Genomic DNA, 56321 nt, shown 5'->3' on the forward strand with positions numbered 1-56321 from the left:
CCGGGCGGGGGGGCGGCCCCCGGGGGGGGGGGGGGGCCGCGCCGGGGCCCGGGGGGGGGGGGGGGGGGGGGGGCGCCCCGGCCGGCCCCCCCCCCCCCCCCCCCCCCCCCCCCTTCCGTCACTGCCGAGACCTGTCAGCCCAGTCCGCGGGAGTCCTGCTTGAGCGCCGTGTCGACGGTCAGCGCCGTCGCGACGACGAGGCTCAGCAGCGGCTCGGGGAGCTGGAAGTGAATCTGCAGGACGTAGTTGTCCGCGGTCGTGAACATCGTCTTGGCGAGGCCTTCCCAGGTCTTCGTGATCCGGGCCACCTCTTTCTCCGACTCGTCGACGATCGCGAAGTTCCAGGCACGCCAGTTCTCCGCCTTGATCGCGCCGACCTGCCGGCCGTCCACGTTGATCGCGAAGTTGATCTTGCCGATCATGTTCTTCTGGACGATCTCACCGACGGTGGAACCGTCCGGACGCGTCACGATCACGCGGGACTTGAATATCTTCGCCGGCCGGGTCAGCAGCAGCTGCGGCTGGCCGTGGGCGTCGCGGATCTCCATCCGGTGGGTGAGGAACTGGTCGAGGCTGGAGACGAGCCGCAGGATCTTCCGCAGCACGCCCTGACCGACCTCGGTGACCGAGCCGACCGGGTTGCCCTGCTGGTCCATGACCTTGTACTCGTTGGTCAGCTCGATCAGCTTGGCCTTCTGGTTCACCACCAGGACCGGCTCGGTGAACAGCGTGCCGCCGCCGACACCGCTCGGGGCCACCCCGGCCTGCTGCTGCACCTGGCGCTGGACGCGCGGGTCGGGCGCGGTGGCCTGCTGGGGGAAGGGCTGCTGGGGCGGTGTGCCCTGGTGCGGCACCTGCTGCCCGGCCGGGGCCTCCTGGTCGGTCCACTGCGAGCCGTCCCAGTAACGCTGTGTCTGGGACTTCCCGTTCGGGTCCGGGTACCAACCTGCAGGAGTGTTCGATTGCGTGGTCACCGGGGCACCCTACCGTGGCCTGGCCGGAAAACAACGGTCAGTTGTGGACCCATCAGACAGTGATGAGGGCGGGGTCGCTCACCCCGGGCCGGCCATTCTCGACATGTCCGGCGAATCGCCGCAGGAAGCCCGCCCGGCCGTCGGCGACGACGCTCAGGTCGTACCAGCACTCGCTCGCCCGCAGGTCCACCGTGTGCTTCACGGTCGCGCCCGCCCCGACCCGGAAGACCCGGGACGGTCCGCCGTAGCCGTTCGTGAGCCTGAGCGTCGCCGTGGACGCGCCCTTGTTCACGAAGGTGAGCTCGACGTCGCAACCGGTGTGGCGGGCCGCCACCTCCGGTCCCGCCGTCCCGTTGGCGCCCTTGAAGGTGCGCAGGAAGCCGTTCGGACCGTGCACCGTGAGGTCGTACGAGCCACCGGAATAGGCCGAGTTCCAGGTGTCCGAGACGGTCCTGCCCGCTGCCGTGGTGTACGTCCAGGGGCCGTCGGCGCGGTTGCCGGAGGTGACGAGGAAGGCCGCGCCCGCCTTGGGCCCGGAGCCGAAGGTCAGCGTGAACCTACCGGCCGCGGTGTCCGCCGAACCGTCCACGAGAGGGGCGTACTTGAGCGGGCGGGTCGGGCGCGAGCCGCGCTCCTGCCGGGGCAGGGCGGGGTTCGCGGGAGGGGTCGGCACATAGTCCGGGTGGCGGTCGCCGTCCGGCGGCCGGTAGCCGTCGGTGCAGGGCAGCGCGACCGGCCCGGTGTCCTTCCGCGCGAAGTCGAAGGCGGCCGTGAGGTCGCCGCAGACGGCGCGCCGCCAGGGCGAGATGTTGGGCTCGCGCACCCCGAACCGGGCCTCCATGAACCGGATGATCGAGGTGTGGTCGAGGGTTTCGGAGCAGACGTAACCGCCCTTGCTCCAGGGCGAGACGACGAGCATCGGCACCCGCTGTCCCAGCCCGTAGGGTCCGGCCGCGTGGCTCGCGTCGCCCGCGTACAGGTCCGGGCCGACGTCGACCGTGGACTTGCCCTGCGCCGCGGACTGCGGAGGGAAGGGCGGCACCAGGTGGTCGAAGAAGCCGTCGTTCTCGTCGTACGTGACGAACAGGGCCGTCCTGCTCCACACCTCGGGGTCGGAGGTGAGCGCGTCCAGCACCTGGGAGATGTACCAGGCGCCGTAGTTGGCGGGCCAGTTGGGGTGCTCGGTGAAGGCCTCGGGAGCGGCGATCCAGGAGATCTGCGGCAGCTTGCCGCCCTGCACGTCGGCCCTGAGAGCGTCGAAGAACCCCTCGCCCTTGCGGGCGTCGGTGCCGGTGCGGGCCTTGTCGTACAGCGGGTCGCCCGGCCGGGCGTTGCGGTACTGGTCGAAGTACAGCAGTGAGTTGTCGCCGTAGTTGCCCCGGTAGGCGTCGGGGATCCAGCCCCAGGAGCCGTTCGCGTCCAGCCCGTCGCCGATGTCCTGGTACACCTTCCAGGAGATCCCGGCCGCCTCCAGCCGCTCCGGGTACGTGGTCCAGCGGTATCCCACCTCGTCGTTGCCGAGGACCGGGCCGCCGCCCTTGCCGTCGTTGCCCGTGTAACCGGTCCACATGTAGTAGCGGTTGGGGTCCGTCGAGCCGATGAACGAGCAGTGGTACGCGTCGCAGACGGTGAACGAGTCGGCCAGCGCGTAGTGGAACGGGATGTCCTCACGCGTCAGGTACGCCATCGTCGTGGCCGACTTGGCGGGCACCCACTTGTCGTACCTGCCCTTGTTGAACGCGGCGTGCCCGTCGCTCCAGCCGTGCGGGAGGTCCTTGATGAACGCGAGACCGAGGTCGTCCAGCTCCGGGCGGAAGGGGAGCACGTCCTTGGTGCCGTCCGACTGGTACCAGACCGGCTTGGTGCCGGCCGGGCTCGCCGGACGCGGGTCGCCGAAGCCGCGGACGCCTCTCATCGAGCCGAAGTAGTGGTCGAACGAACGGTTCTCCTGCATCAGGACGACGATGTGCTCGACATCCTCGATCGTGCCCGAGCGTCGATGCGCCGGCACGGCGGCCGCGCGCTGGACACTGCTGGAGAGCGCGGTGAACGCCGCTGTACCACCGGCGAGTTGGAAGAATCGGCGCCGATTCACTTGAGGCATGAGTGGGTGACCTCTTGTCCTGACGGGCCCATGGGCCGGAGCTGACGGAAGGTGCGCGAAGGAAGCTTTCCAAGCGCACCGAACGTCAGGAAAGGGCGCCCTGTCCCTCGTGTGAAGGTCGGCGGTACGCGAGACGAACGGATCCGGACAGGCCTGAGCGCCGGCCGCGAACGGGGAGAGCGCGCCGGCCCCGACACCGGCGACGGTCGGTGCGACGGCCGGCGCCACGCCGGGGGACACCGGAAAACAGCCGAGTTCCCGCCGGGCCGTCCGGCCGCCGGGCCACGGCGCGGCAGGCGGCGTGCGGACGGTCGCAATGCGAGCGCACTGCGCACGCGGTACTTCATTAGCGGTCAACTAGCGGCAAATCAGCCGTACCGCACATTCCGTTCATAGACTCACGCAACACCCCCTCGACATATGCCATTTGGAGGTTCCACTTGCCGCGTCCACCCCTCGGCGACGAGCGACACCGGACCGCGTCCGCCGACCTCCACCGGATCGTCCGGGTGCTCGACCCGTACCTCATCGACCGCCGGGCCGGCGCGTCGCGCCGGCACCGGTCCCGCGAGCACGGGCTCCCGGCCCTGCTGCTGGCCCGGGTGGCGGACGGTGGCGCGGTCACGGACACCGCCGAGCCGGATCCGGGGCTCACCCCACTCGTGCTGGACTACATGGAGCGCCTCAAGTCCACCGGCGACGGGGCCCACCGGGACGGCACCCACTTCGCCCCGTACGCGGTCGTCGGCGACGTAGGGCCGGACCGGCCCGGCGTGCGGGAGGACGGGCCGCACCTGCTCCTGCTGGAGGACGTGGCGGAGCAGCTGAGGGAGTCCATGCCGGAGGGTGCCGGGGCGCTGCGGCTGCCCGAGTTCGACACCTGTCTCTCGGTCCTGCGCGCCACCGTCCAGGAAGTCGACGCGGCGGGCCAGCGGCACGCCCTGCGGAAGCTGCTGTGCGACGCGTACGCCGCGAGGTTTCACGAGGCCTTCCCCGTCGCGCAGCTCGGCGAGGCCATGGACGGATGGTGGGGCGCTCCGTTCCGCCTGCTGAGCGTCGTGGCCGGCTGGCTGTGGCGCCGGTGGTACGGCATGCGCGTCGACAGGCGCCACCCGTGGGTGGGCCGCATGCTGGACGTGCCCGGCCGCGGCTTCCTCAAAGCGGCGGTGCACCTGCGGGTGACGCACCGGCTCGCCCTGGCTCACGAGGCGGCGCGGCCCGCGCACGCGGTGGAGTCGCGCGAGGAGGAGCTGGTCCGCGAGATCCTGCTCACCGCGTTGATCCGCGACCTGGCGAAGGCGGCCAGGCCCCGTGCGTGGAGCCGCCTCCGCCCCCGGCGCGCATGGCCCTTCGTGGTGCTCCTGCCGGCCGTGGGCGGCGCGGGATCCGCCTGCCGGGAGTTCCTGGACACGTACGCCGCTGTCGCCCACGACATCGAGAGCAGTCCGCTGCTGGTGCTGGGCGCGGCCACGGACGAGCTCCCCCCGTACGCCGCGAGTCCGCCGCTTCGGGCGCTGCCCGCGCAGAGAGGTTCCCTCGGCACCCGCCCGACAGGTCATGAGGCGACCTCGCCGTTCTCGGCCGCGGCCGCCGGCCACGCCACCGACACGGTGCGGGTGCTGGCGCTGCCGCGAACCCCGGACGACGGCGCCCCGGCGGCGGAGGTGCCCCTGCCCGCCACGGTGGACTTCCGTCCTCCCCTTGTCCGCGACTGGTGGCGTCCGGTGGCCGCCGCGACCGCCGCGGTGATGCTGGGCGCGGGCGGTCTCGTCCTGTCCCGGGAACTGGTGGAACTCCTCCCCGACGGAAGTCTGGCGGCCTCCTGCCGGCACGTGGGTACCGGAGAGGTCGTGGGCCTGACCGACGGCAACGACGGCTGCGACCTGGCCCACGGCGAGTACGCGGAGGACCTGCGGAAGCTGGAGGAGATCCTCGGCGACCAGAACGCGAAGGTGGACACGGACCGGCCCTACCGCACGGTCGTCTTCTTCGCGCCGCTGAGCGTCGGCTCGACGTCCAAGCGCACCGCGCCGATCGGCTTCCAGACACTGCGCGGCGCGCTGCTCGCCCAGAAGAACGTCAACAGCCGCCGGCTCAAGGCTCAGGTGCCCGTACGCCTGCTCGTCGCCAACGCCGGCGAGTCCTTCCACTACGGCTCGCGCGGCGGCCTGAACAAGAGCAACAAAAGCACCGTGGACGTCGCGAAGATGATCGTCGACCGGGCGGGCCGGGACCACATCGCGGCCGTCATGGGTCTTCACCAGAGCCGTCCGGAGTCCCAGCAGGCCGCGATCGAACTGGGGGCCCAGGGCATCACCGTCCTCGGGACCGGTGTCTCGGGCCAGCGCATGGTCGACGGCGACTCGCCCGTGTCGTACTTCCAGCTCTCGCCGCCCGACGCGCGCATCGCCGAGGTCATGGCGTCCTTCGCCCGCCACTCGCCTCAGCTGCGCGCCCTGACGGACCCGGCTCCCGGCGACTCCGGTCCGGCCGCCGTCGTGGTCTACGACCCCAAGGACGAGTACTTCAGCGCCGACCTCGCCCACCGGTTCGACACCGCCTACCGCTCGACCGGGCCGGTGCACTTCGTGAAGTACGGCGAGATGGAGAACGGCCGCACCACACGGGCCATCGCCGGCACCGTCTGCGCACTCGTCCACAGCACGGGCGGCTTCGTCCTGTACGCGGGCCGCTCCAGCGTCATGGAGGACCTCTTCGAGCACATGCAGACCGACCAGGCCTGCCGCGCCCGCGTCGCCCCGGTTCCGGTGCTGGCGGAGAGCCCGGCGCCGGACGTGATCCTGCATCCGAGCCTGATGCGCAAGGAATACGGCGCGCTGAAGCTCTTCTACAACCAGTTCAGCCTCCCGCTGCCCGACGGGCCCTTCGGCGAGAAGTTCGGCCAGGCCTTCCACCTGTCCGCCGAGAACGACGCCGCGCTCGGATACGACGCCGTCAAAATCCTCTCCGAGGCCATGAACGCCATCGTCTCGACGGACCCGGGCTTCTCGCCCAGGGCGCTCGTCACCCATCTGCAGGATCCCGGCATCCACAACTACGTGGGGGAATCCGGGGTCATCACCCTGGACAGCGATCACCACTACCCGCCGAACAAGGAGATCCACATTCGCGAGATCACCCCCGCCGGAGACAAGCTCACGGACCTGACCTGCGGGGTGCTCTCCCAAGGAGCGAGGGACGCCACGCACTGGGGCCCCGGCGGCCGTTTCGACTGCCCGGTGGACAGCGTGTCCTGACGCTCCATCAGGTCGCGGCGCAGGGAAGGGCGGGGAGCACGCGTGCGGTGCTCCCCGCCCTGTGGCGTCCGGGCCTCCTGTCTCGCGGCCCGGCGTTCGGATCATGGATGTGCCGCCCTCTTCGGCACGTCACCCCGTAGGGTGGCCGGTGCAGCTGGTTCGCCCCGTCCGCCAGGCGGGATGCGTCGCAAGAGGGAACCCGGTGGGAATCCGGGACTGCCCCGCAGCGGTGAGCGGGAACGACCGCCGTCATACGCACTGGACCCGACGAACAGGGTCCGGGAAGCGACGGCCAGTAGGTGTCCTCCGTCAGGAGGACGTGCCCGCAAGTCCGAAGACCTGCCCGCTGCCCGCGCACGAACCACTCGTGCGCGGACATCCCGGTGACCTCGTGGGCGGGTCGGCGTGCATATCGGCGGACGACCGCGCTGTTCCGAGCCGTGTCGCCTCCGTCCGGTTCGTCACCCCTTCGCGCTCGCGTCCCGTTGCCGGGATCTCAGGGATTCATCTCGCGAAGGAGATCTCCGTGACCACCGAGACCGCAGCCGCGGCAGCACGGGCCACCGTGTACGGCTACCCGCGCCAGGGTCCGAACCGGGAACTGAAGAAGGCGATCGAGGGCTACTGGAAGGGCCGCGTCACCGCCGGCGCCCTCCGCGCCACCGCCGCCGAACTGCGTCGCGCGAACTGGCGCGAGCTGGCCGACGCCGGCATCGACGAGGTGCCGACCGGCGACTTCTCGTACTACGACCACGTCCTCGACACCACCGTCATGGTCGGCGCGATCCCCGCCCGCCACCGCGCCACGGCCTACTCGGACGCCCTGGACGGCTACTTCGCCATGGCGCGCGGCACCCAGGACGTGGCGCCCCTGGAGATGACCAAGTGGTTCGACACGAACTACCACTACCTGGTGCCCGAACTGGGCCCGGACACCGTCTTCACGGCCGACTCCACCAAGCAGGTCACCGAGCTGAGGGAGGCACTCGCCCTCGGGCTGAGCGCCCGCCCGGTGCTGGTCGGCCCGGTCACCTACCTCCTCCTGTCCAAGCCCGCCCCGGGCGTGCCGGCGGACTTCGACCCGATCACCCTCCTCGACCGGCTGCTGCCGGTGTACGCCGAGGTCCTCGCCGACCTGCGCGCGGCGGGCGCGGAGTGGGTCCAGCTGGACGAGCCCGCCCTCGTCCAGGACCGAACCCCGGCCGAGCTGGACGCCGCGGCGCGCGCCTACCGCGGGCTCGGCACGCTCACCGACCGGCCGAAGCTCCTGGTCGCCTCGTACTTCGGCCGGCTCGGCGACGCCCTGCCGGTACTGGCCAAGGCCCCGGTCGAAGGTCTCGCCCTGGACTTCACCGAGGCCGCCGCCGCCAACCTCGACGACCTCGCCGCTGTCGGCGGACTGCCCGGCAAGCGCCTGGTCGCCGGTGTGGTCAACGGCCGCAACATCTGGGTGAACGACCTGGCCACGTCGCTGTCCACCCTCGGCACCCTGCTCGGCCTGGCCGACCGGGTCGACGTGTCGGCCTCCAGCTCCCTGCTCCACGTCCCGATCGACGCGGTCCTGGAGCGGGACATCGAACCGCAGATCCTGCGCTGGCTCGCCTTCGCCCGCCAGAAGGCGGCGGAGACCGTCACCCTCGCCAAGGGCCTCGCCCGGGGCACCGGCACGATCGCGGGCGAACTCGCCTCCAACCGTGCCGACCTGGCCTCCCGCGCGAACTCGCCGATCACGCACCACCCCGCGGTACGGGCTCGCGCCGCCGCCGTCACGGAGGCCGACGCCCGCCGGTCCCAGCCCTACGGCGAGCGCGCCGCGGCCCAGCGGGCCCACCTCGGTCTCCCGCTGCTGCCGACCACCACCATCGGCTCCTTCCCGCAGACCACCGAACTGCGCACCGCCCGCGCCGACCTGCGCGCCGGCCGCATCGACACGGCCGGTTACGAGGAGCGCGTCAGGGCCGAGATCCAGGAGGTCGTCTCCTTCCAGGAGAAGGCCGGTCTGGACGTCCTGGTGCACGGCGAGGCCGAACGCAACGACATGGTCCAGTACTTCGCCGAGCAGCTCACCGGGTACCTCGCCACGCGGCACGGCTGGGTGCAGTCCTACGGCACCCGCTACGTCCGGCCGCCGATCCTGGCCGGCGACATCACGCGGCCCGAACCGATGACGGTGCGCTGGACGACGTACGCCCAGTCCCTGACCGACCGGCCGGTCAAGGGCATGCTCACCGGTCCGGTCACCATGCTCGCCTGGTCCTTCGTCCGCGACGACCAGCCTCTCGGCGACACCGCCCGTCAGGTCGCCCTCGCCCTGCGGGACGAGGTGAACGACCTGGAGGCGGCGGGTAGTTCGGTGATCCAGGTCGACGAGCCGGCCCTGCGCGAGACCCTGCCGCTGCGGGCAGCCGACCGCCCGTCGTACCTGGGCTGGGCCACGGAGGCGTTCCGGCTCAGCACCGGCGGGGTGCGCCCGGACACGCAGATCCACACGCACATGTGCTACGCCGAGTTCGGGGACATCGTCCAGGCCATCGACGACCTGGACGCCGACGTCATCAGCCTGGAGGCCGCCCGCTCCCACATGCAGGTGGCCCGCGAACTCGCCGCGCACGGCTACCCGCGCGAGGCGGGACCCGGCGTGTACGACATCCACTCCCCACGCGTCCCCAGCGCGCAGGAGGCCGCCGGACTGCTGCGGGCCGGGCTGAAGGCCATCCCCGCCGAACGGCTGTGGGTGAACCCCGACTGCGGCCTGAAGACCCGCGGCTGGCCCGAGACCCGAGCCTCCCTGGAGAACCTGGTCGCCGCCGCCCACGCGGTGCGCGGCGAACTGCCCGCCTCCTGATCCGTACCTTCGAGCGGCCGGGGCGCCACGCGCGCCCCGGCCCCCGGCGGGCGGCCGAACCACGGGAGCGGTCCCGGTCGAGTCGTCCATGGGTCACTGCGGGCGAAAGGGCTCCCGCAAGTCACGTCCTCGCGGGAGCCCTTCTCCTTGCCGCCTGCCACGTGAAGGTTGAGAAGACGATCACGAGCAGGACGTCTGTGGGTGCCTACGGCCTCACGGCGCGAGCAGCAGGCTGTCGCCGCGTTCCTTGGCGGCGGCGTAACGCCGGGCCACGTCCTGCCAGTTGACGACCGCCCACATGGCCTCGATGAAGTCGGCCTTCTGGTTCTTGTACTGGAGGTAGAAGGCGTGCTCCCAGGCGTCGAAGACCAGGATCGGCGTCGAGCCCTGGCCGACGTTGCCCTGGTGGTCGTAGACCTGCTCGACGATCAGGCGGCCGCTGAGCGGCTCGTAGGCGAGGACGCCCCAACCCGAACCCTGGGTGTTCGCAGAGGCTTTGGTGAGCTGGGTCCTGAAGCCCGCGAAGGATCCGAAGGACTCGGTGACGGCGTCCGCGAGGTCGCCGACACCGTCCGCCGCGAGGGGCTCGCCACCGCCGTCGCCGGTCATGTTGTGCCAGTAGATGCTGTGCAGGATGTGCCCGGAGAGATGGAAGGCCAGGTTCTTCTCCAGGCCGTTGATCGAGCCCCACTGCTCCTTGTCCCGCGCCTCGGCGAGCTGCTCCAGGGTGTCGTTCGCGCCCTTGACGTACGCCGCGTGGTGCTTGTCGTGGTGCAGCTCGACGATCTGCGGGTCGATGACCGGTTCGAGCGCCGCGTAGTCGTACGGAAGCTCCGGGAGCGTGTACACCGCCATGTCCAACATCCTTCGACTTCGTTATTGCCAATAGTATGCAGTTGCACGCTAGCAGCAAGAGGGAGGCCATGCCGATCATGCTTCGGGACTTTCACCGTGCCGCCGGGACACCAGGAAGCACCTGCCACCTGATACCCGGCACCGGGTCCCGGGTCCCGGGCACGACGAACGGGCCCCATGTCGCCGATCCGGAGCTCGGGCCGCACGGAGGGCACAACAGTCGGCGGACCGCGGGGTGTTCGTGCTCGCGGTCCGGACCGGAAGAAGGACGGGCTCGGCCCGACCGGGCCGGGAACACCGGCACGCGCCCTCGCTGTCGGCACAGGCCGGGTGCGGCGCCTCACCCCCTGGAGATTCAGGCGGCCGGACCTCGATGGCGTCGCGGCAGTACCGCTGTCACGCGGTGCGGGTATCCGCCATCCGGTTCCACGTCCGTGCCCCGGTGGTGCCGGTGTCCGTAAAACGCGAGAGGCCCCCCGGATGGTTCCGAAGGGCCCTCTTGTGTGCCGGAGGGTTCAGTTCGCGGCCGGAACCGCTCGCCCGGAGGCGACCGCCGCGGGCTTCGGGTTCAGCAGACGCTCGGCCAACTCGCCGAAGACGAGGCCGAATCCGCCCCACAGGACGGTCTGGATGGCCAGCGCGGAGAGCCTGAACCGCCACAGCAGGGTGGCCGGGAACTCCCCCGGCACCTCGTTGACCACGGGCAGGAACTCGTAGGCCAGACCGATCACCGCGGCGAAGGCGGCCACCGCGACCAGGGTGGCGTACCAGGTGCCCAGGCCGGGTGCGAGGCGCTTGCCGAGGATGGTGGCGCCGACCGCCAGGAGCACGCTGAGGACCATCATCAGGAAGTACAGGGTGGTCCGCTTGCCGATGGTGTCGGGGTCGCCGACCGACGGCGGGTTGGCCGGGTACTTCAGGAACGGCACGACGTACACGGCGAGCAGCGCGGTCCCGGACAGCAGAAGCGCGGTCGCGCGGGCGCTGAAGCGGCCCACGCGGCCGAGCGCGAAGCAGTAGGCGAGCGCGGCGATTCCGCCGAAGGCGACACCGTAGATCAGGACGCCGGTGGCAAGGCCGGCGGTGGACTGGAGGCCGCGGGAGACGAGTTCGACCTCGTGCCCGTGCTCGTGGGCGTGCGCCTCCTCGAAGCCGATCGCGCTGTCGACGGCCGGTTCACCGAGCAAGTAGGCGACGACCAGGGCGAGTACACCGGCCGCGAGGCCGGCGAGCATGCCTCGCACGAGCAGGTTTCTTACCGTTGCGGAGTTCATGGGTGCGTGTCGTCTCTCGCGTCAGTGGCAGGGGAAACCGAGCAGGTGGCGGGCGTCGTGCACCCACTCGTGGACGTTCTCGCCGGAGACGACGGAGGTGGCGCCCTGTTCGGCGCCGACGAAGTACAGCAGGACCAGCATCAGGACGCCGAAGAAGGCCGCCCAGGGGGCTATCGCGGTCAGCGGCAGCTTGGCGGGGATGACGGGGGTGGTGGCTGTCGGCGGAGCGACGGTCTGCGCCATGGCAGGACCTCCTCGGGAGTTCGCGTCCCATCTCGGTGGTGCACAGGATGACGCCTACGGGTCTGACTCACGGGCGCCCAGCATGGCTGGAGCGTCTCGTTCACAGTGGCGCGACCGTGCCGGATTCCCACCGGCTTCCGTCTTGACGTCATCGATATCGGACCCGACCGTACCGCGTGGCGCGTACCTGGCCAAGACCGCACCACCTGGCGTGATCTACCCCTCACACCGGGCGGCCGGTCCATCGGGGGCCGTGCGTCAGCGGTGGCAAAGGGGTCCGCCGATCTGATCCTGCTCGGAGACCTCACCGGCCGCTACGCGACGGGCAGTTACAGCAGACTCTCCTCCGACCGCCGAAGCCCGGTCCTGCGCACGGACCGCCAGGGCGCGGCCGAACACGGACACCGGATCATCGCGGCCATCGCCTGCCACGTGACGCGCGTCGGCGGCACCGTCGACCAACTGACTGGACTGCTGCTGCACCCCGAGCAGGAGGGTGGCCGGCACGCCCGGCAAATCGCGCTGCGCTCCGGGCAATCACGCGCCCTGGACTACATCCACCGGGTGTGGGCCAGCGCCTCGGAAGCGGTCGGCAGCACCAGGGCGCCGGGCTCCCGCCACGACGCCTACAAGGTTCTCGCCGCACTGCTCGACCGCATCGAGACCACGCCCTGGCGCGGGGAGCGGGGACGGACCGCTCTGCGGGTCCTGCGAGCGCACCTGAATTTCGCCGAGATCGCGGGCTGGCCTCTGCACCACGCCAGCGAGCGGCAGACCGCCGAAGAAGCCGCACCTCCCACACGACGCTGCGGACCGTCTACGAGACGGTCCTGAAGCCGGGAGGCTGGTTGCGCCGGCTGCGGGTCGGCCACGGCCGGGAGGGCTCGACCTGGTATCTCGACCACGGCAACGCTCCCAGCCAGGGTGCCCCTGCCCTGCTGACTCGTTTGTGGACCACTCAGTTCCCCCTCGACCCGGCACTTGATGAGCGGACCACCCCTGAGACGGCCACGACGGCCGACATCAACTCCACCGTCCTTGCGCATCTGATGGAGGTCATGGCAGTCGGTTTCTCGCCGACCTCGACTTTGACGCCGCGTCCCGCGCTCGCGTGGCCGCCTGGGACCCGGTCGTGTACCGCGCCCATGGTGCGGGTGACTGGGGACCTCCCCTCACGTGGGGCGATCCCGGCGGTCTTCCCCACCACCCCGTCCGCGATGGCCGTCCGGCCCCGGGTCTCCGACGGCTCCTGAAGCCCGGTCCGTGCGGTCTGAAGCATCGTGCCCACACCAATGCGGGGATCTTCGGGATCGGGCTTCCGCAGGGTTCAACCGTTCGGCTCCGTCATGCGAAGCCGCCTCTCCTCGGGCAGCCCACGGACTGCCGTACCTGAGCGGCTGTCAGGCCGCCGCCTTCGCGCCACTCCCCCAACTGCCGTGCAGGACACCGGATATGCAAGCGGCCTTTAACACCGTCCGCATTCTGAGACCGGGCGGCTTCGGACCACCTGGAGCACCCGCGCGAGGTCTATGCTGCCGAACAGGCGTCCTAGACCCCGGCGGCTTGTCGTTTCACGACACAGATGGCTGCGAGGAGCGGACTCTTCGTCCGTCACCCGGCGCATCCCTGGAGGGAACTGGGTGAGTCCGCTGTCCTGTCGTACAGGTTGCCGGGCCGGCCGTTGCTCCGCCTCCGCCGAACGTACGCCCCTGCCAGCGGCGCGCCAAGAGGGTCCGGGAAACCCGGTATCCCCGCCTCGCTGCCTGATGGTCATTTGAACCGAGGCGTCATGCCCCTCCCCCAGCTCGCCGTCTACCGTCATGACCGACAGAACCGGGCACTGATCACCCTGGCCGGCGAGATCGACCTCGAATCGGCACCGCTGGTACGCGCAGCACTGGCACGGTGCCTGAGCGACGGCATCCGCATCATCGATGTCGACCTCACCCCCGTGACCTTCTGCGACTGCAGCGGCCTCAACTCCTTCCTCTACGCCGCACAGAAGACCACCGGGGCGGGCGGGATCCTGCTACTGCACAATCCGCCACCGACACTGGGCCGGATCCTCGACCTCACCGGCTCCGGGTTGCGGCTTCTGCGCCTTCCGCTCGGGCAGGTGCCACCGTCTCGCGGGGACGACCCTGCCCCGGCCGCTCCGGCTGCGCCGCACCGGAATGTTCCGCTGGTGGCTGTCCTGTCGGGCGATGTGCGGTGACAGCCCAGCCGGAGCAGGGGCAGCCGCACAAGCCCCGTGCAGGCGAGTCGTCCACCCTGGACGCGGTGCGGTTGCGGCGCGTGAACCGCTGGCAGGCGCAGGGTCTTGGCGGGGGGCTGGCGGATCTGTACGTCGACTCGCGCGAGACGTCTGCCGCCGAGGCGTACCGCAGCCGTAGCCGTCAGGACTTCCTGAACCGTCTCACCGGCGACATCCGGCGGCCGGGGTTCGCCATGGTGATCGCGGAGACCGACCACCTGGTCGGATGCGCCTTCGGATTCCCGGTGCGCCGTGACGGGTTCTGGTGGACCGGGTTCGACGGAGCACTGCCGCAGAGCATTGAGCAACTCACCGCGTCCGGCGGCGTCTTCGCGATCAGCAGCGTCCTGGTCCAGCCACACCCTCAGGACCAGGACGTGGCCTGCCGGTTACAGAAGCGGCTGCTGGGCGACCACCAGGCGTCACTCGGCGCCACCCTCGTGGATCAGGACGATCACCCGGCCCTCACCTCGCTCCGTTCCTGGGGATGGCTGGACGTCGGAGAAGTGTGGCGGCCGGGCCCGACCATGTTCCATGCCCTGGTCTTCCCCCTCGGGGAACGAACCGCGGTGAGACTGGAGGAACTGGCACACGACGCCTGGACCCGGTGGCCCGAGTGAGGTCCGACAGCCGCTCGGCCCGCGTCCAGGTACTGGTCGCCGAGCAGGCCGCCCGACGCGGTGCCCGGGTCGGCGTGCTGGACGTGTGCACCGCCGCCGTGGCCGCACTCCCGGTCGGCGGAGCCGGCATATCAGCGATGTCCACGACCACCGCAAGCCATCCCCTCTGCAGCACCGACACCATCAGCGAACAACTGGAAGAACTCCAGCTCACCCTCGGCGAGGGGCCCTGCGTGGACGCCTTCACCCACGGCTCGGCCGTCCTGACACCCGATCTGCTGACCGGTCAACTGCAGGACCGCTGGCCCGTGTTCGCCGATGCGGCCCTGGAAGCCGGAGCGCGCGCGGTCTTCGCGCTCCCCCTGCAGATGGGGGCGATCAGCCCGGGAGTCCTGGACCTGTATGCCGACGTGCCGACCGTGCTGAGCACGGAGGAACTGGCCGACGCGCTGGCGTTCGCCGATCTCGCCACGCTGCTCCTGCTCGACGCACGGATCGAGGAGACGGGCGCACCGGTCGACGGCGCACTGCTGGATCGCGGCTTCGAGGACCTGGGCGGATACCGGGCGGAGATCGACCAGGCCACCGGCATCCTCACCGTCCAACTCGGCGTCGGCGTCGACGAAGCCTTCGTACGGCTACGTGCCTACGCCTATATACGGGGACGTCGGCTCGCCGATGTCGCCGCCGACGTGGTGGCCCATCGACTCCGGTTCTCCCCGGATGCGGAACCCACGCGGGCCGACGAGGAAACCTGACGCACCGGTGCCATCCGACGAACGTGCTGCACTTCCCGCCCATCCTGGCGGGACTGGTCCCAATCGAGGATGTGCATGATGAATCAACAGCTCCTGGCCAAGACCTTCGTCGAACTGGCGGACAACCTGGTGGCCGACTTCGACCTCATCGATTTCCTGCGCCTGCTCACCGACCGCTGCGTCGGCATGCTCGATGCGAGCGCCGCCGGGGTGCTGCTCGCCGACCGCGACGGCAAGCTCCGCGTGATGGCCGCCTCCGACGAACAGGTCCGCCTGCTGGAACTCTTCCAGCTCCAGAACGACGAAGGCCCCTGCCTGGAGGCCTTCCGCGCCGGCACACAGGTGATCGTCCCCGACCTGACCCGGGAGGTCGACCGCTGGCCGCGCTTCGTCACCGCGGCCCACCGCAGTGGGTTCGGAGCCGTCCAGGCCCTGCCGATGCGCCTGCGGGACGAGACCGTTGGGGCCCTGAACCTCTTCCACGCCGCCCCCGGCCCCTTCGACCCGGTCGGCACACTTGTCGCCCAGGCCCTGGCCGACGTCGCCACCATCAGCCTGTTGCAACAACGCTCCACTCATCGCAGCACCGTCCTCAACGAGCAGCTGCAAACGGCGCTGAACAGCCGCGTGCTGATCGAACAGGCCAAGGGCAAACTCGCCGAACGCCAGAGCATCGACATGGAACGGGCCTTCACCACGCTGCGCGGCTACGCCCGCGCTCACAACCGGCGACTGTCCGACGTGGCCCGCGCCTTCATCGACGACTCCGAACCCCTCCCCGGCCTGGTGACCTGACCGTCCTGGCGCTGACTGTCACCTCCCCCAACGCTGCCGAAGCGGCTCCCTGGAGCTAGTGCTTGAAGATCGCTTCCTCCTGCCCGGCGGGCAGCACGTCGTCGGTGCCGATCGAAGGAGCTCGCTTCACCAGTGTTCCGACATAGCCGACTTTGAGATAGCCCGGCCCGACGATCGCGTCCTCGATGGGGACGAAGATGCAGACTGTGCCGCGTGGGCAGCCCTGTCCGTACCGTGGCCATGGCCGGTTCGTCGGTGGTGGTGTTCACGTAGACCGCTTCGAGCACACCGATCTTGTGGCCTTCGCTGTCGACGACGGCGCAGTCGCGCCACTCACGGACATCGGCTGCATGGATCACGGCCTTCCCCTTCCGGACGGCTCATCTGTCGGTCGCGAGGCGCACCCCCGGTCTTCCGCGTAGAGCCGCCGCAGCGCACGCCGCAGTGCCCGCTGCATCTGCCACGAGAGCGGCTCGCCCTCCCAGGCGGCGACCACGGCCGCTGCCACGTCCGGAAGTTCGGTGTTGCACTGCTGTGCGACGTCCCCCAGCAGGTTCCTGGCCGGTCCCTGGCGGCAGGGGGCCAGGACCATCACCATGCCGCAGGCCTGATCGATGACCGCACGGCCGGCCAGCGCCCGCCGCAGCTGATCGATCTCGGCGCGCAGCGCCACGACATCCTGACCCGCCGGGTTCTCCACCAAGGTCTCGGCCGTCAGATCCCACCAGTTCTTCGGGAGCATGGTTGTGCGATGCATGGCACGTGCCTCTCTCGACGATTTCGGCGCGTCCGGTGCGGCCGACGCCGCCCCGGAACTTCGGGATGTCGGACAACTTCATTGCTCACCCGCGGCGTTCGTGGTCCCGACGGTCCTCGCGCCTCCAGCGCGCCCGGTGCCGACGGCTGTAGCGGCGGTCCCAGCGGTCCTGACGATTCCGGCGGCTCTCGTAGTCCCGGTACTCCCCGAGATCGGAACCGTCACCACGGATCCAGCCTCCGCCGCGGCGATCGCGACCGTAGCGGGTGGCACCGAAGACCAGCACGGCCGCGGCCACCCACCAGAGGGGGTTGAGGAAGCCGAGGCCGAACAGGACCACGATCAGGATGAGAAGCAGAACGAACACGGCGGGCCTCCCCGGAGCGGAACAAGGCATCACTGCCGGGGGCTGGGGCCTGTGCGAACAGCGTAGCCCTGCCCAGAGATTGCCGATAGCGCCCCACGTAACGGTCTTCTGCCCGGTACAGATGGCCACTTGCCGTCTGTTCAGGGAGTGCTGCGAGGGCCGGCGTGCGCAGTACGGCCCCGGCCCCCGGCAGTGTCGATCACCTCTCACGCTCCTTCGGGGGCGCACCTCGCGCATCAGTGCCGGAAGCTGCCCTGCCACCAACTGGCCGCTCCCTCACTCGCCGTGGCCACGCGATCCCGGCGCGGCCTCGATGCGCTCCAAGCGGGCAACAATCCACTGCCCGCCGCGTCGCACGCATCCCATCGCAGGCCACACACATGTACGTACTGATCGTTCCAGCTTCGGCCCCCTTCGTCCTGCTCGCCACCGTGCTGGGCCTGTCGTGGTGGGAGGACCACATCCTGCCGTCGCCGCCGACCGAGTCGGCCGAAGCCCTCATCGCGAATCCTTCTGCCCCGGCAGCCCCTGCCCGGCTCACAGAACTCCCCCGTGTCGACGCCGCGTTGACAAGGGAAGTCACCAGGCGTTGACTGACAGCACGGCGTAGGGCCATGCCACTCCGGATCACTCGGTCGACGCATCCCACCTTGCCGCTTCGCCCAGCCCCCGCGGACTCAGGAACTTCCCGCGATCTGGAGGCCCGGCAATGATCCTGTGGATTCTTCTCCTTCTGCTGATCCTGGTGGTGTTCGGGTTCGGCTTCACCATGCAGGCCCTTTGGTGGGTCGCCGCCGTCCTCCTGGTCCTCTGGATCGCCGGCTTCGCCATGCGCGGGCGCGGCGGCGGTGGGCGCGGCGGCGGCCGATACGGCCGCAGTCGCGGGTAGTCCACACCAGCGCGCTCTCCCACCCGCGGAAGCCCATCCAGCCAATGAGCAGAGGACAGCCATGAGCGTCGGACAGACGATCAAGCACAAGACCCAGGCGTTCAAGGGCCGGGTCACCGAACGCATAGGCCGGACCACCCGCAACAGGCGACTGCAGCGCGAAGGCAGGACCGACCGGATCTCCGGAAACCTGAAGCAGTCCGGCGACAAGGCCAAGGACGCCTTCAAGCACTGACCAGCACAGCCCGGGTGACGACCAGATCGCGTGGACGCCACCCGGGCAGGCCAACGCGGAATCAGCCCACAGGAATTGACGGGAACAGCAATGCAGCAAAGCTGCTTACGAGCCGAGAGCCAGAGAAGGCGGCCATGCTCACCATCGTGATCATCGCCGTGCTCGTCATCGCGGCGGCCGTCTTCTTCATCGTCGGACGCGGACGCATCCATGCCGACGGTGGACACGGGCTGAAGCACCGCTTCGGACCCGAGTACGACCGTGCCGTCGCCGACCACAACGGCGACACCAAAGCGGCCAAGCAGGAACTCGGCGAGCGCGTCAAGCAGCACGGCTCCCTCAACGAGCAGCCGCTGTCGCCCGAGGACCTCGCACGGTACAGGGCCCAGTGGGCCGACGTTCAGGAACAGTTCGTCGAATCACCGCATAAGGCCGTCACCGCGGCCGACGCGCTCCTTGTCGGCCTGGCGAGGAATCGCGGCTTCCCCGACGGCGAGCAGTTCGACGACCAGATCGCCGCCCTCTCCGTCCACCACGCCACCCATGTCCACGGCTACCGCAACGTGCACACAGCGGCACACGGCCAGGGCGACACCGAGGAAATGCGGTACGCACATCACACCGGTCGGACTGCGGCGGCTGTGTTCTGCGTTCAGCCGGTCGGTCCGGTGAAGCGCAGGATGCGTCGCCAGGTGGAGGCGTACTACCGCCACAGTGGGCCGGTGACGTACAGGATGGCGTGCTTCTCACAGAGTTCGCGTACCTGCGGGGCGATCCCGGCGCAGCGGTTGCTGGGCAAGTCCGGGAAGGCATGGTTCTCGATCTCCTGAGCCGTTGGGGAGGCTGTGCGTCGCGCCCTCTCGGGGCGCCGGTGCCGGCCGTGGTAATCGAGGGGCATGCCGATGAAGACTTCGGGTGCTGCGGGCCGTTCCTCTCTGTTCGAACGCCTGAGCCGCGTGATCAGCCATTCACCAGTCGGACGCGGATGGCGGCGGAGTAGCGATCTGGAGTTGGTGCAGCGTTCGCTGGGCTTCGCGGCGCTGGGGTTCATCACGCTGGTGCCGCTGCTGATCATTGTCTCCTCGGCCGATCCAGAGCATGGGCGGGGGTTCGCGCAGTGGCTGGGGGAAGGACTCGGCGTGTCGACGGCCTCCAGAGAACGTGTGGAGCAGTTGTTCACCCGCCCCGGTCAGGCTCTGCGGACCACGACCGTCTTCGGAATTGTCGTCCTCGCCGCTTTCGGCCTGGCCTTCGGGGTGGCGGTGCAGTCCGGCTATGAGAAGGTCTGGGATTTGCCCCCGGCCCGCTGGTGGGCCAGGTGGCGCCATGTGGTGTGGCTCGGCGTACTCATCGGCTACCTCTTCGTCTCCGCCATCACCACGCTGCGACCCGAGTCCCTGGTCGGCGCGTTCGCCGCATCGCTGAGCGCCGTCCTGTTCTTCTGGTGGTCGCAGCGCATACTGCTCGGCGGGCGGGTTCGCTGGTACGCCCTGTTGCCCGGAGCGGTGGCCACCATGGTCGGGCTGCTCGGTCTCAGGGTCTTCTCCCTGCTCGTCTACTCGCCGCTGATCGCGTCCAACGCCATCACCTACGGCCCCGTCGGAACCGTCCTGGTCATCCAGTCCTGGCTGGTCGGTGTGGGCCTCGTCGTATTCGGCGGTGCCCTGGTCGGCCGGCTGCTGCACGAGGAGCTCCCACGCGTGGCACGTGCACTGAAACGGCGGGGGCACGGTGCTGACGCCCGACCTGAGGACCGATGAAGCACCGTCTCCCGCCGACCCGTGTTCGCCGCCGCGGAAACCGGAGCGAGCGCGGTCTTCGCGTTTCTCCCTGCAGATGGGTACGGTCAGCGCCGGAATCCTGGACACGCATGTCACGTCGCCGGGCAGGCTGGACCCGGAGGAGCCGGCCGACGCACTGGGCTGCGCCGACATCGCCACCCTGGTCCTGCTCGGTACGGGCACCGGCGGGTCGGACGAACCGCGACGTGGTCACGACCGGGAACAGCAGTCGCGCGCTGACGGCAACCGCAGCAGGGATCGGGGAACTCCGGCTTCCGCTCGCGGGTTTCGTCCGGTGTGCGCCGGTCGGCGAGGCGGAACGGTCAGGCGATCCCGGTGCCGCGCAGCAGCAGCAACGCCACGTCCACCACCGCCACGGCAACGGCTGCCGCGAACGCCGCCCGCTGCCGGCGGCGTCCCAGCACCGTCCCCGCCACCGCGACCAGGCCGGCCACCGCCGGCGCCGCCACTCCCCATCTGCCGGATGGTCCGGCGGGCCCCAGCGCCAGCACCGCGGACGCGGCCACCAGCGGCACCGGCAGCAGCAGTCGCGCGCCGTCCGGGCCCAGCCGGTGCGGCCATCCCCGTACGCCCGTCGCCAGATCCCCGCGGATGTCCGGCAGCACATCGCCCAGATGCGCTCCGACCCCCAGTAGCGCCCCGGCGGTGACGACCCACCAGGCCGGCCACGGCTGTCCCGGCAGCCCCAGCGCCACGAACGCCGGGAGCGCGGCGAATCCCACCGCGTACGGCGCCCAGGACCATGCCGTCGCCTTGAGCCGCAGGTCGTACGCCCACGCCGCCGCCACTCCGGCCAGGTGGACGGCGCCCGCCCACAGGCCACAGGCGAACGACAACGGCACGCACAGCGCCAGCGCGGCATACGCGGCCACCCACACCTCCGTCACACCGACCGTGCCGTCGACGACGGGTTTGCCCCGGCGGCCGGCGGCGATGTCCCGGCGTGCGTCGACCGCGTCGTTGCACCAGCCGACGGACAACTGCCCGGTCAGAACGGCGGCGGCGGTCAGCACACAACGCGCGGCGCTCTGGCCGGCGGTGACGGCGAGCGCGGCCATCAGGGTGGTGACCGCCACGACAGGTCCGGGGTGGCACGACCCGGCGAGTCCACCCACCCGGCCGGCCCAACTCGCCTCGGGGCCGCCGGTCGTCGACTGCTCAGGAGTGCCCACCCGGCCGATCGTAGGCGCCCTGCTCACCCGGCTGAAGCACGCGCACTCCGGGGCGAACGGCTGGACGGGCGATCCATGGTGTCGAAGTCCCGGTCCGGGGAACACGTGGGGAGCAACTCACCCGAGTTGGTAACCGGACGGAACCCTATGACGCGGATCTCCGCAGTTCACGGTGCTCTCGCACCGCACCGTCGCACCCAGTCCGAGATCACCGACATGGTGGCTCGCACCTGCCTGCCCGAGGGTACCGACCGCCGGGTCCTGGACCGGCTGCACCGCGGCGCGAGGGTCAGCTCGCGCCATATGACGCTGCCGCTCGAACGGTACGGGGAACTGGACGGATTCGGCGCCTCCAACGACGTCTTCATCGCCGCCGCCACAGACCTGGGTGCCCAGGCCGTCCGGGGCGCTCTGCACGCCGCCGACCTGACCGCCGCCGACGTGGACCTGCTGATCTTCACCTCCGTCACCGGCATCGCCACCCCCTCGATCGACGCGCGCCTGGCCGGCCGCCTCGGACTACGGCCGGACGTCAAACGGCTGCCCCTGTTCGGCCTGGGCTGCGCCGGCGGCGCCGCCGGACTGTCCCGTATGCACGACTACCTGCTGGGCCGCCCCGACCACGTGGCAGTGCTGCTGTCCGTCGAACTGTGCTCGCTCACCTTCCAGCGCAACGACGCCTCCATGGCCAACCTGGTCGCCACCGGACTGTTCGGCGACGGCGCCGCCGCGGTCGTCGCCTGCGGCGCGAACCGCCCGGACCGCCCGGACGAGAGCGGCGGCCCGACGATCGTGGACTCCCGCAGCCACCTGTACCCGGACACCGGACGCGTCATGGGCTGGGACATCAAGAACACCGGTTTCCAGGTCGTCCTCGACCCGCAGGTCCCCGATCTGGTGCGCCGTTACCTCGCCGATGACGTCGAAGGATTCCTCGGCGACCACGGGATCAAGCCGAAGGATGTGACCGCCTGGGTCTGCCACCCCGGCGGCCCCAAGGTTCTTCAGGCCGTCACCGAGGCCCTCGACCTGCCCGACGACGCGCTCGATGTGACCTGGCGTCACCTGGCCGACGTCGGCAACCTGTCCTCGTCATCGGTGCTCCACGTACTGCGCGACACCCTGGCCGAACGCCGCCCGCCGCCGGGCACCCCAGGTGTGCTGCTGGCGATGGGGCCCGGCTTCGCCTGTGAACTCGTCCTGCTGCGCTGGTAGTTCAGACCACCGAAGGACGCGAAGGACACAGGACACATGATCTGGTACGGACTTCTGGTGGCCGCCGTCGCCGCCGAGCGCGTCGCCGAACTCGTCGTCGCCCGCCGCAACGAACGGTGGAGCACCGCCCGCGGCGCGACCGTGGCCGGGCAGGACCACTACCCGGCCATGGTCGCCCTCCACACCGGCCTGCTGATCGCCTGCCCGGCCGAGGTGTGGCTGGCCGACCGCGCCTTCGTACCCGCCCTGGCCTGGCCCATGCTGGCCGCACTCGCGGGAGCCCAGGCACTGCGGTGGTGGTGCATCCACACCCTGGGCCCCCGCTGGAACACCCGGGTGATCGTCGTACCCGGCCTGCCGCTGGTGACCGGCGGCCCCTACCGGTGGCGGTGGCTGCGGCACCCGAACTACGTGGCCGTCGTCGCCGAGGGCGTGGCCCTGCCCCTGGTCCACGCCGCCTGGGTCACCGCGGCCGCGTTCACCGTACTCGACGCCGCCCTTCTCACCGTACGCATCCGCTGCGAGAACCGGGCGCTGGCCGCCGCGACCGCGCCGACCGCGCCCGCTCCGACGTGATCGACGTACTGGTGGCCGGCGGCGGACCCGCCGGACTGGCGGCCGCCATCCACGCCGCGCTCGCCGGCCTGGAGACTGTCGTCGTCGAGCCCCGAACCGCGCCCGTGGACAAGGCCTGCGGAGAAGGAGTCATGCCCAGTGGTGTTACCGCGCTGCGGGCGCTGGGCGTCGAGGTCACCGGCCGCGAACTGCGCGGCATCCGCTACGTGGACGGCGCCGCCCGCGCCGAAGCGTCCTTCCGCGGCAGTAACGGGCTGGGAATCCGTCGTACGACGCTGCACTTCGCACTGCACCAGCGCGCTCTCGACGTCGGCGTGCGGATGCTGCCGGGCAAGGTCGGCGAGGTGCACCAGAGCGCGGACACGGTCACCGCCGCCGGAACCACGGCCCGTTGGCTGATTGCCGCGGACGGCCTGCACTCTCCGGTGCGCCGCGGTCTGGGGCTGGAGTTGCCGGGCATCGCCCACGGCCGCTACGGACTGCGCCGGCACTACCGCGTCGAGCCGTGGACGGACTTCGTGGAGGTCCACTGGTCGCGGCACGGCGAGGCCTACGTGACACCGGTCGGCGACGACCTGGTGGGCGTCGCGGTCCTCAGCCGCAGCCGCCGCGGGTACGACGAGCACCTGGCCGCCTTCCCGGCCCTCACCGCGTCGCTGCGCGGCCCGGCCGCGACGGAGGTACGGGGTGCCGGACCACTGCTGCAACGGGTACGGCGCAGAACCGCCGGACGGGTCCTGCTCGTCGGTGACGCCGCAGGCTACCTGGACGCCCTCACCGGAGAGGGCATCGCCCTCGCACTGGCGACCTCCGGGGCCGCCGTCCGCTGCCTGGCCGCCGGGCGACCGGACGAGTACGAGCGCGCCTGGACCCGGCTGACCCGACGCCACCGACTGCTGACCGGGGCCCTGCTGGCCGCGAGCCGCCGTCCTGGCACCGCCCGCCTCATCGCTCCCGCAGCATCTCGGATGCCCCTGCTGTTCTCGGCCGCGGTCCACGCACTGCAGTAGTGGCCCGCCCCCTCCCTCTGCCGAAAGCAAACGAAGCGAACCGTATGCGCCCTACGCACCGGCGGAGGTGGGTCACCACACCAGAGGATCGAGTGGTTTCTCGGGCCGTCTCCTCTTGGGGCCGTTTCCTTGGTCCCCTCGTCCGTACTGGCCGGTCCCCGCGTCCTGACAGCTCACCGACAGATCAGAACAGGTCAGCGACGCGCCGACCGCCACGGACCGCTCCGGTGGGGCGGGTGGGACTCGGACCCACGGCCGACGGATGATGAGTCCTTCGGGAATCTTGGCGGTCCTTGCCATCCTGCGACGATTCGTGACGTTCTTGCAGCTCAGACGTGTGCAGTTGTGTCTGCCCAGCCTGGTCATCATCGGTTGGTTCCTGTCCTTGTGGTCCCCGCGTGGTCCCTTTCGCTCCCTGAGAGACCTGGCAAGACGGATTCCTGCGGATCGACTCCGTCAGCGTCCCGGGCGGCAACGGGATCCGGCGTCGTCGAACCTGCGCGGTGCCTTGGCCGGCAAGGCACCGCCAGGGCACCGCATGCGCAGAGGGCGCGCACCGTCATTCGATGAGGGCTGCCTCGAAGGAACCCCCGAGGTACCGGTCCCGGCTGTCGCGCCGTTGCAGCTTGCCGGTCGTCGTGAGCGGCAGCGTCCCCGGCTTGAGGAGGACGACATCGTGTACCTGGATGCGGTGTCCCGCGTGGACCGCGCGCCTGATCTCCTGTTTGATCTCCTGGGCGGTCACTTGATCACCGGTCTCGCCTCCGGCTGCCGTCGTCGTCTCGGCGAGCACGATGAGCCGTTCGTGCAAGCCGTCGTCGACCGACACCGCGCAGGTACCGAACTCACGGACTGCCGGGTGGCTGGCCTCAACGGTGGCCTCGATGTCCTGCGGGTAGTGGTTGGCACCGGCGATGATGATGACATCCTTTGCCCGGCCGGTGATGAACAGCTCCCCGTTCCGCACGAAGCCGAGGTCACCAGTACGGAGAAACCGCTCCCCCGGCTGGCCGGGAATGGACCCCATGAAGGTCTCGGCAGTCTCCTTGGGAGCGTTCAGATACCCCGTTGCGACGCTCGGGCCGGATACGAAGATCTCACCCACCTCGTCCTCCCCGCAGGGCTTGCCTGTCTCCAGGTCCACGGTTATGGCCGTGCTCAACGGATGGATCGGGCCGCAGCCGACCAACTCCCGGCTGTCCTGTGCCGACGCGGCCGGGCGCACCTTTCCGGCGGCGAGCGACTCGGAGTCCAGCCGCAGGACTTCCGGGGCCTGACCGACCGGCACGGCCGTGACCATCACTGTCGCCTCGGCGAGGCCGTACGCGGGGGACAGCGCCTCGCGCCGGAAGCCGGCCTCCGCGAATGCCGCGCTGAAGCGGTCGAGCGTATCCGGACGGACGGGCTCACCTCCGACCAGCGCCATCTCCCAGCGGCTGAGGTCGAGTTCCCGGCGCTGTGCGTCCGTCACCCGGCGGACGCACAGGTCGTAGGCGAAGTTCGGCGCGCAGCTGTCCGCGCGTTCGAGCCGGGAGATGGCCCGCAGCCACGTGAGCGGACGCTGCACGAAGGTCATCGTCGGCAGCAGGGTGACGTCCCGGCCGGAGAAAAGGGGGTCGAGGACATTGCAGATGAGGCCCATGTTGTGGTGCGGCGGCAGCCACGACACCGACGACGGGCGGGGCAGCCCGACGTCGTCGGCAGACCGACGCGCGTTGTCGTATATCAACGACAGATTGTGCAGCACATTGCCATGAGTGATCGCGACGCCTTTCGGCACACCGGTCGATCCCGAGGAGTACTGCAGATAGGCGACCATCTCAGCGGCGGCCACCGGTGGGGTCCACTCCTGGGCGAGGTCCGGGCGTACCTCGTCGGTCGCCACCCGGTCGAGTTGGGCGAGCCCGTCGGTGTCGGTGAGGACGTGCTCCGCGGCGGCAAGCACTGGGCCGGTCGACAGGAACAGCGAGGGCTCGGAACTCGCGGCGATCGACTCCACCCGAGTCCATTTGGCATTGCTCCGCGTCCCGTCGAGCGGAGCCACCGGCACCGGGATCAGACCCGCATAGATGCAGCCCAGGAAGGCGGCGTGGAAATCCAGTCCCGGCGGGTAACTCAGCAGCGCGCGTGCGCGCGCGGTAGGAACCTTGTGTCGTAGCGTCACGGCGACCGCCCGCGCCCGGCGGTCGAGTTCGGCCAGGGTCAGTGATTCTGATTCCTCGACACCGTCGCCCAGGAACACAAAGCTCTTCCGGTCGGGCTCGGCTGCCGCACGAGTGCGGCACAGGTCGATCAGCGTCGGCAGTGTGCCGTACTCACCGGCCACCGCCTCGGGCAGTCGGACACCGTGCTCGTGATGGGTTCGCATGTGACCACTCCAAACGGAGGAAGAGGAAGAAGGCGGCGGGACAGTTCGCGCGCCCCCTGCATGGAGCGAGGTTCAGACTGTCGCGAATGCCCGCGCCCGGTACCTGGACCGGCACTCTGCGCGCTGCAACTTGCCGCTGGTGGTGAACGGCAGCGCACCGGCCTTGACCAGGAGGATGTCGTCGGCCCGGAGGCCGTGCCCGGCGAAGACGGCCTCCCGGACGGCTTCTTCGACCTCGTCCGCCGCCAGGGTCGCGCGGGCACCTGACGGAGTGTCCGGGACGGGTTCGGTCATGACGCGGTACCGGCTGTTGATCTCAGCCAGGACGACGAGGCGCGTGCGTCCGCCGTCCTCGACGGTGAAGGCGCAGCAGCAGCCCTCCCGTATGGCGGGATGGCTTGCCGCCCCGGTCGCCTCGATGTCGTACGGGTAGTGCTGCATGCCCTCCACGACGATGAGGTCGTCCACACGGCAGGTGACGAAGAGCTGACCGCCGTCCAGAAAGCCCAGGCTGCCGGTGCGCAGGAACCGCCGGCCCTCGTGGCCGCGCACGGTGGCGTTGAACGTACGCGCTGTCTCCTTCGGGGCGTTCCAGTACGCGGCACCGATACTCGGTCCGGAAGCCAGGATCTCCCCTGTCTCGTCCGGGGCGCACGGATCGCCGGTGGCCGGATCCACCACCGCGATGGTCATGGACGGGTGCACCTGGCCCAGGCCGACCAGTCGGCGGACCTCGTCCTCGCGACCGGCTCGCTGCACCTTGCCTTTCGCCAGCGCCACCGCGTCGAACCGGCGGATCACCGGTTCGGGCTCCACCGGCCCGCCGCTGAGCATGACAGTGGACTCGGCGATGCCGTAACTCGGGAAGAACGCCTCGCGGCGGAAGCCGGACGGGGCGAGCATGGCACTGAACTGGTCGATCATCTCCGCGCGCACCGGCTCGTCGCCGACCACCGCGATCCGCCAGGCGCTGAGATCGAGGGAACGCAACTGCTCCTCGGAGACGCGCCGCAGGCACAACTCGTACCCGAAACCGGGGGCTGAACTGATGCCCGCCCCGCGGTCCGATATCGCGCGGAGCCAGTTGACCGGGTGCTGGGTGAACGCCGAGGGCGGCATCAGTGCGGCGTCGTACCCGACGTAGATCGGCTGCAGGACCCCGGTGATCAGTCCCATGTCGTGGAACACGGGCAGCCAGGACACAACGGGCGGCAGTCGGTCGAAGTCGTCCGTGGCCCGGGTACCGTTGGCCAAGATCAGCGAGAGGTTGTGCAGAACGTTGCCATGGGTGAGCGCCACACCCCGGGGCGGACCGGTCGTGCCGGAGGTGTACTGCAGGTACGCGATCGTGTCCGGGCCGATTTCGGGGGCGTTCCAGCCGTACGCGTCCGTCTCACTGATCTCGTCGGTCGCCACAGAGGTCGGCCGGCATGGTGTGGAAATGTCCTCCAGCAACGCGTCGACACGGTTCAGCCTTGACCCGTTCGACAGCAGCACATCCGGCCGGCAGCTGTTGACGATTGCCCGGAAGCGCGTATACCGGTCGTCGACGCCGACGCGCAGCACCGGAGGAGCCGGCACCGCGATCAGGCCGGCATACAGGCAGCCGAAGAAGGCGGACACGAAGTCGAGGCCGGGCGGGTAACTCAGCACGGCACGGGCGCCCTGCGGGGCTTGCCTGCTCAGACGCGCCGCGATTGCCCTTGCCCGGGTGTCCAGTTGGGCGAGGGTGAGTGAGTCGGACTCTTCGAGACCGTTCTCCAGGAAGGCGAACATCCGTCGATCCGGCTCCCTGGACGCGCGATACCTGCAGAGCTCGACCAAGGTCGTCGGCTCCGGTCGGGATCCTGTGACGGCATCCTCTGACATCGTGATCCTCCTGTTCGACTCGGCCGGCGGCATTGCCTCTGCCATTTCCTCACGGACCCGCCGGAATTTGGTTACGTATCCAGCCATTGCTGTACGTGCGCGTCATGGTGGTTCCACTCGAAGAGACGTTAAGTCGGCAGAGAAATATCGGGTATCCGCCGCGGGATGGTGTCCATCCCCCTACCGGAGGCGAGCTTCGAGTAGGCCGGAAGGCGGATGAAAGCCATCCTCCGGTCGCCGTCACGGTTCGGTCCGTCGGCTGTTACGGAAAGCGCCTCGTGCTGGCTACCGTCATGACGACGGCCAGTGGACGACGAATGGCCCGTATCCGAGGGAGAACATTTCCTCAGAAGGCTTCAGAAAGGGAACCTTGATGTCCTACGACGCATCTGACGACTACTTCTTGGGTTATCCGAAGCTCCCCGATCTCCCGGACGGGGAGGTCCTGGGTACGACCGGCGTTGTGGTCACCGGTTTGGGAATGACCACGCCGCTGGGTGGCGACGTCCACTCCACCTGGGAGGCGCTGCTGGCCGGCGAATCCCCGATCACCGTGCTCGACGAACCGTGGGCTCGCGATCTGCCCGTACGGCTGGCAGGTCGGCTGAGCCAGGAACCGACCGAGGTACTGGACCGGGTCGAGGCCCGGCGGATGGACCGCTGCCAGCAGATTGCGATGGTGGCTGCCCGGCAGGCATGGGCCGACGCCGGCGCGCCCGAGGTGGCTCCGGAGCGGCTGGCCGTGGTGATCGGCACCGGCCTCGGCGGCGGGACGACGCTGGTTGACCAGCACGACCTGTCCTTGGCCAAGGGGCCGGACCGCGTGTCGCCGTTCGCGGTGACCATGCTGATGCCCAACGGTTCGGCCGCCGCCGTCAGTCTGGCTCTCGACGCCCGGGCCGGCGCCCACGCGCCGACCAGCGCCTGCGCCTCCGGAGCGGAGGCGATAGCCATGGGGCTCGCCATACTGCGTGCCGGGCGGGCCGATGTCGTTGTCGCCGGCGGCACCGAGGCATGCATCGGCCGGCTGTCCATGGCGGCTTTCGCCCGCATGGGAGCCCTGTCCGGCCGTCACGAGGACCCTCAGAACGCATCGCGGCCGTTCGACAGCGCCCGTGACGGCTTCGTCATGTCCGAGGGCGGCGGCGCCGTCGTGCTGGAGCGAACCCGGTTCGCGCAAGCTCGTGGCGCGCGAATGTATGCCACGCTCGCCGGTACAGGGATGAGTTCCGACGCGCACACCATGACATCTCCGTCAGCTGACGGTCAGATCAGTGCGATCCGCGAGGCCTTGCGCTCCGGCGGCCTCGGCCCGCAGGACATCGTTCACGTCAACGCCCATGCTCCCGGTACGCCCGTCGGTGACCGTATCGAGGCGGCGGCATTGCTGGAATCGCTCGGCCCTCATCCTCTGGTGACGGCGACCAAGTCGATCACCGGCCATCTCATAGGCGGGGCCGGCGCGATCGAGGCCATCTTCACGGTCCTGAGCGTCTTCACCGACGTGATCCCCGCGACCAGGAACCTCGACGTCAAGGATCCCGAGGTGAAGGTGGACATCGTCACGGGAACCCAGCGGCACGTCAGGGTCACCGCAGCCATCTCGAACTCCTTCGGTTTCGGCGGTCACAACGTGGTCCTCGCGTTCACCAAGCCCGCCTGACCATGGGATCGGGACGGGCGGCCGGAGGACAGCGGGCCTGCCGGGGCCTGTTCGGCCCGCGGTGGCTGGGGCGGGTGCACGAGACCGCTCCGCTGGGCCATCAGCGCCGCGTGCATCCGGTTCGGCAACTCGAGTTTGGCGAGGATGCGGGAGACGTGGGACTTCACGGTGGCGAGCGTGACGTGCAGCTCGTGGGCGATCTCCTGGTTCGACCTGCCCATGGCTATACCGCAGAGAACCTGGGTCTCGCGACTGCTCAGGCTTGCCAGGGCGACCGCGTGGGACCGCTCATGTGGCGGCGGCAGGATCTCGAACCGATCGATCAGTCGTCGGGTCATCGTGGGGCACAAGAAGGCCGCGCCGTCAGCAACCGCACGGACGGCTGAGACCAGCTCGTCCTGGCTGGCACTCTTGAGCAGAAACCCACGGGCGCCCGCCTTCAGCGACCCGAGCAGATGGCTGTCAAGGGCGTTGCTGGTCAGGACAATTATCCCCGGCGCGACTCCGGGTACCGCCGTCCCCGAAGGCTGGGCAAGTCTCCGGATGAATTCGCATTCGGCATCCACGAGGACGACCTGCGGTCGCCGCAGTTCGGCCACGCGTAATGCTTCCTCGCCGACCCTCGTATCGGCGACCACCGTGATATCCGGTGCCTCCCCGAGGGCCTGCCGGAATCCGCGACGCACGAGATCCTCATTGTCGACCAGCATTACTTCCCATGCACTGAAGTCGTCCATCATTCGCTCCGCCCGTGCGATTCGGAAGTGCCCCCGTTGCCTTCAGGAACCAGCAACCGGCACTGTGCGTTTCACTGGCTGTGCTCGAGAATGCTTTCCGGTGGAGCGGTTGCGCACGTGATGACCGTGGGGCGTGCCGAGCGCTTCAGACAGCGGTGGCTGATAACGCGTACGCCCCCTGGCCCGCACGCACATCCCGACTAGGCTGAATGGCAGCCCACGGCGGGATACGCCGCATCGATCCCTTCCGATGCTAGGGGGATTGGCAGTGCTGGTTCCAGGCAATGGCGGCCACCCTGTTGGCCGTTCCGGACACAGGGCGGCGACCGACGAAGTCCCCACAGCTCCAGGGCTGTTCAACCGAGGCATCGCAGGCGTGCGCGCAATGGTGGACGTGGGCGTCGAGCGCGGAGTGGTCGTACCGGCATGCCTCGACGGCAGTGGCGTGGACGAGAACGCTCTTGCCGACGATGCCGCACATGTCCGGGCCTGGCAGGAGCTCACTGTGGCGCAGAACCTGGTCCGCGCCACGGGCGACGCTCCCGGCCTGGGGCTCGAGGTCGGCAGCCGGATTCCGCTGCGTACGTACAGCGTGTTGGGCTTCGCACTGCTCGCCAGCCCGACGCTGCGCGAGGCCGCGGCTGTGGGACTGCGCTACCTGGAACTCACCTTCGCCATGGTCGGGATCCACCTTCAGGAGGACGGAAACGAGGTCCGTCTCATCCTGGACGACGGGCTGGTGCCCCCGCCCGTCCGGCACTTCTTCATCGAGCGGGAAATAGCCAATATCCGGGCCATCCTGGACACCATTGTGGGCCGGCCCTTCACCCCCCTCCGGCTGGATCTGCGCTTCCCACAGCCTGAGGAGTCGGCGCCGTACGAGGTGTTTGACGACGTGCCCATCGCCTTCGGGGCGCCGCGCAACGCGATCGTCACCCTCGCGGCGGTACTGGAGCAGTCGCTGCCGCAGGCCGACCAGCACACCATGCAGGTGTGCGAACGCGAGTGCAGGCTCCTGCTGGCCCGGCGCACCGACACGGGATTCGCGGTGCGGGTACGGGAACTGCTCATGCAGTGGCCGGACGGCATCCCCGACATGGGCGCCGTCGCAGCCGCGCTGCACCTCTCCACCCGTACTCTGCACCGGCGTCTGGCGGTGGAGGACACGTCCTACCGGCGTCTGGTCGACGCAGCGCGGCACGCTCGTGCTGTCGAGATGCTGTCCGACCTCGGACTCGGCGTCGACCAGATCGCCGTACGTCTCGGGTACGCCGACGCGGCGGCATTCATCCGCGCGTTCCGCCGGTGGACCGGTGCGACCCCCGGTGCCTACCGAACGCGATCAGTACGCAACCTGTCGAGGGCCCACGCCTGAGGCGGCACGTCCGCCCAGCTCGGTCCGAGCGACGAAACCCCGTTGCCCATGGTCGACCGCATGACGGGGCCAGACTCTGGCCGGCGGCCGGCAGACAGACCGTCGACACGTCCTCGTCGGAGTCCTGGGCGTTGATCACCGCAGGCGTGATCACGAGCAGCCAGGCCGGCCGCCCCTTCCCTGCAAGGGCGCTGAACTCCCGCACCGCGTTCTACTGTTCGGTGCAGGTGATGAGCCCGCTACCGGCTGGCCAGAGTGGAGCGCGGAGGCGAGCGCCGGCGCGGCCACGGTGGCGAGGACCGAACCGAACGTCAGCAGCGTGTGCGGTCCACGCCGGTCCAGGATGCGGCCGATGGGTTTCCCGGCAACCACCGAGACCAGCAGGGCGGCGGGCAGCCAGACCCAGAACCTTCCTGGCCACACCGCCCGAAACCAACCGGGCCATTCCTGGGCTGAGTCACCATCCGGCAACAGCCCTGTTGCGCTGGCCGGAGCAGGCGTCCCCTGCGTGTCACCGGGAGACGAACGGCCTGTCGATGACCGTCTCTCTGCGTCCTTCAGTCAGCAATCCGCTCGCGATTCCTGACCCCAATCCCTCGCGCTACCTGCCCGACCTGCGACAACACGCTGAAGAGCCGAAAGCAAGGCAGATTCGACCCGGATTCGACCCCGAAGCCGACACACGCACCACCCCGCTGACGTGGCATTTCCTCGAACGTCTTCCGTGAGACGGAAGTCGTATTGCGGCCCAGTGATGTCTGCCCGAACGATGCCACCACCATCAGAGACGGGAGCCGGCCTTCATGCCTCACATGACGTCCTTCGCCAGGAACCAGTGGTACGTCGTCGCCTACACCTACGAGATCGGACGCGAGCTCGTCGGACGGACCGTCCTCGGTGAGCCGCTGGTGCTCTACCGCGCCGAGGAGGACGGAGCGGCCGTCGCGCTGTCCGACCGGTGTGTGCACCGGCGGTTCCCGCTCTCGGAGAGCCGGCTCGACGGTGACCGGATCGTGTGCGGCTACCACGGGTTCACCTACGACACGACCGGCGCGTGCGTGTACGTGCCGGGACAGAAGCGGATACCGCGCACCGCCCGGGTCGCCTCCTATCCCGTCGTCGAGCAGGACCTGTTCGTCTGGGTCTGGATCGGCGACCCCGCGCTCGCCGACCCGGGATCCGTGCCGCGCGCACCGCACATGGACTCGCCCGGCTGGACGACGGTCAGCGGCATGGAGCCCATCGACGCGGACTACGGACTCCTCGTCGACAACCTCCTCGACCTCTCGCACGAGACGTATCTGCACGGCGGCTACATCGGCACCCCCGAGGTCGCCGAGACGCCGATCGCCACCGAGGTGGACGAGGAGGCCGGGATCGTGCGCGTCTCCCGGCGCATGGCCGACGCCGAGTGTCCGCCCTTCTACGCGCGGTCGACCGGCGTCGAGGGGCGCATCACCCGCTGGCAGGACATCGAGTACCACGCGCCCTGCCTCTATCTGCTGCACAGCAGGATCGCGCCGGCCGGTGTGCTGCCGGAGGCGGACGGCAGTGACCCGAACGCCTTCCACACCGAGATCACGTACGCCATCACGCCGTCCGGCGCGGGCAAGGTGTACGACTTCTGGGCGGTCTCGCGTGACTTCGCCCGTTCGGACGACGAAGTCAGCGTCTTCATGCGGGACTTGAACCACACCGTCGTGATGCAGGACGTCGACGCGCTCAACCTCCTCCAGCGAACCCTCGCCTCGGAGCCCACCGGTTACCAGGAGCTGAGCATCGGCATCGACACCGGCGGCCTCGCGGCCCGGCGCATCCTGGCCCGCCTGGTCGAGGAGGGCGACAAGCCGGTGGAGAGGGTACGGTGACCGGCCTGGCCGGGGACAGCTCGTACGAGGCCGAACTCGTCGTCGTACGCCGGGAGTTCGTTTCCGACGGCGTACTCGCCCTGAGCCTGCGGCATCCGCTCGGCGCCGAACTCCCGCGCTGGGAGCCCGGGGCCCACATCGATGTCCGGCTCGGGCGGGAACTCGAGCGGCAGTACTCCCTGTGCGGGGATCCGGCGGACCGCGGGGCGTGGCGGATCGCGGTGCTGCTCGAACCGGACGGGCGCGGCGGATCGGCCTACGTGCACGGGCGGTTGGGCGAGGGGGACACGGTCCGTGTCCGGGGCCCGCGCAATCACTTCGCCCTCGCGCCCGCTCCGCGCTACCGCTTCGTGGCGGGCGGCATCGGCATCACCCCGATCCTGCCGATGCTCGCCGCGGCCGAGGCGGCGGGCGCCGAGTGGACCCTGCTGTACGGCGGACGGACCCGCGGCTCCATGGCGTTCACCGAGGAACTGGGGCGGTACGGGGACCGGGTCACCCTCGTTCCCCGGGACGAGACCGGACCGCTCGATCTGCCCTCCGTGCTCGGCGGGCTCCCCGGGGACGCCCTCGTCTACTGCTGCGGTCCCGGGCCGCTGCTCGACGCGATCGAGGAGCGCTGTCCGGCCGGCCTGCTGCACACCGAGCGGTTCCGGCCGAAGGAGCGGGAGCCGGACGGGGAGGCGGAGGGGGAGGAGGGGTTCGAGGTCGTCCTGGAGCGGTCGGGGCGGACGGTCACCGTCGCTCCCGGTGTCTCCGTCCTCGACACCGTGCGCGCCGCCGGTGTCGAGGTGCTCCACTCCTGCACCGAGGGCACGTGCGGGACCTGCGAGACGGAGGTGCTCGAAGGGACCCCGGACCACCGGGACTCGGTGCTCACGGAGGAGGAGCGGGAGGCGGGCGGAACCATGCTCATCTGCGTGTCCCGCTGCCTCGGGAGACGGCTCGTACTGGACCTGTGACCGCCAGATCCCGCTCGATCCGGGCGACCGTGTCCAGCAGGTGGGGAAGCAGGTCGCGGCGGACCGATTCGAGGCTGTTGCGGCTGGCGTGCACGGGGATGTTCGCGGCCGCCACCACGGCGCCGTCCCGGTCCCGCACCGGGGCGGCGACCGAGCGGAGCCCCTCCTCCAACTCCTGGTCGACGATGGCGTATCCCTGGCGCCGCACCTGGGCCAGCTCGGCTCTCAGCAGGTCCGGCGAGACGATCGTGCGCGCGGTCAGGGCGCGCAGATCGGCCCGCTCCAGCCGGGCGTCGATCTCGTCGTCCGTGAGGTGCGCGAGGATCACCCGGCCCACGGAGGTGGCGTGGGCCGGGAAGCGGGTGCCGACGGTGATCGTCGCCGTCATGATCCGCCGGGTCGGGACCCGTGCCACGTACACGATGTCGTCGCCGTCGAGGACACAGAGCGAGCTCGACTCCCCCACCTGTTCGGCGAGTTGCTTCAGATGGGGCTGGGCGATCTCGGGGAGGGTGAAACCGGAGAGATAGGCGTAGCCGAGTTCCAGCACGCGCGGGGTGAGCCGGAAGACCCGGCCGTCCGTGTGGACGTATCCGAGATCGACCAGGGTCAGCAGGAAGCGGCGTGCCGCCGCACGGGTCAGGTCGCAGCCGCGCGCGACCTCACTGAGTGTCAGTTCGGGCCGGTCGGCGCCGAATACGCGGATCACGGCGAGTCCGCGTTCGAAGGACCGGACGAAATGGGGCGCTCGGTCTGCTGCAGGCATCGTCGCCTCCAGAGGGACACACGGAGTGCTCTCGTACGGAACGGGAGCACACTTCGATAACTGTCAACAATATTGTCAGCCAAGGCCATTGACCCGGCACGGACAGGGTTCTACCTTCGCGCTGAGCACCATTGTGCGGTGTGCGCACGCCCTGTCGGAACACTCTCGTCTGCACAGGAGGAGCCATGCGTCGTCTGCTCGCCGGTATCGCGGTCGGAGCCTTGCTGGTCACCGCGTCGGCCTGCGGTTCGTCCGACGGCGGTGGCGCCTCGGACAAGAACTCTTCGTCCGGCGGCACCACCACCGTCAAGCTGGGGATCATCCCCATCGTCGATGTCGCCCCCGTCTATCTGGGCCAGAAGAAGGGCTTCTACAAGAAGCACGGACTGACCCTGTCGATGACCCCCGCGCAGGGCGGCGCGGCGATCGTCCCGGGGGTCGTCTCGGGCCAGTTCCAGTTCGGGTTCTCCAACGTGACCTCGCTGATGATCGCCCAGTCCAACGGCGTTCCCGTGAAGGCCATCGCGAACGGCGTCGCCTCGACGGGGGTGGCGGGCGCGGACTTCGGCGCCATCACGGTCAAGAAGGGCAGCGCCGTCACGTCACCGAAGGACCTGGAGGGCAAGAAGGTCGCCGTCAACACACTGAAGAACATCAACGAGACGGCCGTACGCGAGTCGGTGCGCAAGGCGGGCGGTGATCCCTCGAAGGTGAAGTTCGTCGAGCTCGCCTTCGACCAGATGCCCGCGGCCCTCGACAGCGGCCAGATCGACGCCGCGATGGTGGTCGAGCCCGCGCTCGCCACCGTCAAGAGCCAGGGCGCGACCGAGATCGCCTCCTCCCTGGTCGACGTGGCGAAGAACCTCACCGTCGCCATGTACTTCACCTCGAACCAGTACGCGCAGCAGCACCCCGACGTGGTGAAGAAGTTCCAGGAGGCCACCGCGGAGTCCCTCGCGTACGCCGACGCGCACCCGGACGAGGTCCGGCAGATCGTCACCACGTACACGACGATCCCCGCGGCCGTGCTGGCCGAGGTGACCCTGCCCAAGTGGCCGGCCGAGGAGAACCGGGCCTCGATCGAGGCACTGGAGAAGCTCGGCGAGCAGGACAGCCTCTTCAAGTCGGCGCCCGACCTGGACAAGCTGCTGCCGTGACACAAAAGCGAGTGCGCGGCGGCGGCTCCACCGGATGGGCCGTGAACGCCGGACTGGGCGCGGCCGGGCTCGCGGCCTTCCTCGCCCTCGGCGAGGCGGTGCCGCGGCTCGGCGTCGTCAAGGAGCGGTACTTCCCGCCGACCAGCCGGATCGCGCGGGCCCTCGGCGACCAGTTCACCGAGGACACCTTCTGGACGGACCTCGGCGACACGCTCACGGGCTGGGCGCTGGGCCTGGCGATCGCGGTCGGCGCGGGGATCGTGGTGGGGGTGGTCGTCTCGGTCGTGCCGTATCTGCGCGAGGCGACCGCCTCGACGATCGAGTTCCTGCGCCCCATCCCCTCCGTGGCCCTGATCCCGCTCGCCGTGCTGCTCTACGGGACCGAGCTGAGGTCGGTGCTCCTGCTGGTCGTCTACGCCTCCTTCTGGCAGGTTCTCGTCCAGGTCATGTACGGCGTGCGGGACGTGGACCCGGTGGCGGAGGAGACGGCGCGCTCGTACGGGCTCGGCACCTGGGCCCGGGTCCGTCATGTGCTGTGGCCGACCGCGCTGCCGTACGTCATGACGGGGGTCCGGCTCGCCGCGGCCGTCGCGCTCATCCTCACGGTGACCGCCGAACTCGTCATCGGGGCACCGGGGCTGGGCGCGCGCATCGCGGTCGCCCAGACCTCGCAGGCGGTGCCCGAGATGTACGCGCTGATCGTGGTCACGGGTCTGCTCGGGCTGCTCATCAACGTGGGTGCCCGGTCGGTGGAGCGGTACGCGCTGGCCTGGCACCAGTCGGTGCGCGGGGAGGTGACGGTGTGACGGGCATCCCGCCCGGACCGACGGGGCCGAACCGGTGGGGAGCCCTCCCGCTGCGGGTGCTGTTCGTCGTGGCGCTCCCCGCGCTGCTGTTCGTCCTGTGGTGGCTCGCGTCGGACAACAGCACCAACGTCTACTGGCCTCCGCTGCGCACGATCCTGAAGACCTTTCCCGACGTCTGGACGCGTGACCGGCTCCGCGCCGACCTGGTGCCCAGCCTGCTGCGGCTGCTGGCCGGCTACACGGCGGCGGCCGTGGTGGGAGTCGGTGTCGGCACGGTCATCGGCTCGTACCGGAAGGTGCGGGCGGTGTGCGAGCCGGTGCTGGAGTTCCTGCGGGCGGTGCCGCCGCCCGTCCTCGTTCCGGTCATCATGCTGTTCGCGGGCATCGGGGACACGATGAAGATCGTCGTGATCGCCAGCGGCTGCGTGTGGCCGGTCCTGCTCAACACGATCGAGGGGGTGCGCGCCGTCGACTCCGTGATGTCCGAGACGGCCCGCTCCTACGGCATCACGGGTCCGGCCCGGATACGGTCCGTCGTCCTTCCGTCCGCGAGCCCGCAGATCTTCGCCGGCCTGCGCCAGGCGCTGTCCATCGGCATCATCCTGATGGTCATCAGCGAGATGTTCGCGGCGAGCAACGGACTCGGCTTCACCATCGTGCAGTTCCAGCGCGGCTTCGCGATCCCCGACATGTGGACCGGGATCCTCGTCCTCGGTCTGCTCGGCTTTCTCCTCTCGGTCGTCTTCCAGTTGGTCGAGCGCCGGGTCCTCGGCTGGTACCACGGTCTGCGCGACTCCTCCAGGCGGTCCTCGTGACGCTCGCGAAAGGGCGGTCCATGCACGCGTCTTTGGTCGTATCCGGCCTGCGGAAGGTCTACGAGGGGTCGGGTCGCCGGGTGGAGGCGGTCCGCGATCTCACCTTCACGGTGGACGCGGGTGAACTCGTCTGTCTGGTCGGGCCGTCGGGCTGCGGCAAGACCACCCTGCTGAAGTGCATGGGCGGCCTGCTGACACCGACGTCGGGCGAGGTGCTGCTCGGCGGCCGGCGGGTGAGCGGCCCGCCGCCGGGCATGGCGTTCGTGTTCCAGGAGTACGGGCGCAGCCTGTTCCCCTGGATGAGGGTCGGCGAGAACGTCGAACTCCCGCTGCGGCAGAAGAACCTGGGCAGGGCTCGGCGCCGGGAACTGGTCGCCGACGCGCTGGAGTCCGTGGGACTGGCCGATGCCGCGGGGGCCTATCCGTGGCAGTTGTCCGGGGGGATGCAGCAGCGGGTCGCCATCGCACGGGCCCTGGCGTACGAGCCCGAGGTCCTGCTCATGGACGAGCCGTTCGCGGCGGTCGACGCGCAGACCCGCGCCGATCTGGAGGATCTGGTGCGCCGGCTGTGGCGGCAGCGCGGGATCACCATCCTGTTCGTGACCCACGACATCGACGAGGCCGTCTATCTGGGCGAGCGGGTCCTGGTCCTCTCGGCCTCCCCCACCGTCGTGCAGGAGCAGCTGAAGGTCGATCTGCCCGAGGACCGCGACCAGTTGCGTACACGGGTCTCCCCGCGCTTCGCCGAGTTGCGGACCCATGTGTACGAGCAGATCCAGGCGGCGAAGCTCGGGGAGCCGGTCATGAGGAGGGACGCGCCCAGGGATTCACCCCCGCCGAAGTGAGACGGCCTTCGGGGACCGCGCCGTGCGGTGCGGCCGTTCAGGCGCGCAGCCAGACCGCCGTGTCCGGCGGAAGGAGCCCGTCGGCCGTCAGCGGGTCGCTGTGGAGCAGGAGCCGGGAGTGCTCGGGGAGCCCGACCGGGCCGTCGGTCAGATTGACCACGCAGAGCAGACCGTCCGCGCGGGTGAAGGCGAGGACGCCCTCCGGTGCGGGCAGCCAGCCGAACACGCCGTCGCCGAAGCCCGGTTCGCCGCGGCGGACGCGGAGCGCGGCACGGTAGAGGCTCAGCATGGACCCGGGGTCGTCCGCCTGGCGGTCGGCGGCGTACGCGGGCCAGCCGGCGGGCTGCGGGAGCCAGGGCTCACCGCCGAACCCGGCGTACGGCTCCCCGGCCGACCAGGGCAGCGGGACCCGGCAGCCGTCGCGGCCCGGGTCCGTGCCCCCGGAGCGCGAGTGCATCGGGTCCTGGATGCTGTCGAGCGGCAACTCCACCTCGGGCAGCCCGAGTTCCTCGCCCTGGTAGACGTACACGGAGCCGGGCAGGGCGAGCGAGAGCAGCGCCGCGGCGCGGGCCCGGCGGGTGCCGAGAGCCAGGTCGGTGGGGGTGCCGAAGGCCTTGGCGGTGAAGTCGAACCCGGTCTCCGTACGGCCGTAGCGGGTGACCGTGCGGGTCACGTCGTGGTTGCACAGCACCCAGGTGGCCGGCGCTCCGACGGGGGCGTGCTCGGCGAGGGTCTCGTCGATGGAGGTCCGCAGCCGTCCGGCGTCCCAGGGGCAGGACAGGAACGAGAAGTTGAAGGCGGTGTGCAGTTCGTCGGGGCGCAGATAGCGCGCGAAGCGCTCGGAGTCGGGGAGCCAGACCTCGCCGACGAAGACGGCGTCGTAGGAGTCGGCGACCGCCCGCCAGGAACGGTAGATGTCGTGGAGTTCGTCGCGGTCGACGTACGGGTTCGGGTCGCGGCCCTCGACGAAGTCGGGCAGGTCCGGGTCCTTGGCCAGCAGCGCGGCCGAGTCGATGCGTACGCCCGCCACTCCCCGCTCGAACCAGAAGCGCAGGATCTCCTCGTGCTCCCGGCGGACGGCCGGGTGCGCCCAGTTGAGGTCGGGCTGCTCGGGGGTGAAGAGATGGAGGTACCAGTCGCCGTCGGGCAGCCGGGTCCACACCGGTTCGGTGGAGCCCGCGAACTGGGACGGCCAGTCGTTGGGCGGGAGTTCACCGTGTTCGCCGCGTCCGGGGCGGAAGTGGAAGAGCTCGCGCTCCGGGCCGCCCGCCAGCGCCGCCCGGAACCAGGGGTGCTGGTCGGAGACGTGGTTCGGCACGATGTCGACGAGCGTGCGGATGCCCAGCTCGCGGGCCTCGGCGATGAGTTTCTCGGCCTCGGCGAGTGTCCCGAAGGCCGGGTCGATCGTGCGGTAGTCGGCGACGTCGTAGCCGCCGTCGGCCAAAGGCGAGAGGTACCAGGGGTTGAACCACAGGGCGTCCACGCCTAGTTCGGCGAGGTAGGGGAGTCTGGCGCGGACGCCCGCGAGGTCGCCGGTGCCGTCGCCGTCGCCGTCCGCGAAGCTGCGGACGTACACCTGGTAGATGACGGCGGAACGCCACCACGCGGACTGATTTCGGGCAGGGCGGGGCTGTCCCACGGTGCGTTGCCTTTCGTTCGAGGAGGTCGGTGAGGGGCGTCAGCCCTTGGTGCTGCCCGCGCTGATGCCGGCGATGATGTGCCGCTGGAACACCAGGAACATCACGACCATGGGGATGCTGGCGATCACCATCGCGGCGATGAGCACGGTGAGCTGGATGTTCTGCGACAGCTGGACGAGCGCCACGCTGATGGGCTGCTTGTCGGTGTCGGAGAAGACCATCAGCGGCCAGAGGAAGTCCTGCCAGACGGCGACCAGGGCGAAGATCGACACGACTCCGAGGACGGGCCGGGACATCGGCAGCACGATCGACCACAGGGTGCGCAGCCGTCCGGCGCCGTCGATCTCGGCGGCCTCCAGGACGTCGCGCGGGATCTGGTCGAAGAAGCGCTTGAGGAGATAGAGGTTGAAGGCGTTGGCGACGGCGGGCAGCCAGATGCCGAGCGGCGAGTTGAGCAGGCCGGTGTGCAGGACGGGCAGGTCGGCGACGGTCAGGTACTTGGGGACCACCAGGGCCTGCGCGGGGACCATCAGGGTGGCGAGGATGCCGCCGAGGATCACCTTGCCGAAGGCGGGCTTCAGTTTGGACAGGGCGTAGGCGGCGGCCGTGCAGAAGACCAGCTGGAGCAGCCAGGCGCCCGTCGCCTGGACGACGGTGTTCCACAGGTGGGTGGGCAGGTCCATCAGGTCCCAGGCGTCGGTGTATCCGCCGAGGTGCCACTGCTGCGGCAGCAGGGTCGGCGGGGTGCGCGTGACCTCGTCCGGCGACTTCATGGCGCCGGTGACCATCCAGTAGACGGGGAAGAGGAAGGCCAGCGTGAAGAGCAGGACGACGCCGCCGAAGACGGTCCAGTAGACGGCTCTGCCGCGCGGGCGGGCCAGGGCGAGCGGAGAGATCAGGGTGCGGGTGCTCACGCGTCCTCCCCTTCGGAGCGGGTCAGCCGCAGGTAGAGGGCGGAGAAGGCGCTGAGCAGGACGAGCAGCATGACGCTCAGCGCGCAGGCTCCGCCGAAGTCGTTGTAGAGGAAGGCGTACTTGTAGATCAGGTAGAGCACGGTGACGGTCTTGTCCTCGGGACCGCCGCCGGTGATCACGAACGGCTCGGTGAACACCTGCATGGTGGCGATGATCTGAAGCAGCATCAGCATCAGGATGATGAACCGTGTCTGGGGGATCGTCACGTGCCGGATGCGCTGGAGCAGGTTCGCGCCGTCCAGCTCGGCCGCCTCGTACAGCTCGCCGGGGATGCTCTGGAGGGCGGCGAGGTAGATGAGGACGGTGCCTCCGAGGTTGGCCCAGGTGGCGACGACGACCAGGGAGACGAGCGCGGTGTCGGCGCCGTTGGACCAGTTCGAGGTCGGCAGGTGCAGCGCGCGCAGCGTCTCGTTGGCGAGGCCGGCTCCGGGGTCGTAGAACCACTTCCACAGCAGTGCGCTGACCACCGGCGGGATCATCACCGGCAGGTAGACCACGACTCTGAAGAACGCCTTGGCGTGCCGCAGTTCGTTGAGGACCAGCGCCATCACGAAGGGGACGGCGAAGCCGATGAGCAGGGCGAGGACGGTGAAGGTGAGGGTGTTGCGCCAGGCGGCGGTGAACTCCGGGTCGTGGAAGACCCGGGTGAAGTTGGCGGTGCCGACCCACTCGCCGCCGCTGCCCGGGGTGTACTTCTGGAAGGCGATCACGACGGCGCGGATCGCCGGGTACCAGGAGAACAGGGCGAAGCAGAGCAGGCCGCCGGCCAGGAAGGCGTAGGCGCGGAACTGGTCGGCCAGGCGCCGGCGCGATGGTCCCCCGGTCCGGCGCCCGGCCGACCGCGGCGCCTCCGGCACGCCGAGGGCGGCCGGAGGGAGCACTGCGGGGGGCTTCGATGCGGTCTTCATGAACGGTGTCAGCCTCGGGCCAGAATGGAGTCGATCTTGCCGGAGGCGTCCTTGAGGAGCTGGTCGACGTCGGCGTCCTTCTTGGTGAGGACCGAGGACACGGCGGCGTCGAGGACGGAGTAGATCTGCTGGGCCTGCGGGGGCTCGATCTTCATCTGGAGGCTCTGGTTGCCGTCGAGGAAGGCCTGGTAGTTCTCCACGGGCACGTTGGCGTTGGCCTTCTTGACCTGCTGGTCCTTGTCGTCGGCGGCGCCGGTGAACAGGCGCGGCTCGGGCAGGCCGACGGGCGCGTCGTTCTGCTTGGCACGGGCGTAGTCGCCGAGGAAGCCCTTGCCGGGGGTCAGGAACATGTGGTCGAGCCACTTGAGGCCGGCCTTGATCTGGGCCGGGGTGTCCTTCTTGTTGAACATGTAGCCGTCGCCGCCGATGAGCGTGCCCTTGCCGCCGGGCATCGGAGCCAGGGCGAGGTCGTTGTAGTTGCCGCCCTTCTCCTTGACCAGGATCGGGATGTTGTCGGGCGCGGAGAGGTACATGCCGAGCTTTCCGGAGCCCATCATCTGCTGGACGTCGTTGATGACCAGCAGCTGCTTGCTGCCCATGGAGTTGTCGCTCCAGCGCATGTCCTTCAGGTTCTGCAGGACCGCCTTGCCCTCGGGAGTGTCGACGGTCGCCGTCTTTCCGTCCTCGGCGACGACGTTCCCGCCCTGCGAGTAGAGCTCGGCGGTGAAGTGCCAGCCGCCCTGGTTCTGGGCGCTGTAGTCGGCGTAACCGACCGTGCCCTTGCCGAGCGCGGCGATCTTCTTGGCGTCCGCGCGCAGCTCCTCCCAGGTGGCCGGGGGCTTGTCGGGGTCGAGGCCGGCCTTCTTGAAGAGGGCCTTGTTGTAGATGAGGCCCATCGAGTAGCCGGTGCGGGGGATGCCGTAGATCTTGCCGTCCACGGTGTAGATGTCGCGCAGTTGCTGCTGGATGGTGCTGTAGCTCTTGAGGTCCTTGACGTAACTCGTGATGTCGGCGGCCTGGTTGACGTCGACGACGTGCTTGGCGTCGGTGAAGTACGTGTAGAACACGTCCTCCATCTGGCCGCCGGCCAGTTTGGCGTCGAAGGTCTTGGGGTCCTGGCACGGGAACGCGTCGTGGGCGACGACGTCGATGTCCGGGTTGGCCTTCTCGAAGGCCGCGATGTCGGCGTCGAAGAACGAGCGGTCGACCTTGGCGCTCTTCGGCGGCTCGCAGTTGACGGTGATGCGGGTCTTTCCGTTGGCCGCGTCGTCGTCGCCGCTCGAACCGCACGCGGTGGCGGTGAGCGCGACAGAGGACGCCATGAGCATGACGAAGCTACGGCGGAACCCGGTACTTCTCATTGGTGGACCCCTTCGGGCTGGAGCGAGGAAGGCCCACGGCGGGCGCGCCGCCGTGTTCTGGCGCCGCACACTCAAGCACCGACAACATCTGTCCGCAAGATGTCGCGCAGAATCTGTAATTATTTGACAGCGGTTGGGGGTCTCCGTTGCGGGTGGTTGCGTACCGGAGTCACCGACCCCGGTACGGCGGCCCGGCCGCGCCTCTCAGCGGCGCGGCGCCTGCCCGGTCGACCCGCGCACCACCAGCTCCGGCTCGAACAGCAGCTCCTCGGCGGTCACACTGCTGCCGCCGATCTGCGCGTTCAGCAGTTCCACCGCGGCGCGCCCCATGGCCTCGATGGGCTGGCGGACCGTGGTCAGCGGGGGCTCGGTGCAGTTCATGAACGCCGAGTCGTCGTACCCGACGACGGAGATCTCGCCGGGGACGCCGAGACCCTTGCGGCGCGCGGCCCGTACCGCGCCGAGCGCGAGCGGGTCGCTGGCGCAGATGATGCCGGTGACGCCCTGGTCGAGCAGCCGGGTGGCCGCGGCCTGACCGCCCTCCAGCGAGAACATCGCCCGTGCCACGTACGCGTCCGGGAGATCCGGCGCGAGGGCGCGCGCCGCCGCGAGCTTGCGGCCCGAGGGCATGTGGTCGCCGGGGCCGAGGACGAGTCCGATCCGCTCGTGGCCGAGCGAGTCGAGATGGCGCCACGCCTGCTCGACGGCGACGGCGTCGTCGCAGGAGACGCACGGGAAGCCGAGGTGCTCGATGGCCGCGTTGACCAGCACCACCGGAATGTTGCGGTCCGCGAGCTCGCGGTAGTGGTCGTGCGGCGCGTCGGCCTGCGCGTACAGACCGCCGGCGAACACCACCCCGGAGACCTGCTGCTGGAGCAGGAGCTCCACGTAGTCGGCCTCGGAGACCCCGCCCTTGGTCTGCGTGCACAGCACGGGAGTGAGGCCGAGCTGGGCGAGCGCTCCGCCGATCACCTCGGCGAAGGCCGGGAAGATCGGGTTCTGGAGCTCGGGCAGGACGAGCCCGACGAGCCGCGCGCGTTCGCCGCGCAGCTGGGTCGGCCGCTCGTAGCCGAGGACGTCCAGGGCGGACAGGACCGCCTGCCGAGTGGAGTCGGAGACACCCGGCTTGCCGTTGAGCACCCGGCTGACCGTGGCCTCGCTGACCCCGACCTTCTTCGCCACCTGAGCAAGTCGTCGCGTCATGAGCGCAAGAATAGCGCAAGAAATGCAAGTTGCTTGCGTAAAAGTTCGACCGGTTCCTGTCCGCGGGGACGGGAACGGCGGCTCCGCACCCGCGGCTCCACACCCGCGACGGCGGACCCCTCAGGGCGCCGCCCACAGTCCGCGGACATGGCCCAGATGGCGCGTCATCACCGCGTGCACGGCGCGCTCGTCGCGTTCCAGGAGGGCGTCGAGGAGTTCCAGGTGCTCGCGGGCCGAGGCCTCCAGACGGCCCGCCCGGACCAGGGCGTCGAGTCCGTACAGGCGTGAGCGCTTGCGCAGGTCGCCGACGACCTCGACCAGATGGGAGTTGCCCGCGAGGGCCAGCAGGCCCAGGTGGAAGCGGATGTCCGCCTCCACGTACGCGATGAGGTCGCCGCCGGCGGCGGCCGTCACGATCTCCCGGGCGGCCGGACGCAGCGCCTCCAGCGAGACGGGGTCCGCCGTGGTGGCCAGCCGCACGACGGTGGGGATCTCGATGAGCGAGCGGATGTGGGTGTACTCGTCGAGCTGCTTCTCGGAGACCTCGGTGACCCGGAATCCCTTGTTGGGGACCGTGTCGACCAGGCCCTCCTTGGCCAGGTCGAGCATGGCCTCGCGGACCGGCGTCGCCGAGACGCCGAAACGGGCCGCCAGCGTCGGCGCCGAGTACACCTCGCCGGGCCGCAGCTCGCCCGCGATCAGCGCGGCGCGCAACGCGTCGGCCACGCGCTCGCGGTAGCTGCTCCGCCTGCCGCCCAGCGTGGGCAGGTCGGGAGCGGCTGAGGGTGCGCTGCTGCGCTGGGCGGCCATCGGGGTCTCCTCGTACGGGCCGGCGCGCCGTCGTCCTGGCGTACCGGCCATGTGCCATGTCACGTCCTACTCGGAGCTCCAGTATCTACGCCCCGGCGCGGAGCCGCTCACAGGACGAATCCGGCCGGGAACGGGTCCGAGGGGTCGAGCAGGTACTGGGCCGTCCCCGTGATCCACGCGCGACCCGTGAAGCTGGGCAGAACGGCGGGCGTCCCGGCCACATCGGTGGTGCCGAGCAGCCGGCCGGTGAACCGCGTCCCGATGAACGACTCGTTCACGAACTCGGTGTGCAGCGGGAGTTCGCCACGCGCGTGCAGCTGGGCCATGCGCGCGCTGGTGCCCGTACCGCAGGGCGAGCGGTCGAACCAGCCGGGGTGGATGGCCATCGCGTGCCGCGAGAAGCGGGCCGTCGCCCCGGGGGCGTACAGGTGGACGTGGTGGCAGCCGCGGATGGACGGGTCCTCGGGGTGCACGGGCTCGCCCTCGGCGTTGACGGCGTCCATCAGCGCCAGTCCCGCCGCGAGGATCTCGTCCTTTCGGGAGCGGTCGAAGGGCAGGCCGAACTGCTCCAGCGGCAGGATCGCGTAGAAGTTCCCGCCGTAGGCCAGGTCGTACGTCACCGTGCGCCCGTCGGCGAGCGTGGCCTTGCGGTCGAGGCCGACGGCGAACGACGGCACGTTCCTGAGCGTGACCTCCTTGGCCGCGCCGTCCTCCACGGCGACCTCGGCGACGACGAGGCCGGCGGGAGTGTCGAGCCGGATCGTGGTGACGGGCTCGACCACCTCGACCATGCCCGTCTCCACCAGCACGGTCGCCACACCGATCGTGCCGTGTCCGCACATCGGCAGATAGCCCGACACCTCGATGTAGATCACGCCGTAGTCGCAGTCCGGGCGGGTGGACGGCTGGAGGACAGCCCCGCTCATCGCCGCGTGGCCGCGCGGCTCGTTCATCAGGAGCTGCTTGATGTCGTCGCGGTGCTCGCGGAAGTGGAGCCGCCGCTCGTTCATGGTCGCGCCCGGGACGGTGCCGATCCCGCCGGTGATCACCCGGGTCGGCATGCCCTCGGTGTGCGAGTCGACGGCGTGCAGGACGAGTTTGCTGCGCATGGGACTCCTGAGTGGTGTCGGCGGGGCGGCCGGACGGTGGCGGGGGCCTTGCCGGTTCAGGCGAGACCGGCGGCGACGGCCCGCTCCGTGGCCAGGCGCACGGCGGCCTCCTGCTCGGGCAGCAACGGGACGCGCGGCGGCCGGACGGGACCGCCGTGGCGGCCGACGATGTCCATGGACAGCTTGATGGCCTGGACGAACTCGACCTGGGAGTCCCAGCGCAGCAGCGGGTGGAGCTGCCGGTAGAGCTTGCCCGCCGTGTCGAGGTCACCGGCGACGGCCGCGCGGTAGAGCTCGACGCCCGCCCGGGGCAGCGCGTTCGGGTAGCCGGCCACCCAGCCCTTGGCCCCGGCCACGGCGAGTTCCAGCAGGACGTCGTCGGCACCGATCAACAGGTCGAGTTCCGGGGCGAGTTCGGCGATGCGGTAGGCGCGCCGCACATCACCGGAGAACTCCTTGACCGCCTGGACGAACCCCGCGGCGTGCAGCTTCGCGAGGAGTTCGGGCACCAGGTCGACCTTGGTGTCGATCGGGTTGTTGTACGCGACGACCGGGATGCCCGCCCGGGAGACCTCCTCGTAGTGGGCGAGGACCGAACGGTCGTCCGCTCGGTACGAGTTGGGCGGCAGCAGCATCACGGCGCCGCAGCCCGCGTCCCTGGCCTGCTCGGCCCAGCGGCGTGCCTCCGCGGAGCCGTACGCGGCGACGCCGGGCATCACCCGGGACCCGCCGATCGCGGCGACGGCGGTCTCGACGACCTTGGCGCGCTCCTCGGGTGTGAGCACCTGGTACTCACCGAGGGAACCGTTCGGTACGACGCCGTCGCAGCCGTTCTCGACGAGCCAGGCACAGTGTTCGGCGTACCGGCCGTGGTCGACACCGAGGTCGTCGTCCAGCGGGAGCGCGGTGGCGACGAGAACACCACGCCAGGGGTGCCGGCTGTCGGGGGTGACGGTCATGAGGTGCTCATCCCTCTCAATGGGGCGTGATCGATAGGGTGTGACATTTCACTTTCGGTCGAGGCGCGGTGAGGTGAGGCCGGGTTCCGGGGGCGAGCCCGCGCCGGGTGACCGGCCGTCGTCCGAACCGGCTCGGGCGAGTACGCCGAGCGGTACCGGGCGGGCCAACAGCCTTCGTGCGGGCTTCTGTTCGCAGCCGAGGAGTCCGGCGACGGCGGGTTCGCAGATCCGGCCCTGGCACCATCCCATCCCGGCGCGGGTCAACAGCTTGACCGTCCGTACGTCGCCCGCGCCGAGGTCGGCGGCGGCCTCGCGGACGCGGCCCGCGGTGACCTCCTCGCAGCGGCACACGACGGTGTCGTCGGTGATCTGGTCCGTCCAGTGGGCGGGTGGCGTGTACACGGCGTCGAGGGCGGCGGAGAACGAGCGCGCCCTCGCCCGGACCCTGACGGCTCGTGCGGCCGAGCGCGGATCGGGTCCGGTGCCGCGCAGCCGGGCCGCCACCGACCGGCCCGCGAGGTGCCCCTCCGCCAGGGAGAGCACGGCACCACCGATCCCCGTGGTCTCACCGGCGGCCCAGACACCGGGCACGTCGGTGCGCTGCTCGTCGTCCACGTCGACCTTCGTCCCGTCGATACGGCACCCGAGCGCTTCGGCGAGATCGGTGTGCGGGACCATCCCGTGGCCGACGGCGAGCGTGTCGCACGGGATGCGGCGCCCGGTTCCGGGCCGTACGCGCCCGTCGGGGCCGAGCGCGGCGACGGTGACGGCTTCGAGCCGGGCCTCGCCATGGGCTTCCACGACGGTGTGCAGCGGGACGAACGGGACCCGGTGGCGCAGGAGGCGGGCCGCGTACAGGACCGCCTCGGCGACCTTGCCCGGTTCGGCCGCCAGCGCCCCGGCACCGCGCGGCAGCCTTCTCGGATCGAGGGACTCCACGAGCGCGGCGACCTCGGCTCCCGCGGCGGCCAGCCCGGTCGCCACGGGCAGCAGCAGCGGCCCGCTTCCCGCGACGACGGCTCTCGCGCCCGGCACGACGAGACCGCCCTTGAGCATGGCCTGGGCCCCGCCCGCGGTCACCACTCCGGGCAGGGTCCAGCCGGGGAAGGGCAGCACCTTCTCGTATCCACCGGTGGCGAGGAGCACGGCGTCGGCACGCACCCCGACGGAGCGCTCCTGGAGCGGGCCGACGAGGGCGTGGACGGTGAATCCCGGCGGGGCGCCGACGCTCGTCCCGGCTCTTTCGACCAGCCAGACATGATGGTCCGTCAGGTGTTCGACCGTGCCCGCTTCCAGGTGTCCGGCGAGCCCCTGTTCCAGCCGCCGCCATGTGTGCCACCGATGGTGCAGCGCGCGGGGCCGCCGGGCGCCCAGGCCGCTCGCGGGCCGGCGGTAGAACTGTCCGCCCGCCGCCGTGGCCGAGTCGATCAGCGTCACGTGGATGCCGCGTGCCGCCGCGGCCAGGGAGGCGGCGAGACCGGCCGGGCCCGCGCCGATCACCGCGAGGCGGTGGGGTCCGTCAGTCATCGTGGCCGGTGCCTTCCTGTGTGCGGATCGTGTCGCCGGGCGCCAACGTGACCAGACAGGCCCGTTGGTTGGGACGGTCGTTGACGGTGACGAGGCAGTCGAAGCAGACGCCGATGCCGCAGAAGACCCCGCGGGGCAGGCCCGCGTCACGGGTGCTGCGCCACGAGGTGACGCCTTCGGCCCACAGCGCGGCGGCGACGGTCCGGCCGGGCAGCACGTCGACCTCTTGGCCGTCCAGGGTGACGGTGAAGGCGGGGCCGGGTTCGGCCCGTACGAGGTCCAGGGGGTTCACACGGCGTCCCCGGAAAAGGGGGTTCACGCGGCCTCCTCGGGAAAGCGGTCGGGCCGGAACGGCGTGAGGTCGAGGCCGGGCGCCTTGCCCGCCAGGACCCGCGCGAGGAGCTGCCCGGTCCCGGTGGACAGCCCGATGCCGGCCCCTTCGTGACCGCAGGCGTGGAAGAGACCGGGGGCCCGGGGGTCGGGGCCGATGGCGGGCAGATGGTCGGGCAGGTAGGGCCGGAATCCGAGGTAGGTCCGCAGGGCGCGCACCTGCGAGAGGAACGGGAAGAGCCGAACGGCGCCGGCGGCCAGTTCCCGTACCACCGGCAGCGAGAACGACCGGTCGAAGCCGACCCGTTCCCGGCTCGCGCCGATCAGGACCGGGCCGGCCGCCGTCCCCTCCACGACCGGCGAGGTCTGCAGAGCGGCCGAGTCACTGGCGACGTCGGCGACATAGTCCGCGGCGTACACCTTGTGGCGCACCCGGCGCGGCAGGGGCTCGGTGACGAGGACGAATCCCCGGCGGGGCAGGACGGGGAGCGTGACGCCCGCGAGCGAGGCCACCTCGGCACCCCAGGTGCCGGCCGCGTTGACGACGGCGGGCGCGTGCACATCGCCCCGGCCGGTGCGCACTCCGCGGACCGAGCCGTCCCTCGCGCGCAGCACCTCGGTCACGGTGCGGCCGGTCAGCAGCCGCGCCCCCGATGCCCGGAGGAGATGCGCGGCCGCGAGGGCGGGCATCACCTGGGTGTCCTGGGGATAGCGCACGGCGCCCGCGAGTCCCGGGGCCAGGTACGGCTCCAGATAGTGCAGTTGATCGGCGGCGACCGGTTCGGCCAGTACACCGGCCGCTCGCTGACCCGCCGCGAACGCCTCCAGCGCGGCCAGGCCCCCGGGCGTGGACGCCACGACGACGCCCCCCTTGGCCTCGTACTCGATCGCCTTCGCGTGTTCCTCGGCGAGGTCGGCCCACAGACGCCCGGAGAGCAGGGCGAGGTCGAGTTCGGGCCCGGGTTCCTTGTCGGAGACGAGCAGATTCCCCTCGCCCGCGCCGGTCGTGCCGCCGGCCACCGGGCCGCGGTCCACCACGGCGACGTCGAGGCCCTCGCGAGCCGCGTACAAGGCACAGGCGGCGCCCACCATTCCGGCTCCGACGATCACGACATCGCAGGCAACAGGCTGACTCACATCAGTACTATGTCACATAGCTCTGCATTCGGCCCGGAGCCCGACACGAGGAGCGGGCCCGATCCGACGGGCGGGAGCGAGGACAGGAGCAGTGGCCGAGCGGACCCCGACTCCACCCGGGCGTCAACCGGCGCCGCCCGACACCACCTGGCGGCACTTGGCATCACCCGACATCGACTCACCCCGCTCGACATCACCCGGTCCCGCCCGACGCCACGTACGCCACGTGACGACACTTGGCGCTACCTGGCGCCATCCGGCACCACTCGGCGCCACCACACACCCCCATCTGGCACACGGACACCCGTGGCACCACCACGACCCGGACAACACTCTCCGCATTTCTGCAGCTCAGAGGCGCAATCCTCAAAGCGGCCCGACACGGGGAGCCAGCCACGCTTGCGCATGGCGCCACAGTGGTGCCACTATGTCGTCATGGACCTCACACCGTATGTCGACACCTTGCGCCAGGAACTCGCGGTGGCCGCCGAGGCCGGCGGGGAAGAAGCCCGCCAGCTGGCCGAGCGCCTCACCGCTCCGCTGGAGTCGGCGACGCGTCTGACCATGCTCAACGTGCTCTCCGCCGCGATGGACGAGATCACCCGCGAGCTCGCTCCCGGCTCGGTCGACGTACGGCTGCGGGGACTGGACCCCGACTTCGTGGTGACACCGCCGCCTTCCTACGGTGACACCACGGAAGCGGCGGAGGCGCCCGTCGAACCGTTGAGGGCACCGCTGCCCGCCGACGGCGACGAAGGCGGCACCGCCCGCGTCAACCTGCGCCTGCCCGCCCACCTCAAGGCACGCGCCGAGGAGGCCGCGAGCCATGAGGGCCTGTCGGTCAACGCGTGGCTGGTGCGGGCCGTGTCGGCCGCGGTCGACGGCGGAACCCGGCCGCGCGCGACGGGCAGGAACCGCACCATCGGACAGAGCTTCACGGGCTGGGTGCGCTAGCCGCGCCCGCACCCGCACCACTTCACCCACACACCACGTCCCACCTGCGGGGACGACTCGAGGACCCACGAGGACGGTACAGCCATGCCTTCTTTCGACACCCCCGAACCCATCTCGGTCACCGCCGACGTGACCGCCGGCGCCATCCGCCTCACCGCCGCCGACCGACCCGACACGGTCGTCGAGGTGCGGCCCCTCGACCCGAAGAAGGACAGGGACGTACGGGCCGCCGAGCAGACCGAGGTCGTGTACGCGGGCGGCGCCCTGACGGTCAGGACCAAGCAGCGCCACCTGATCGGCTCCAGCGGCGCCGTCGACGTGACGGTCGGCCTGCCCACGGGCTCGCGGCTCGACCTGACCTGCTCCTGGACCCAGGTGCTCGCCGAGGGCCGGTTCGGCGAGGTCCGCGTGAAGACCTCGGCCGGAGACGTGCGCCTCGACACCACCGGCCCGCTGAGTCTGACGGCGTCGCACGGCCTGATCACCGTGGACCGCGTCGAGGGCATGGCCGAGATCACCAGCAGCACCGGCAACGTGCGCGTCGGCACGGTCCTCGGACCCGCCGTCCTGAAGAACGCGCACGGCACCACGACCGTCGGCACCGTGACCGGCGAGCTGCGGGCGAACGGCACCAACGGTGGCATCGACATCGCCCGCGCCGAGGCGTCGGTCACCGGCACCACGACCAACGGGCACCTTCGTGTCGCCGAAGTCGTCGGCGGTGAGATCCAGTTGGAGACCTCCAACGGCTCCATCGAGGTCGGCGTCCGGCGGGGCGTCGCCGCCTGGCTCGACGTGAGTTCCAACCGTGGCCAGGTACGCAACATGCTCGCCTCGTCCGAGGCCCCCGAGGAGACCGAGGGCACGGTCACGGTCCGCGCGCGGACCAACTGGGGCAACATCGACATCCTGCGCGCCAAGTCCTGAACTCCCCGGCCCCGGCCCCGGCTCCGGCTCCGGCCCCTTCCCCCCCTCCAGCACCTGATTCCACCCGGCCTCCGAACGGAGAGCTCCATGCCCTCTTCTGTCATGCCCATGCCCAGCCCTGCTCCCGACCTCGGGCGAGACGGCGGTCCGCTGCCGCCCGCCGCCGTCTCCGCCGTCGGTCTGCGCAAGTCGTACGGCGACAAGACCGTGCTCGACGGCATCGATCTGCGCATCCCGGCCGGTTCCGTCTTCGCGCTGCTCGGACCGAACGGCGCCGGAAAGACCACCACCGTGCAGATCCTGTCCACGCTCATCGCCGCCGACGGCGGGCAGGCCCAGGTCGCGGGCCACGACGTCGCCGCCTCACCCGACGGTGTGCGCGCCGCGATCGGTGTCACCGGGCAGTTCTCCGCGCTCGACGACCTGCTCACCGCCGAGGAGAACCTGCTCCTCATCGCCGACCTGCTGCGTCTCGGCAGGCGCGAAGGACGGTTCCGTGCCAAGGAGTTGCTCCAGCGCTTCGACATCGCGGACGTCGCCGGCAAGCGGGCCGCGACCTTCTCCGGCGGCATGCGGCGCCGGCTCGACCTCGCCATGACGCTGGTCGGCGACCCCCAGGTGATCTTCCTGGACGAGCCCACGACCGGTCTCGATCCGCGCAGCCGCCGCACGATGTGGGACACGGTGCGCTCCCTGGTCGCGGGCGGCACCACCGTGTTCCTCACCACCCAATACCTGGAGGAGGCCGACCAGTTGGCCGACCGGATCGCCGTGCTCGACGGCGGCCGGATCGTCGCCGAGGGCACCGCCGGCGAACTCAAGGCGCAGATCCCCGGCAGCCACGTACGGCTGCGCTTCACCCGGCCCGGCGAGTACGAGCGCGCGGCCGAGGCGTTCCCCGGCGCGGCCCGCGACGACGAGGACCTCGCGCTGCGCGTCGCGGGCGACGGCGGGCTCGACGCGCTGCGCGCCCTGCTCGACCGGCTGGACACCGCCGGTGTCAGGGCCGCCGACCTCTCCGTGCACACCCCCGACCTGGACGACGTGTTCCTCGCCCTGACCGGCGACGGCGCCACCAGGACCGGCACCGGCACCCCGCTTCACGTCTAAGGAGACCCTGCGATGAGCACCCTCGCCTACGCCGTGCACGACTCGATGACGATGCTGCGGCGCAACCTCAAGCACGCGATCCGCTATCCGAGCGTGTCGCTCGGCGCCGCCATGATGCCGATCCTGATGCTGCTGCTGTTCGTGTACGCCTTCGGCGACTCGATCGGCGCCGGAATGGGCGGCGGCCGGGACGCCTACCTGGAATACCTGACGCCCGGCATCATCATCATGGGTGTGGCGGCCGGGGCGATGTCGACCTCGATCGCGGTCTGCTCGGACATGACGGAAGGCATCATCAACCGCTTCCGCACCATGAACATCACTCGTTCGTCGTTCATGACGGGCCATGTCGTCGGCAGCGTCCTCCAGACGATGGTGAGCATGATCCTGGTCGTGGGCTTCGCGCTCGCCATCGGCTTCCGTCCGGACGCGAGCCCGCTCGAATGGCTCGCCGCCGCCGGTCTCCTCGCGGCCGTCGCGTTCGCGGTGACCTGGCTGTCGGCGGCGCTCGGCCTGATCTCCAAAACCGTCGAGTCCGCGAGCAACAAGCCGCTGCTGGTCCAGTTCCTGCCGTTCCTCGGCTCCGCGTTCGTGCCGGCCGACTCGATGTCCCCGGGCCTTCGCTGGTTCGCCGAGAACCAGCCCTTCACACCGATGACCGAGACGCTGCGCGGTCTGCTCTCCGGCTCGGCGATCGGTGACAACGGCTGGATCTCGCTGGCCTGGTGCGCCGGGATCAGCCTGGTCGGCTACGTCTGGTCGCGCTCGCTGTTCAACAGCACGACCAAGCGCTGAGAACCCGCCCTTCGACCTGCCGGTGGGGGGGGGGGGGGGGGGGGGCGCGCGGGGCCGCCCCCCCCCCCCCCCCCCCCCCCCCCCCCCCCCCCCCCCCCACCGGCGTGGACCGGGTTCCCGGCAAAGGCAGTTCGTCGGCCCGGTCAGATCCGGCTCTCGGTGGCCGTGTCCGCGGACAGCCGCTGGGCCGCGTAGATCGGGATCACGGAGAGCAGGACGAGCACGGCCGCCACGACGTTCACGACCGGGGCCTGCTGGGGCCGGGTCATGTTGTTGAAGATCCAGATCGGCAGGGTCTCGATGCCGGGCCCGGCCGTGAACGTCGTCACGACGATCTCGTCGAAGGACAGCGCGAAGGCGAGCAGTCCGCCGGCCAGCAGCGACGAGCGCACCAGCGGGAAGGTCACGTCCACGAAGGCCCTGAAGGTGTCCGCGCCCAGGTCCATCGCGGCCTCCTCGTACGTGCCGGACGTACGGCGCAGCCGCGCGACCACGTTGTTGAAGACGACGACGATGCAGAAGGTCGCGTGACCGACGATCACGGTGAACATGCCGAGTCCGACGCCGAGCGGTTCGAGCACCGTGCTGAACGCCGAGTTGAGGGCGATGCCCGTGACGATGCCGGGCAGCGCGATCGGCAGGACGACCACGAAGGAGATCGCGTCCCGGCCGAAGAAGCGGTGCCGGGCGACCGCGAAGGCGATCAGCGTGCCCAGGACCAGCGCGATGGCCGTGGCCCCGAGGCCCGCCTTGACCGAGACCCACAGCGCCGAGCGGGCCCCCTCGTTCTCCCAGGCGACCGACCACCAGTGGAAGGTGAGCCCGGACGGCGGCCAGCTCGCGCTGCGGTCCCGGTTGAAGGAGTTGACCAGGACGAGGGCGAGGGGCACGTAGATGAACGCGAAGCCGAGCCCGGCGGCGACGCGCAGCGCGATGCGCGCGGGACGGGAGAGTTGCACAGCGGGCTCCTCAGAGACTGCTCAGGGCACCGGTGCGGCGCATCGCGAGGAGGTACACCACGATGACCACGACGGGGACCGTGCCGAGCGCGGCGGCCATGGGCAGGTTCAGTTCGATGTTGGAGTAGACGACGTTGCCGATGAGCTGGGTCTTGCCGCCGACGATCTGCACGGTGATGTAGTCGCCGAGGCTGAGCGAGAAGGTGAAGACCGAGCCGGCGGCCACGGACGGCAGGACCATCGGCAGCACCACCGACCGGAAGGTGCGGGCGGCCCCGGCGCCCAGGTCCGCCGACGCGTCGAGCAGGTTGGCGGGGAGCTGCTCCAGCGCGGTGTGGATCGGCAGGATCATGTACGGCAGCCAGAGGTAGGTGAGCGCGATGAT

The 56321-nt window shown here is 70.3% G+C and carries 52 protein-coding genes, 1 pseudogene and 2 riboswitches (1 of these 55 running past the window's edge); of the genes and pseudogenes, 27 read left to right on the plus strand and 26 right to left on the minus strand.

Annotated features, from left to right (window positions below; all coding sequences use genetic code 11):
• Positions 1 to 134 precede the first annotated feature (134 nt).
• Positions 135 to 974 (minus strand): phospholipid scramblase-related protein, encoded by an 840-nt coding sequence (locus ACFYW9_RS32615; protein WP_328672701.1) that lies wholly within the window; start codon positions 972 to 974, stop codon positions 135 to 137.
• A gap of 52 nt (positions 975 to 1026) precedes the next feature.
• The gene (locus ACFYW9_RS32620) at positions 1027 to 3078 is read right to left on the minus strand and encodes a phosphocholine-specific phospholipase C (RefSeq protein ID WP_389158030.1); all 2052 of its coding nucleotides are present in this window, start codon (positions 3076 to 3078) and stop codon (positions 1027 to 1029) included.
• A 440-nt stretch (positions 3079 to 3518) separates the two neighbouring features.
• On the opposite strand from ACFYW9_RS32620, the gene ACFYW9_RS32625 reads away from it, so the two are divergent.
• Both ACFYW9_RS32625 and metE read left to right on the plus strand, forming a co-directional pair.
• Positions 3519 to 6335 (plus strand): hypothetical protein, encoded by a 2817-nt coding sequence (locus tag ACFYW9_RS32625; protein ID WP_389158033.1) that lies wholly within the window; start codon positions 3519 to 3521, stop codon positions 6333 to 6335.
• 138 nt (positions 6336 to 6473) lie between these two features.
• A riboswitch (cobalamin riboswitch) is annotated at positions 6474 to 6697 on the plus strand.
• Positions 6698 to 6861: 164 nt separating this feature from the next.
• Positions 6862 to 9180 (plus strand): 5-methyltetrahydropteroyltriglutamate--homocysteine S-methyltransferase, encoded by a 2319-nt coding sequence (metE, locus tag ACFYW9_RS32630; protein WP_389158036.1) that lies wholly within the window; start codon positions 6862 to 6864, stop codon positions 9178 to 9180.
• 213 nt (positions 9181 to 9393) lie between these two features.
• Here the strand turns inward: metE and ACFYW9_RS32635 are convergent, their stop codons facing one another.
• The 3 genes from ACFYW9_RS32635 to ACFYW9_RS32645 form a co-directional block, all read right to left on the minus strand.
• Complete coding sequence (locus ACFYW9_RS32635) at positions 9394 to 10035, minus strand: superoxide dismutase (protein ID WP_351873088.1); 642 nt, start codon at positions 10033 to 10035, stop codon at positions 9394 to 9396.
• A 515-nt stretch (positions 10036 to 10550) separates the two neighbouring features.
• On the minus strand, positions 10551 to 11309 hold the full coding sequence (locus ACFYW9_RS32640; protein WP_389158039.1) for a CbtA family protein: 759 nt from the start codon (positions 11307 to 11309) through the stop codon (positions 10551 to 10553).
• A gap of 21 nt (positions 11310 to 11330) precedes the next feature.
• Complete coding sequence (locus ACFYW9_RS32645) at positions 11331 to 11552, minus strand: CbtB-domain containing protein (protein WP_351873095.1); 222 nt, start codon at positions 11550 to 11552, stop codon at positions 11331 to 11333.
• Between the two features lie 40 nt (positions 11553 to 11592).
• Positions 11593 to 11739: riboswitch (cobalamin riboswitch) on the minus strand.
• Positions 11740 to 11816: 77 nt separating this feature from the next.
• On the opposite strand from ACFYW9_RS32645, the gene ACFYW9_RS32650 reads away from it, so the two are divergent.
• From ACFYW9_RS32650 to ACFYW9_RS32670, 5 genes are all read left to right on the plus strand, one after another.
• Entirely contained in the window at positions 11817 to 12386 is a 570-nt protein-coding gene (locus tag ACFYW9_RS32650; protein ID WP_389158043.1) for a hypothetical protein, read from the plus strand.
• Positions 12387 to 13341: 955 nt separating this feature from the next.
• Positions 13342 to 13767 carry an STAS domain-containing protein gene (locus tag ACFYW9_RS32655; protein ID WP_389158046.1) on the plus strand — a complete coding sequence of 142 codons (426 nt, stop codon included), beginning with the start codon at positions 13342 to 13344 and terminating at the stop codon, positions 13765 to 13767.
• Complete coding sequence (locus tag ACFYW9_RS32660; RefSeq protein WP_389158048.1) at positions 13764 to 14426, plus strand: hypothetical protein; 663 nt, start codon at positions 13764 to 13766, stop codon at positions 14424 to 14426. The genes ACFYW9_RS32655 and ACFYW9_RS32660 overlap by 4 nt, the downstream gene beginning before the upstream one ends.
• Positions 14423 to 15184, plus strand: a complete 762-nt coding sequence (locus ACFYW9_RS32665; RefSeq protein ID WP_389158051.1) for an ANTAR domain-containing protein — start codon at positions 14423 to 14425, stop codon at positions 15182 to 15184. The genes ACFYW9_RS32660 and ACFYW9_RS32665 overlap by 4 nt, the downstream gene beginning before the upstream one ends.
• 78 nt (positions 15185 to 15262) lie before the next feature.
• On the plus strand, positions 15263 to 15979 hold the full coding sequence (locus ACFYW9_RS32670; protein WP_389158054.1) for a GAF and ANTAR domain-containing protein: 717 nt from the start codon (positions 15263 to 15265) through the stop codon (positions 15977 to 15979).
• A gap of 55 nt (positions 15980 to 16034) precedes the next feature.
• On the opposite strand, the pseudogene ACFYW9_RS32675 reads toward ACFYW9_RS32670, so the two are convergent.
• The 3 genes and pseudogenes from ACFYW9_RS32675 to ACFYW9_RS32685 all read right to left on the minus strand — a co-directional run bounded on the left by ACFYW9_RS32675 (position 16035) and on the right by ACFYW9_RS32685 (position 17103).
• Positions 16035 to 16338, minus strand: a pseudogene (locus ACFYW9_RS32675) (PRC-barrel domain-containing protein).
• Positions 16335 to 16736 carry an ANTAR domain-containing protein gene (locus tag ACFYW9_RS32680; protein WP_389158057.1) on the minus strand — a complete coding sequence of 134 codons (402 nt, stop codon included), beginning with the start codon at positions 16734 to 16736 and terminating at the stop codon, positions 16335 to 16337. Before ACFYW9_RS32680 ends, ACFYW9_RS32675 begins: the two are co-directional and overlap by 4 nt.
• 85 nt (positions 16737 to 16821) lie before the next feature.
• Entirely contained in the window at positions 16822 to 17103 is a 282-nt protein-coding gene (locus ACFYW9_RS32685) for a hypothetical protein (protein ID WP_389158060.1), read from the minus strand.
• Positions 17104 to 17812: 709 nt separating this feature from the next.
• Between ACFYW9_RS32685 and ACFYW9_RS32690 the strand changes: the two genes are divergently transcribed.
• From ACFYW9_RS32690 to ACFYW9_RS32705, 4 genes are all read left to right on the plus strand, one after another.
• Positions 17813 to 17992: a hydrophobic protein gene (locus ACFYW9_RS32690; protein ID WP_389158063.1), complete on the plus strand. Its 180-nt coding sequence runs from the start codon at positions 17813 to 17815 to the stop codon at positions 17990 to 17992.
• 61 nt (positions 17993 to 18053) lie between these two features.
• Positions 18054 to 18227 carry a CsbD family protein gene (locus ACFYW9_RS32695; RefSeq protein ID WP_389158066.1) on the plus strand — a complete coding sequence of 58 codons (174 nt, stop codon included), beginning with the start codon at positions 18054 to 18056 and terminating at the stop codon, positions 18225 to 18227.
• A 134-nt stretch (positions 18228 to 18361) separates the two neighbouring features.
• Complete coding sequence (locus ACFYW9_RS32700; RefSeq protein ID WP_389158069.1) at positions 18362 to 19057, plus strand: hypothetical protein; 696 nt, start codon at positions 18362 to 18364, stop codon at positions 19055 to 19057.
• Between the two features lie 66 nt (positions 19058 to 19123).
• The gene (locus tag ACFYW9_RS32705; protein WP_389158072.1) at positions 19124 to 19987 is read left to right on the plus strand and encodes a ribonuclease BN; all 864 of its coding nucleotides are present in this window, start codon (positions 19124 to 19126) and stop codon (positions 19985 to 19987) included.
• Between the two features lie 344 nt (positions 19988 to 20331).
• Here the strand turns inward: ACFYW9_RS32705 and ACFYW9_RS32710 are convergent, their stop codons facing one another.
• Entirely contained in the window at positions 20332 to 21201 is an 870-nt protein-coding gene (locus ACFYW9_RS32710; protein WP_389158075.1) for a UbiA family prenyltransferase, read from the minus strand.
• Between the two features lie 147 nt (positions 21202 to 21348).
• Here ACFYW9_RS32710 and ACFYW9_RS32715 point away from each other — a divergent pair, with 147 nt between their 5' ends.
• Genes ACFYW9_RS32715 through ACFYW9_RS32725 form a run of 3 tightly spaced genes read left to right on the plus strand, consistent with a single transcriptional unit; the run spans position 21349 to position 24002 of the window.
• Positions 21349 to 22416, plus strand: a complete 1068-nt coding sequence (locus ACFYW9_RS32715; RefSeq protein ID WP_389158078.1) for a type III polyketide synthase — start codon at positions 21349 to 21351, stop codon at positions 22414 to 22416.
• Positions 22417 to 22452: 36 nt separating this feature from the next.
• Positions 22453 to 22992 (plus strand): isoprenylcysteine carboxyl methyltransferase family protein, encoded by a 540-nt coding sequence (locus ACFYW9_RS32720; protein WP_389158081.1) that lies wholly within the window; start codon positions 22453 to 22455, stop codon positions 22990 to 22992.
• Positions 22989 to 24002, plus strand: coding sequence for an NAD(P)/FAD-dependent oxidoreductase (locus ACFYW9_RS32725; RefSeq protein WP_389158084.1), 1014 nt, complete (start codon positions 22989 to 22991; stop codon positions 24000 to 24002). The genes ACFYW9_RS32720 and ACFYW9_RS32725 overlap by 4 nt, the downstream gene beginning before the upstream one ends.
• A 559-nt stretch (positions 24003 to 24561) precedes the next feature.
• On the opposite strand, the gene ACFYW9_RS32730 is transcribed toward ACFYW9_RS32725, so the two are convergent.
• A complete protein-coding gene (locus tag ACFYW9_RS32730; RefSeq protein ID WP_389158087.1) occupies positions 24562 to 26370 on the minus strand; it encodes a fatty acyl-AMP ligase in 1809 nt (602 codons plus the stop codon).
• Between the two features lie 72 nt (positions 26371 to 26442).
• The gene (locus ACFYW9_RS32735) at positions 26443 to 28326 is read right to left on the minus strand and encodes a fatty acyl-AMP ligase (protein WP_389158089.1); all 1884 of its coding nucleotides are present in this window, start codon (positions 28324 to 28326) and stop codon (positions 26443 to 26445) included.
• A 286-nt stretch (positions 28327 to 28612) separates the two neighbouring features.
• On the opposite strand from ACFYW9_RS32735, the gene ACFYW9_RS32740 reads away from it, so the two are divergent.
• Positions 28613 to 29902 (plus strand): beta-ketoacyl-[acyl-carrier-protein] synthase family protein, encoded by a 1290-nt coding sequence (locus ACFYW9_RS32740; protein ID WP_389158092.1) that lies wholly within the window; start codon positions 28613 to 28615, stop codon positions 29900 to 29902.
• Here the strand turns inward: ACFYW9_RS32740 and ACFYW9_RS32745 are convergent.
• Positions 29866 to 30639, minus strand: a complete 774-nt coding sequence (locus ACFYW9_RS32745; RefSeq protein WP_389158095.1) for a LuxR C-terminal-related transcriptional regulator — start codon at positions 30637 to 30639, stop codon at positions 29866 to 29868. The genes ACFYW9_RS32740 and ACFYW9_RS32745 overlap by 37 nt on opposite strands.
• 385 nt (positions 30640 to 31024) lie before the next feature.
• Here ACFYW9_RS32745 and ACFYW9_RS32750 point away from each other — a divergent pair, with 385 nt between their 5' ends.
• The 4 genes from ACFYW9_RS32750 (at position 31025) to ACFYW9_RS32765 (ending at position 34844) form a co-directional block, all read left to right on the plus strand.
• Positions 31025 to 32014, plus strand: a complete 990-nt coding sequence (locus tag ACFYW9_RS32750; RefSeq protein WP_389158224.1) for an AraC family transcriptional regulator — start codon at positions 31025 to 31027, stop codon at positions 32012 to 32014.
• A gap of 536 nt (positions 32015 to 32550) precedes the next feature.
• Positions 32551 to 32742: a hypothetical protein gene (locus ACFYW9_RS32755; RefSeq protein WP_389158098.1), complete on the plus strand. Its 192-nt coding sequence runs from the start codon at positions 32551 to 32553 to the stop codon at positions 32740 to 32742.
• Positions 32743 to 32817: 75 nt separating this feature from the next.
• Positions 32818 to 33882: a Rieske 2Fe-2S domain-containing protein gene (locus ACFYW9_RS32760; RefSeq protein ID WP_389158101.1), complete on the plus strand. Its 1065-nt coding sequence runs from the start codon at positions 32818 to 32820 to the stop codon at positions 33880 to 33882.
• Positions 33879 to 34844: a PDR/VanB family oxidoreductase gene (locus tag ACFYW9_RS32765; protein ID WP_389158104.1), complete on the plus strand. Its 966-nt coding sequence runs from the start codon at positions 33879 to 33881 to the stop codon at positions 34842 to 34844. The genes ACFYW9_RS32760 and ACFYW9_RS32765 overlap by 4 nt, the downstream gene beginning before the upstream one ends.
• On the opposite strand, the gene ACFYW9_RS32770 is transcribed toward ACFYW9_RS32765, so the two are convergent.
• Positions 34795 to 35610, minus strand: a complete 816-nt coding sequence (locus ACFYW9_RS32770; protein WP_389158107.1) for an IclR family transcriptional regulator C-terminal domain-containing protein — start codon at positions 35608 to 35610, stop codon at positions 34795 to 34797. The two genes, ACFYW9_RS32765 and ACFYW9_RS32770, sit on opposite strands and share 50 nt — an antisense overlap.
• A gap of 185 nt (positions 35611 to 35795) precedes the next feature.
• On the opposite strand from ACFYW9_RS32770, the gene ACFYW9_RS32775 reads away from it, so the two are divergent.
• The 4 genes from ACFYW9_RS32775 to ACFYW9_RS32790 are packed head-to-tail and all read left to right on the plus strand — an operon-like array spanning position 35796 to position 39233.
• The gene (locus tag ACFYW9_RS32775; protein ID WP_389158110.1) at positions 35796 to 36767 is read left to right on the plus strand and encodes an ABC transporter substrate-binding protein; all 972 of its coding nucleotides are present in this window, start codon (positions 35796 to 35798) and stop codon (positions 36765 to 36767) included.
• Positions 36764 to 37573 carry an ABC transporter permease gene (locus tag ACFYW9_RS32780; protein ID WP_389158113.1) on the plus strand — a complete coding sequence of 270 codons (810 nt, stop codon included), beginning with the start codon at positions 36764 to 36766 and terminating at the stop codon, positions 37571 to 37573. The genes ACFYW9_RS32775 and ACFYW9_RS32780 overlap by 4 nt, the downstream gene beginning before the upstream one ends.
• Positions 37574 to 37578: 5 nt before the next feature.
• Positions 37579 to 38388 (plus strand): ABC transporter permease, encoded by an 810-nt coding sequence (locus tag ACFYW9_RS32785; RefSeq protein ID WP_389158227.1) that lies wholly within the window; start codon positions 37579 to 37581, stop codon positions 38386 to 38388.
• Between the two features lie 20 nt (positions 38389 to 38408).
• Positions 38409 to 39233 (plus strand): ABC transporter ATP-binding protein, encoded by an 825-nt coding sequence (locus ACFYW9_RS32790; RefSeq protein WP_389158116.1) that lies wholly within the window; start codon positions 38409 to 38411, stop codon positions 39231 to 39233.
• Between the two features lie 37 nt (positions 39234 to 39270).
• Here ACFYW9_RS32790 and ACFYW9_RS32795 read toward each other — a convergent pair whose 3' ends face one another.
• The 11 genes from ACFYW9_RS32795 to ACFYW9_RS32845 form a co-directional block, all read right to left on the minus strand.
• On the minus strand, positions 39271 to 40872 hold the full coding sequence (locus tag ACFYW9_RS32795; protein ID WP_389158119.1) for a glycoside hydrolase family 13 protein: 1602 nt from the start codon (positions 40870 to 40872) through the stop codon (positions 39271 to 39273).
• A gap of 39 nt (positions 40873 to 40911) precedes the next feature.
• Entirely contained in the window at positions 40912 to 41787 is an 876-nt protein-coding gene (locus tag ACFYW9_RS32800; protein WP_389158122.1) for a carbohydrate ABC transporter permease, read from the minus strand.
• Positions 41784 to 42755, minus strand: coding sequence for a carbohydrate ABC transporter permease (locus ACFYW9_RS32805; protein ID WP_389158126.1), 972 nt, complete (start codon positions 42753 to 42755; stop codon positions 41784 to 41786). Before ACFYW9_RS32805 ends, ACFYW9_RS32800 begins: the two co-directional genes overlap by 4 nt.
• 8 nt (positions 42756 to 42763) lie before the next feature.
• Positions 42764 to 44116, minus strand: a complete 1353-nt coding sequence (locus ACFYW9_RS32810) for an ABC transporter substrate-binding protein (RefSeq protein ID WP_389158129.1) — start codon at positions 44114 to 44116, stop codon at positions 42764 to 42766.
• Positions 44117 to 44320: 204 nt separating this feature from the next.
• Entirely contained in the window at positions 44321 to 45319 is a 999-nt protein-coding gene (locus ACFYW9_RS32815) for a LacI family DNA-binding transcriptional regulator (RefSeq protein ID WP_389158133.1), read from the minus strand.
• 120 nt (positions 45320 to 45439) lie between these two features.
• Positions 45440 to 46129 (minus strand): GntR family transcriptional regulator, encoded by a 690-nt coding sequence (locus tag ACFYW9_RS32820; protein ID WP_389158230.1) that lies wholly within the window; start codon positions 46127 to 46129, stop codon positions 45440 to 45442.
• Between the two features lie 107 nt (positions 46130 to 46236).
• Positions 46237 to 47238, minus strand: coding sequence for a proline racemase family protein (locus ACFYW9_RS32825; protein WP_389158137.1), 1002 nt, complete (start codon positions 47236 to 47238; stop codon positions 46237 to 46239).
• Between the two features lie 56 nt (positions 47239 to 47294).
• Positions 47295 to 48197 (minus strand): dihydrodipicolinate synthase family protein, encoded by a 903-nt coding sequence (locus ACFYW9_RS32830; protein WP_389158140.1) that lies wholly within the window; start codon positions 48195 to 48197, stop codon positions 47295 to 47297.
• 48 nt (positions 48198 to 48245) lie between these two features.
• Entirely contained in the window at positions 48246 to 49724 is a 1479-nt protein-coding gene (locus tag ACFYW9_RS32835) for an FAD-dependent oxidoreductase (RefSeq protein WP_389158143.1), read from the minus strand.
• Positions 49717 to 50016 carry a (2Fe-2S)-binding protein gene (locus tag ACFYW9_RS32840; RefSeq protein ID WP_389158233.1) on the minus strand — a complete coding sequence of 100 codons (300 nt, stop codon included), beginning with the start codon at positions 50014 to 50016 and terminating at the stop codon, positions 49717 to 49719. The genes ACFYW9_RS32835 and ACFYW9_RS32840 overlap by 8 nt, the downstream gene beginning before the upstream one ends.
• A gap of 23 nt (positions 50017 to 50039) precedes the next feature.
• Complete coding sequence (locus ACFYW9_RS32845) at positions 50040 to 51191, minus strand: NAD(P)/FAD-dependent oxidoreductase (RefSeq protein ID WP_389158146.1); 1152 nt, start codon at positions 51189 to 51191, stop codon at positions 50040 to 50042.
• A gap of 435 nt (positions 51192 to 51626) precedes the next feature.
• On the opposite strand from ACFYW9_RS32845, the gene ACFYW9_RS32850 reads away from it, so the two are divergent.
• The 4 genes from ACFYW9_RS32850 (at position 51627) to ACFYW9_RS32865 (ending at position 54977) form a co-directional block, all read left to right on the plus strand.
• Entirely contained in the window at positions 51627 to 52145 is a 519-nt protein-coding gene (locus ACFYW9_RS32850; protein ID WP_351873142.1) for a toxin-antitoxin system HicB family antitoxin, read from the plus strand.
• Between the two features lie 84 nt (positions 52146 to 52229).
• Positions 52230 to 53072, plus strand: coding sequence for a DUF4097 domain-containing protein (locus ACFYW9_RS32855; protein WP_389158149.1), 843 nt, complete (start codon positions 52230 to 52232; stop codon positions 53070 to 53072).
• Between the two features lie 87 nt (positions 53073 to 53159).
• On the plus strand, positions 53160 to 54182 hold the full coding sequence (locus ACFYW9_RS32860; protein ID WP_389158152.1) for an ATP-binding cassette domain-containing protein: 1023 nt from the start codon (positions 53160 to 53162) through the stop codon (positions 54180 to 54182).
• Between the two features lie 12 nt (positions 54183 to 54194).
• Positions 54195 to 54977: an ABC transporter permease gene (locus ACFYW9_RS32865; protein WP_389158155.1), complete on the plus strand. Its 783-nt coding sequence runs from the start codon at positions 54195 to 54197 to the stop codon at positions 54975 to 54977.
• Between the two features lie 143 nt (positions 54978 to 55120).
• Here the strand turns inward: ACFYW9_RS32865 and ACFYW9_RS32870 are convergent, their stop codons facing one another.
• Both ACFYW9_RS32870 and ACFYW9_RS32875 read right to left on the minus strand, forming a co-directional pair.
• Complete coding sequence (locus ACFYW9_RS32870) at positions 55121 to 55936, minus strand: ABC transporter permease (protein WP_351873153.1); 816 nt, start codon at positions 55934 to 55936, stop codon at positions 55121 to 55123.
• A gap of 10 nt (positions 55937 to 55946) precedes the next feature.
• Positions 55947 to 56321, minus strand: the final stretch of a protein-coding gene (locus ACFYW9_RS32875; RefSeq protein WP_351873156.1) for an ABC transporter permease. The gene runs 516 nt beyond the window's last position; only the last 375 of its 891 coding nucleotides appear in the window; its start codon lies beyond the right edge, outside the window — the gene reads right to left on this strand; it ends in the stop codon at positions 55947 to 55949.

It is taken from the genome of Streptomyces sp. NPDC002698 (genome assembly GCF_042888945.1).
Lineage (GTDB): Bacteria > Actinomycetota > Actinomycetes > Streptomycetales > Streptomycetaceae > Streptomyces.

What these genes read in the sequence shown, in the direction of transcription:
- ACFYW9_RS32700 (WP_389158069.1), top strand. Translation starts at nt 18,362, where the DNA reads ATGCTCACCATCGTGATCATCGCCGTGCTCGTCATCGCGGCGGCCGTC.
- ACFYW9_RS32670 (WP_389158054.1), top strand. Translation starts at nt 15,263, where the DNA reads ATGAATCAACAGCTCCTGGCCAAGACCTTCGTCGAACTGGCGGACAAC.
- ACFYW9_RS32820 (WP_389158230.1), bottom strand. Translation starts at nt 46,129, where the DNA reads ATGGCCGCCCAGCGCAGCAGCGCACCCTCAGCCGCTCCCGACCTGCCC.
- ACFYW9_RS32835 (WP_389158143.1), bottom strand. Translation starts at nt 49,724, where the DNA reads ATGACTGACGGACCCCACCGCCTCGCGGTGATCGGCGCGGGCCCGGCC.
- ACFYW9_RS32640 (WP_389158039.1), bottom strand. Translation starts at nt 11,309, where the DNA reads ATGAACTCCGCAACGGTAAGAAACCTGCTCGTGCGAGGCATGCTCGCC.
- ACFYW9_RS32865 (WP_389158155.1), top strand. Translation starts at nt 54,195, where the DNA reads ATGAGCACCCTCGCCTACGCCGTGCACGACTCGATGACGATGCTGCGG.
- ACFYW9_RS32655 (WP_389158046.1), top strand. Translation starts at nt 13,342, where the DNA reads ATGCCCCTCCCCCAGCTCGCCGTCTACCGTCATGACCGACAGAACCGG.
- ACFYW9_RS32805 (WP_389158126.1), bottom strand. Translation starts at nt 42,755, where the DNA reads ATGAAGACCGCATCGAAGCCCCCCGCAGTGCTCCCTCCGGCCGCCCTC.
- ACFYW9_RS32720 (WP_389158081.1), top strand. Translation starts at nt 22,453, where the DNA reads ATGATCTGGTACGGACTTCTGGTGGCCGCCGTCGCCGCCGAGCGCGTC.
- ACFYW9_RS32690 (WP_389158063.1), top strand. Translation starts at nt 17,813, where the DNA reads ATGATCCTGTGGATTCTTCTCCTTCTGCTGATCCTGGTGGTGTTCGGG.
- ACFYW9_RS32770 (WP_389158107.1), bottom strand. Translation starts at nt 35,610, where the DNA reads ATGCCTGCAGCAGACCGAGCGCCCCATTTCGTCCGGTCCTTCGAACGC.
- ACFYW9_RS32635 (WP_351873088.1), bottom strand. Translation starts at nt 10,035, where the DNA reads ATGGCGGTGTACACGCTCCCGGAGCTTCCGTACGACTACGCGGCGCTC.
- ACFYW9_RS32855 (WP_389158149.1), top strand. Translation starts at nt 52,230, where the DNA reads ATGCCTTCTTTCGACACCCCCGAACCCATCTCGGTCACCGCCGACGTG.
- ACFYW9_RS32815 (WP_389158133.1), bottom strand. Translation starts at nt 45,319, where the DNA reads ATGACGCGACGACTTGCTCAGGTGGCGAAGAAGGTCGGGGTCAGCGAG.
- ACFYW9_RS32850 (WP_351873142.1), top strand. Translation starts at nt 51,627, where the DNA reads ATGGACCTCACACCGTATGTCGACACCTTGCGCCAGGAACTCGCGGTG.
- ACFYW9_RS32755 (WP_389158098.1), top strand. Translation starts at nt 32,551, where the DNA reads ATGACCGTCTCTCTGCGTCCTTCAGTCAGCAATCCGCTCGCGATTCCT.
- ACFYW9_RS32740 (WP_389158092.1), top strand. Translation starts at nt 28,613, where the DNA reads ATGTCCTACGACGCATCTGACGACTACTTCTTGGGTTATCCGAAGCTC.
- ACFYW9_RS32695 (WP_389158066.1), top strand. Translation starts at nt 18,054, where the DNA reads ATGAGCGTCGGACAGACGATCAAGCACAAGACCCAGGCGTTCAAGGGC.
- ACFYW9_RS32775 (WP_389158110.1), top strand. Translation starts at nt 35,796, where the DNA reads ATGCGTCGTCTGCTCGCCGGTATCGCGGTCGGAGCCTTGCTGGTCACC.
- ACFYW9_RS32680 (WP_389158057.1), bottom strand. Translation starts at nt 16,736, where the DNA reads ATGCATCGCACAACCATGCTCCCGAAGAACTGGTGGGATCTGACGGCC.
- ACFYW9_RS32810 (WP_389158129.1), bottom strand. Translation starts at nt 44,116, where the DNA reads ATGAGAAGTACCGGGTTCCGCCGTAGCTTCGTCATGCTCATGGCGTCC.
- ACFYW9_RS32735 (WP_389158089.1), bottom strand. Translation starts at nt 28,326, where the DNA reads ATGGCTGGATACGTAACCAAATTCCGGCGGGTCCGTGAGGAAATGGCA.
- ACFYW9_RS32645 (WP_351873095.1), bottom strand. Translation starts at nt 11,552, where the DNA reads ATGGCGCAGACCGTCGCTCCGCCGACAGCCACCACCCCCGTCATCCCC.
- ACFYW9_RS32830 (WP_389158140.1), bottom strand. Translation starts at nt 48,197, where the DNA reads ATGACCGTCACCCCCGACAGCCGGCACCCCTGGCGTGGTGTTCTCGTC.
- ACFYW9_RS32705 (WP_389158072.1), top strand. Translation starts at nt 19,124, where the DNA reads ATGCCGATGAAGACTTCGGGTGCTGCGGGCCGTTCCTCTCTGTTCGAA.
- ACFYW9_RS32860 (WP_389158152.1), top strand. Translation starts at nt 53,160, where the DNA reads ATGCCCTCTTCTGTCATGCCCATGCCCAGCCCTGCTCCCGACCTCGGG.
- ACFYW9_RS32750 (WP_389158224.1), top strand. Translation starts at nt 31,025, where the DNA reads ATGGTGGACGTGGGCGTCGAGCGCGGAGTGGTCGTACCGGCATGCCTC.
- ACFYW9_RS32790 (WP_389158116.1), top strand. Translation starts at nt 38,409, where the DNA reads ATGCACGCGTCTTTGGTCGTATCCGGCCTGCGGAAGGTCTACGAGGGG.
- ACFYW9_RS32730 (WP_389158087.1), bottom strand. Translation starts at nt 26,370, where the DNA reads ATGCGAACCCATCACGAGCACGGTGTCCGACTGCCCGAGGCGGTGGCC.
- ACFYW9_RS32715 (WP_389158078.1), top strand. Translation starts at nt 21,349, where the DNA reads ATGACGCGGATCTCCGCAGTTCACGGTGCTCTCGCACCGCACCGTCGC.
- ACFYW9_RS32620 (WP_389158030.1), bottom strand. Translation starts at nt 3,078, where the DNA reads ATGCCTCAAGTGAATCGGCGCCGATTCTTCCAACTCGCCGGTGGTACA.
- ACFYW9_RS32745 (WP_389158095.1), bottom strand. Translation starts at nt 30,639, where the DNA reads ATGGACGACTTCAGTGCATGGGAAGTAATGCTGGTCGACAATGAGGAT.
- ACFYW9_RS32825 (WP_389158137.1), bottom strand. Translation starts at nt 47,238, where the DNA reads ATGCGCAGCAAACTCGTCCTGCACGCCGTCGACTCGCACACCGAGGGC.
- ACFYW9_RS32760 (WP_389158101.1), top strand. Translation starts at nt 32,818, where the DNA reads ATGCCTCACATGACGTCCTTCGCCAGGAACCAGTGGTACGTCGTCGCC.